The sequence below is a fragment of the uncultured Alsobacter sp. genome (assembly GCF_945952055.1).
Classification (GTDB): Bacteria; Pseudomonadota; Alphaproteobacteria; order Rhizobiales; family Beijerinckiaceae; genus Alsobacter.
Window position 1 is genome coordinate 1 of the sequence record NZ_CAMFHB010000011.1, and the last position, 56,068, is coordinate 56,068.

The following is a 56,068-nucleotide window of genomic DNA, read 5'->3' on the forward strand; positions in this document are numbered from 1 at the left end:
GCGCGCTCGATGGTGGCCATGCGGGAGAAGGTGCGCTTCTCGCCGTAGGGCACCTCCACGGGCGCGCCGTGCACCAGCACCTCGTCGCCGGGGTTGATGGTGACGCCGCCTTCGAGCTTCACGTGGGCGTGAAGGCTCTCGAACGTGTTCTCCACTTCGATGATGCAGGGAACCTGCTCGGTCTTGCGTGACAGGGGGTTGAGCCAGCTCATCGTCCCGCTCTCCTGGTGTCGAGCAACGCGGCGAAGGCCGCGGCATTGGTTGCACCAAATCCGTTGAGGTTGATCCGCTGTCCGGTCACGGTGTCCGACAGCGTGAGGGCCCCGTCCTCCCAGAGGATCAGGCGCCAAGGTTGATCGAGCCCGATGCCGCGCAGCTTGCGGTCGCGATCGATGCCGCGCAGCGAGCCGCGCAGGAATCCGCCCTCTTCCGGGGCGAGGATCTTGATGGCCTCGCCGGAGCGTGCGTCCACGATCGTGATCGTGTCGTCATCGGCGCGCAAGTAGCTGATGTCGCGGATTGACACCGGCGCGGTGGTCGGGTTGTGCAGCGTCCCGATGTCGGTCATGCGGCCGAAGGCGGCGGCGACGATGCTGAAGACGACCATCAGGCCCATGCCGATCAGCAGCGGCTTGGGGAAGGTCTTTCCCCGGCGCATGTCCGCCTTCGCGAAGGTGCCGTGAGCCATCGATCCCTCCTCAGCCCGCCGCGAGCGCGGGGCGCCCCAGGGGGGCCGCCGGAGCGGACGACGACACGGCACCGGCCTGCGGCCCCGTGAGCGACGCCGCCAGGGCCTCGCTCAGGAGCTGGGCCGTCGCGGCGGCGTTGGGCACCGCGCGCAGCATCGGTTCGGGACGCGAGAAGCGCCACGGCCTGGCGTGGGGCCAGAGCACGAAATAGGCGAGGCGCGTGCCATCGCGCAGCTGCAGCGGAATGTCGCCCGTGCCGTCCTCGTAGGGCCGCAGGGCGGCGCCGTCGATCTGCGTGTAGGGCAGGTTGAACGTGACGGGCAGGGCGATGCCGATGCGCATCACGACGCGCCGGTTCGTGATCGTGTAGACCGTGGTCCGCGCCACGCCCCAGGCGATCAGCGCCAGGAGCGACAGGGCGCCGGCGGCCAGCACCGCGAAGGTGGCGACGGCCGCGGCCGCGTCGGCCAGGGAGCCGCCGTCATAGAGGATGCCCATGACGCGCCAGACCGCCAGGACGCCGAAATAGATCGCGATGCCGCGCAGGTGGAAGGCGCGCAGCGCCACGCTGCGCGCATCCGGCGCGCCGCGCCACAGGACGTGCTCTCCCCGGGGCGGGAGAGCCGGCAGGCCGGCGACCGGCTCGACGTCGTATTCGCTGCTCACAGGATCGGCTCCGCGCGCTCACGGGTGGCGTACAGCATGCCGCCGCCGTAGTAGCCGGTGATCTTGTCCTCTTCCTGCAGGGTCACCTGCGCCGGGTTCTTCGTCTGCGGCACGCCGGCGAAGTGCGTCGACTTCAGGGCATGGACGTAGACGTGCCCGCGGTCGCCGTTGACCAGCGTGAAGGTGATGGGCAGCAGGACCTTCGGCCCGTTGGTCACCGACACCTCGAGGTAGCGGACCGTGTGCTCGGACGTGTCGACCCAGATGTCGGAGATCGTGCCGGCCGACTTGCGGTCGCAGCCCATCACCCGGTAGCCGCGCGGGTCGGGATCATGCGGATCGACCACCCAGCCCTCGAGCGAGCTGATGGGGACGATGCGCGGATTGCCGTGCAGGTTGAGGTCCGCCCGGTCGGCGCGCTCGGCCCACGAGGCCGGTCCGACGCCGTCGGCCAGCGGATTGCCCGTGGGCTCCAGCGGCGCGCCGGCGAAGGGAGCGATCTTCTTGGCCTTGATCGGCCGCGTGTCGCGCTTGTCGTTGGGCACGCTCACGCTGCCCTGGCCGTGGGCGAGCAGGAAGGTCTTCGCGTCGGGAATGAAGGGCCAGCCCCAGATGCCGACCTTGCCGGTCTTGTCGTTCTCGAGCGGGTAGCCCTCGCGGCGATCTTCCTGGCGAATGTAGAAGATCAGCCCCGCGAAGAAGACCCAGAAGGCGTACAGCACCACCTGGGCCACGTCGATGTTCTGGGTCAATGCGCCTCTCAGCATGGGGCTCTCCTGCGTTCAACCCGTGATCCCGGCGAGGCCGAGATTCGAAGACTTGTGATCGGCGGCATCGCGCCGCCTGCGTACGAGCGGTCCCAGCGCCACCAGGGCGACGAAGAGGACCAGGATTTCGATGTGGTAGACGACCGAGTAGGGCACCGACGGGTCGGCCATGACCTCGCCCAGCGCGCCGCTGGAGCCGCGTTCCGCGATCACGTCGCGCAGCACGCCGCCCGCCGCGATGGCGATGCCGGCGGCGGTGGCCTGCGCCGCGCCCCAGGCGCCCAGCGCCAGGCCGCTTTCGCCGCTGTCGCGCGCCGCCGCCATGGTGCCGGTCAGCGTGCCGTGGCCGAACAGGCCGGCACCGAAGCCGATCAGCGTCACGCCGGCGGCGAAGAGCGGACCGGAGGAGAGCGGCGCGGCGAAGATCACCGCCGAGAAGGCGGCGATGCCCGCCAGCACGCCGAGCGCCGCCACGCGGTGCGGATCGGCGCCGTTGTTGAGCCGGCGTGCCGCGAGCATCAGGCCGACGATGCCGCCCGCGGCGAGCGCCGCGGTGAGCGCGGTCGTCTGGCTGACCGAAAGCTTCAGGATCTGTCCGCCATAGGGCTCGAGCAGGATGTCCTGCATGCTGAAGGCGGCCGTGCCGATGCCCGTGGCCAGCAGGCGCCGGCGTGCATGGGGCCCGCGCATGAACGCGGCCCAGGCCTGCGAGAAGCGCGGCCGGGCGAGATCGGCGCGGGTGAGCGAGGGATTGCGCGGCTCCTGCTTCCAGAGCGCGAAGATGTTCACCAGCAGCGTCACGACGGCCGCGCCCTGGATCACCTGGATGAGGCGCAGCTGGCTGAAATGCGCCAGCAGGGCGCCGAAGACCACGGCGCTGCCCACCATGCCGACCAGCAGCATGACGCAGAGCAGGGCGACGACCTTGGGCCGGGCATGGGCGGGGGCGAGATCGGTGGCGAGCGTCAGGCCCACGGTCTGCACCGTGTGGAGGCCGGCGCCGACGAGGAGGAAGGCGAGCGCGGCCGCCGGCTGGCCGACCCAGGAGGGGCCGGTGGTGACGTCACCCGACAGGAGGATCAGGGCGAACGGCATGATCGCCAGGCCGCCGAACTGCAGCATGGTGCCGAACCAGATGAACGGCACACGTCGCCAGCCCAGCACCGAGCGATAAGTGTCGGAGCGATGGCCGATCATGGCCCGCAGCGGCGCGAAGAACAGCGGCAGCGACACCATCACCGCGACGATCCAGGCCGGGACGCCGAGCTCGACGATCATCACCCGGTTGAGCGTGCCGATGACCAGCACGGCGGCCATGCCCACCGTCACCTGGAACAGCGACAGCCGCAGCAGGCGCCCGAGCGGCAGCTCGGGCGTGGCGGCGTCGGCGAAGGGCAGGAACTGCGGCCCCAGCGAGATCCAGGTGTTGGTGAGCTTGCGGCCGGGGATTTTCATCGATGGACGAGCTCCATCGCCTGCGAGGTGTAGAAGCCGCTGGCCACGCGCAGCGTGCGCCCGCAGCCCCACGCGGCGAGGCCCGGATCGCGCGCGATGGCGCGGCGCAGGGCGTCCTCGGCGATCGGCTCGATGGCGGGAGACCGGTCGCTGCGCGGGAACGCCTTGCCGGCGAGCCAGAACAGCATCAGGGCCGGAGAGCGGGGCGCGAAGGTGAAGAGCATCGAGTGGCGGCTGCGCCTGGCGAAGCCGTCGAGCACCCGCACCACGTCGGTGGCCTTGTAGTGGATGAGCGAGTCCATCGCGACCACATGGTCGAACTCGCCGAGCGCCTGGTCGAACATGTCGCCGACGCGGAAGTCGATGGTGCGCGTGGCGGGGTCGTCCTGGGCGCGGTCGCGGGCCAGGCCCACGAGCGTCGGCGACAGGTCGATCGCCACCACGTGGGCGCCGCGCCGCGCAGCCTCCACGGCCAGCGCTCCGGTGCCGCAGCCCGCGTCGAGGATGCGCCTGCCGTGGAGATCGGCCGGCAGCCAGTCGAGCAAGGTGCCGCGCATGCGGTCGCGGCCGGCCCGCACCGTGGCACGGATGCGGCCCACCGGCGCGTCGGAGGTCAGGCGCTTCCAGGCATCCACGGCGGTGCGGTCGAAGTAGGTCTCGAGCTGACCGCGGCGACGGCTGTATGTGGCGGTGGGCATGCTGTCTCCCCCTCAGTCGAAGCCGAGGAATTCGAAGAGATCGCGGTCCTTCATGGGCGAGGCGTCGACTTCGTCGATGCCCTGCCAGAGCTTCTCGGCGAGCTGCATGTACTCGGCGAGGACCATCTGCAGCTCAGGGCTGTCGTCCATCTCGAACAGGGTCGACTTCTTGAGCCGGCTGCGGCGCACGACGTCGAGGTCCTGGAAGTGGGCCACGCGCTGCAGGCCGGTCGCCGCGTTGAAGCGGTCGATCTCGTCCGTCTTGGCGCTGCGGTTGGCGATGACCCCGCCGAGCCGCACATTGTAGTTCTTCGACTTCGACTTGATGGCCGCCACGATGCGGTTCATCGCGAAGATCGAGTCGAAGTCGTTCGCCGTCACGATCAGGGCCCGGTCGGCGTGCTGGAGCGGGGCCGCGAAGCCGCCGCACACCACGTCGCCCAGCACGTCGAAGATCACGACGTCGGTGTCCTCGAGGAGGTGGTGCTCCTTGAGCAGCTTCACCGTCTGGCCGACGACGTAGCCGCCGCAGCCCGTGCCGGCCGGCGGTCCGCCCGCCTCCACGCACATCACGCCGTTGTAGCCCTCGCAGACGAAGTCCTCGACGCGCAGCTCCTCGGAGTGGAAGCCGACGCCCTCGAGCGCGTCGATCACCGTCGGCACGAGGCGCTTGGTGAGGGTGAAGGTCGAGTCGTGCTTGGGATCGCAGCCGATCTGCAGCACGCGCTTGCCGAGCTTGGAAAAGGCGACCGAGAGGTTCGACGACGTCGTGCTCTTGCCGATGCCGCCCTTGCCGTAGACGGCGAAGACCTTGGCGTTGCCGATCTTCAGCGTCGGGTCCATGTGGACCTGCACGCTGCCGTCACCGTCCGGGACACGCTTGCGAATGGGAAGGGAGTGGGCGTTCACGGGGGCGAACTCCTATGCGGCCACGGCGACGGACGAGCCGACGCCTTCGAGGCGATCTTCGAGGTCTTCGCTGGCTTGCCGCAGCGCTTCGAGCGTGGCCTCGTCGGGCGTCCAGTAGTGACGCTCGTGGGCCTCGATCAGGCGGTTGGCGAGCCTTGCGGACGCGGTCGGGTTCAGCGCCGCCAGGCGCTCCCGCATCGCATCGTCCAGCACGAAGGTTTGGGTGAGCTGCTGGTAGACCCACGGCGCGACCTCGCCCGTGGTGGCCGACCAGCCCATGGTGTTGAGGACGTGTTCCTCGATCTGCCGCACGCCCTCGTAGCCGTGGCTGAGCATGCCCTCGTACCACTTGGGGTTCAGCATGCGGGTGCGGGTCTCCAGCGCCACCTGTTCGCCCAGCGAGCGGACCACGCCTTCGCCGCGCGTCTGGTCGCCGATGTAGACCGGCGCCGCCGTGCCGCCCCGGGCGCGACGCGCGGCGCGGCTGATGCCGCCCAGCGTGTCGAAGTAGTGGCTGATGGTGGTGACGCCGAGCTCGACGCTGTCCAGGTTCTGGTAGGCGAGGTCGACGCGCGCCAGCAGCGACTGCAGCAGCGCATGCTGCTGCACGGGCTTGCCGTCGCGGGCATAGGCGAAGTTCTTGCGGCGGGTGTAGACCTCGGCCAGCTCGTCCTCGTCGTCCCAGCGGCTGTTCTCGACGATGTGGTTGACGTTCGAGCCATAGGCGCCGTCGGCATTGCCGAAGACGCGCAGCGCCGCGGTGGCGAGGTCGCAGCCCTGCTCGGCCATCGTCGCCAGCGCATGCTTGCGGACGAAGTTCATCTCGACCGGCTCGTCGGCCGCGGCCGCCGCGTGGCAGGCTTCGGCGAGCAGCCGGACCTGCAGGGGCAGCAGGTCGCGGAAGATGCCCGACAGGGTGATCAGCACGTCGACGCGCGGCCGGCCGAGCTCCTCGAGCGGGATCAGCGTCGCCCCGGCGAGGCGGCCGTAGCTGTCGAAGCGCGGCTTCGCGCCGAGCAGCGCGAGGGCCTGGGCGATCGGTCCGCCCTCGTTCTTCAGGTTGTCGGTTCCCCACAGCACCAGGGCGACCGTCTCCGGCATCGCATGGCCGTCTGCGGCATGGCGCTCCAGCATCCGCTCGGCCTGGCGGGCGCCGTCGCGCATCGCGTAGGCGCTGGGGATCCGGAAGGGATCGAAGCCGTGCAGGTTGCGGCCGGTCGGCAGCACCTCGGGCGTGCGCAGCACGTCGCCGCCGGGCGCGGGGGCGATGAAGCGCGCATCGAGCGCCCGCATCAGCGCGGGCAGCTCGTGGTCCTTGGCCATCAGCCGGTCGGAGGAGGCGAGCCTGGCGAGCGCGTCGCGCTGCGCCGGATCGACCGGCAGTCCGGCCGCGGCCAGTGCGGCCTCGGGGCTGGCTCCGGCGACGATGGCGTCGTAGGCGGCGCGCGGCAGCGGGCTCGGCATCGTGGAGGTCGCCATCGCCTCCAGCATGTCGGCGCGCTGCGGTGCGGAGAGCGCCTCGCCGACCACGTGCAGGCCGTGCGGGATGAGGGTGTATTCCAGCTCCAGGACCGCGTGGCCGAGGGCGGCGATGTGGCCGGCGGCGTCCTCGCCCCAGGCCGGCTCGGCGGCGGCGAGATCGACGACGGCGGCCTGGGCCTGGATCAGCCCGGCGAGGTCGTGGCGCTCGCCGTCGGCCTGCGGGTCGAGGCCGCGCCAGCGTTCGATCGAGGCCTTGAGGTCGATCAGGCCGCGGTAGAGGCCCGCATGCGCGATCGGCGGCGTCAGGTAGCTGACGAGCGTCGCGGCGGCCCGGCGCTTGGCGATCGCGCCTTCCGAGGGGTTGTTGCCCGCGTAGAGGTAGATGTTCGGCAGGTCGCCGATCAGCCGGTCGGGCCAGTCGCGGCCCGAGAGGCCGGCCTGCTTGCCGGGCATGAACTCGAGCGCGCCGTGCGTGCCGAAATGCAGCACCGCGTGCGCGCCGAAGTCCTCGCGCATCCAGCGGTAGAACGCCGTGAAGGCATGGGTCGGCGCGAAGCTCTTCTCGAAGAGGAGCCTCATCGGGTCGCCCTCGTAGCCGAAGGCCGGCTGCACGCCGACGAAGACGTTCCCGAACTGGGCGCCGAGCACGAAGATCGACGAGCCGTCGCTCTGGTGCCGGCCGGGTGCGGGACCCCAGGCCGTCTCGATTTCCTTGAGCCAGGGCTCGCGGCGGACGTGGTCGTCGGCGGAGATGCGCGCGTGCACGTTGGCATGGGCGCCGTAGCGCTCGCGGTTGCCGTTGATGATGCGCTCGCGCAGCTCGTCGACGGACGCCGGCAGGTCGACCGTGTAGCCCTCCGCCTTCAGCGCGGTCAGCGTGCGCATCAGCGATTCGAAGACCGAGAGATAGGCGGCGGTGCCGGTGTTGCCGCCGTTGGGCGGGAAGTTGAACAGCACGACGCCGAGGCGCCGCTCGGCCTGGCGGGTCCGGCGCAGCGTGACGAGACGGTCGACGCGCGCGGCCAGCATCTCGGCGCGATCGGCGCAGGGCTGCATGTCGCGGTCGCCGATGCCGGCCTCGAAGACGCAGCCGCGGTGGCAGCCGGTGCAGGCCTGGCCCGCCTTGTCGGAGCGGCCGCCGAAGACCATCGGGCCGGTGGCGCCGTCGAGCTCGGGGATGGCCACCATGATGGTGGATTCGACGGGCAGGAGCCCACGGTCCGAGGCGCCCCACTGCTCGAGCGTCTGCAGCTCGGCGGGATGGGCCGCCACGTAGGGAACGTCGAGCGCGGCCAGCACGTCGGCGGCGGCGGCGGCGTCGTTGTAGGCCGGGCCGCCGACCAGCGAGAAGCCTGTGAGGGACACGAGCGCGTCCACCGTGGTGCGGCCGTCGCGGCGGAAGAACTGCTCGATGGCCGGGCGGCTGTCGAGGCCGCTCGAGAAGGCCGGGACGACGGTGAGGCCGCGCTTCTCGAGCGCCTCGATCACGCCGTCGTAGTGCGCCGCGTTGCCGGCCAGCATGTAGGACCGCAGGCCCAGCACGCCGACCGTCCCGCGCTTGCCGCCGGCCGGCAGAGCCGACGCCTTCTCGGCGATGCGGCCCTTCATGCGCGGGTGATAGACGCCGACGTCCGGATAGGAGACCGGCGCGGCGGCCTTGAGCGTGCCGCGCAGCGCGCGCCGCGGGCCGTCCGCGTAGCGGTCGACCAGCATGCGGATCATGTTGGCGATGTTCTCGTCGGATCCGGCGAGCCAGTACTGCAGGGCCAGGAAATACACCCGCACGTCCTGGGCCGTGCCGGGGATGAAGCGCAGGATCTGCGGCAGGCGCTTCAGCATCTTCATCTGCTTGGCGCCGGCGCTGGCGTTGCGGTCCTTGCCGTTGCCGCGCAGGCGCTTGAGGAAGGACAGGGCGCCGCCGCCGCTGCCGTCCATGGTGAAGCGGCCGGCGCGGGTGAGCTTCATCACCTCGCTGGCCGACAGCAGGCTCAGCATGGCGTCGCATCCGCCGCGACGCGCCGCCAGGTCCGGCAGCACGGCGTCGAAATGGTCCTCCATGAACAGCATCGCGTTGATCACGATGTCGGCCCGGGCGATGTCGTCGCGACAGCGCGACAGGCCCACCGGATCGGCGCTCCACTCCGAGGCGGCGTGCAGCGTCACCGTGAGCCCGGGGCACTCCTGGCGCAGCATGCGCGCCGCGCGCTCCGTCGCGCTCGCGAGATGGGTGTCCATCGTCACGATCACGACACGCACGGGGATCGCGTTACCGGCCGAAGTGGGCTTTGGCATCGTAGAGCGTCTCGACGGTGATCAGGGCGACGCCGCGCTCGCGCGCGAAGCGTTCCGTGTTGTTGCGAGCCTTGCCCCGCACGAAGAACGGGATCTTCTTCAGTTCCTTTTCGGCATCGGCGGCCCAGTTGACGATGATGGGCTGCCCGGGGGTGGGAGGCACGGCAGGAACGGGTGCTGCTGCGGCTGGTGCGGGATCGAGAAAGGCGGCGGGAGCCGGGGACAGGGGAGTTTGAGCTCCCGCCGCAAGGTCCGTGGTCGACGGCGCCTCGGAGGCACGCGCCGGCACGGCGTGTCCGAGGTGGGAAGGCGCGGCGTCGTCGTGGAATTCGCTGTCCTCGCGGAACATCGCGAGGAGGTGCTCTTCGAGGCCCATCATCAGCGGATGGACCCAGGTGTCGAAGATGACGTTGGCGCCCTCGAACCCCATCTGGGGCGAGGTGCGGGCCGGGAAGTCCTGCACGTGGACCGGCGCCGAGATGACCGCGCAGGGCACGCCGAGCCGCTTGGCGATGTGCCGCTCCATCTGCGTGCCGAGCACCAGCTCGGGCTGTAGCGCGGAGATGCGGGCCTCGACCTCCAGGTAGTCGTCCGTGATCAGCGGATCCAGGCCGAGGCCCGCAGCCGCCTCGCGAACCTCGCGGGCGAACTCGCGGCTGTAGGTGCCGAGCCCGACGACGTTGAAGCCGAGCTCCTGGGAGGCGATCCGGGCCGCCGCCAGGGCATGGGTGGCGTCGCCGAAGATGAAGACGCGCTTGCCCGTGAGGTAGGTCGAGTCGACCGAGCGCGAATACCAGGGCAGGCGCGACGTCGCGTCGGCCAGCACGGGGGCCGGGTCGACGCCGGCGATCTTCGCCACCTCCTCGATGAAGGCGCGGGTGGCGCCGACGCCGATCGGAACGGTGCGCACGGTGGGCTGCTTGAAGGTGCGCTCCAGCCAGGTCGCCGCAGTACCGGCGATCTCGGGATAGAGCACGACGTTGAAGTCGGCTTCGGGCAGGCGGGCGATGTCGGCGGGCGTGGCGCCCATCGGCGCCGTGACGGCGACGTCGATGCCGAGCCGGGCCAGCAGGCCGGTGATCTCGCGGATGTCGTCGCGGTGCCGGAAGCCGAGCGCCGTCGGGCCGAGCAGGTTGCAGCGCGGGCGGCGGCCCGGCTCGCGCGGCTCGTCCTGAGAGGGCGCGCGGGCGAGCGTGCGGACGATCCGGTAGAAGGTCTCGGCCGCGCCCCAGTTCTCCTTCTTCTGGTAGGAGGGGAGCTCGAGCGGGATCACCGGAATCGGCAGGTTGAGCGCCTGGGCGAGACCGCCGGGATCGTCCTGGATGAGCTCGGCGGTGCACGAGGCGCCGACGATCATCGCCTGCGGCTGGAAGCGCTCATAGGCTTCGCGGGCCGCGTTCTTGAAGAGCTCGGCGGTGTCGCCGCCGAGGTCGCGCGCCTGGAACGTGGTGTAGGTCACCGGCGGCCGCTTGGAGCGGCGCTCGATCATCGTGAACAGCAGGTCGGCGTAGGTGTCGCCCTGGGGCGCATGCAGCACGTAGTGCAGGCCCTGCATGGCGGTGGCGACACGCATGGCCCCCACATGGGGCGGTCCTTCGTAGGTCCAGACGGTGAGCTGCATGGTTCAGACCTCCAGCCTGGTCCGCCGCACCAGCGGCCGGGCGAACAGTTCGGCGAGGTCGCCGGCCTGGTCGTAGCCCTGGATGGGGGTGAACAGGAGCTCGATGGACCACTTCGTCGTGATGCCTTCCGCCTCCAGCGGATTGGCGAGGCCGAGCCCGCAGACCGCGATGTCGGGCTGGGCCTGGCGGCACCGGTCGAGCTGGTTGTCGACGTGCTGGCCCTCGCTCAGCATCGTGCCGGCCGGCAGCAGCGCCAGCTCCTGGGCGAGATGCTGGCGGTGCAGGTAGGGCGTGCCCACCTCGGCCAGCCTCATGCCGAGTTCGTTGGCGAGGAACCGGGCCAGCGGAATCTCGAGCTGCGAATCGGGGAAGAAGAAGACGCTGCGGCCCGACAGACGCTCGCGGTGGCGGGCGGTGGCGGTGCGGGCGCGCTCCTGGCCGGCGGCCGTGGCCTTGTCGAAGAGCTCCTGGTCGACGTCGAAGGCATCGGCCGCGGCCTGCAGCCACGCAGTCGTGCCCTCGGCGCCGAGCGGGAAGGGCGCGGCGATTCGCTTCGCGCCCCGTTCCTCGAGGCAGCGCGCGGTGTCGCCGAGGAAGGGCTGGGCGAGGAGATAGCGGGTGTTGGGCCCCACCGGCGGCAGAGCGTCGGCCCGGCGCATCGGCAGGAAGCGCACGTCGGCGATTCCCATGGCCGCGAAGAGCCGCGCGAACTGGTCCTCGACCACGTCGGCGAGAGCGCCGACGACGAGCAGGGAGGCGGGGGCTTGCGCGGAAGCGGCCGGCAGCGTCGGCACCAGCGAGGCGAGGCAGGCGTCCTCGCCCTGCGTGAAGGTGGTCTCGATGCCGCTGCCCGAGTAGCTCAGCACGCGCACGCGAGGATCGACGCGGCGCGAGAGGCGCTGCGCGGCCCGCGGCAGGTCGAGCTTGATGACCTCCGACGGGCAGGAGCCCACCAGGAAGAGCAGGCGGATGTCGGGGCGGCGCTCCAGGAGGCGGCCCACCACGCGGTCGAGTTCCTCGTCGATGTCGGCGAGGCCGGCGAGATCGCGCTCGTCGATGATGGCGGTGCCGAAGCGCGGCTCCGCGAAGATCATCACGCCGGCGGCGGACTGGATGAGATGCGCGCAGGTGCGCGAGCCCACCACCAGGAAGAAGGCGTCCTGGATCTTGCGGTGCAACCAGACGATTCCCGTCAGGCCGCAGAACACCTCGCGCTGGCCGCGCTCGACGAGCACGGGCGCGTTCGTGCAGCCTTGGCTCTGGGGGACGTTCGGAACGGGGGCGTTCATCGGGCCGGCTCCATGTCCGACAGGGGAACAGGAGCGCTGAGGCGGGCGGCCCGCAGTTTCAGCACGAATTGCGTGGCGTTGATCACGTAGGTGGCATAGGCGGCGAGCGCGAGGAGCATCTGGCCGCGGGCGTCGAGCCAGCCAAAGGCGACGGCACCGAGATAGGCGGTGTGCAGCGCCAGCACGAGCATGCTGAACACGTCTTCCCAGAAGAACGGGCGCGCGAACAACCAGATCCCGAAGACCTCCTTCTCCCAGATCGAGCCGGTGATCATGATCGCGTAGAGCGTCACGGTCTTGACGATGACGGAGGTGGTGGCGAGCCAGAGGCCCTCGCCGGTCATCAGCCAGCGCAGCACGAGCGCCAGGCTCGCGAGGAACACGAGGAACTGGATGGGCGCCAGGATCCCCTGGACGAGAGTCCAGGGCGACTGGTCGCGCCGCCGCCGTTCATCCGGCGTGTAGAGCGGCATGCCTTGAGCATGCGTAGAACCGGCCATTTTCCCCCGCCTCCCGGCGCGGCGCAGGCAGTGGCCCGCCTGTCGCCAACGTCCATGAGACTAGTGCCCGGCGGACCAAAGTGTCAATCAAACTTGACGTCATTTCGTATTTACACTCGGCCGGAATTGCGGTTTGATGTTGCCAAGCTTCCCCTATCAATGGGGGTGCGCATGGCCTATGCTCGTGTCCTGGATCCTCGTCGCAGGGCCGTCTTTTCGCGCAAGCCGAAGAAGGCACCCAGGACCCTGTGGGAAGGAGGGGCCCATGGAGAATTTCCGAGATGGAGGTTCCGGCGCTTGCTGGCCCTCCGTCGATTCAAGTTCTCCACAGTCCGGACTGAGCCATGGCTTTGGTCCGGGCGGTTCGGAGCCCGCGGATCTCGTGCGTGAGCGGCTCGGAGCCGTGATCGAGGCCGAGATCATTCCGCGCCTCATGCTCGCCCACTGTGTCGAGCCCGTTGGAAGGCCGGGAGCCGTGCCGGCGCCCGCGCCGGAGGTCGACGCCTTCGCCGCCATGACCATGAGTTCGGATGCGGGGCTTGCATGGGACAGCGTGCAGCGGCTGCGCGCGGCCGGCTGGTCGGCCGAGCAGCTCTACATGAACCTCCTCGCCCCGGCGGCGCGGCACCTGGGCGACCTCTGGTCCGCCGACAAGGCCGATTTCGTGGACGTGACGGTGGGCCTCTCTCGCCTGCAGCAGATCCTGCACGACATGGCGAGCGGCACCATTCCCGATCGTGCGCCCACGCAGGACGACCGCTGGATCGTGCTCGCCCCGGCGCCCGGCGAGAAGCACACCTTCGGTCTCTCGATGGTGGGCTCGTACTTCCGCAAGGCGGGATGGGCCGTGCATCACGCGCCCGGCATCGCGCAGGACGTGATGCGAATCGTCCGGCGCCAGTCGGTTGCGGTCGTCGGCTTCTCGGTCAGCTGCGAAACCCGCGTCGATGCCCTGTCGGCAGCCATTCGCCGTGTCCGGCGCGTGTCACGCAACCCGGCAGTCGGCATTCTCGTTGGTGGTCAGATCTTCGTTGAGAAGCCCGAATTGGCCGTCCTGATCGGAGCAGACGCGTCGGCTCCCGACGGGCCGACCGGAGTTCTCATGGCACAAAGCCTGCTTGATTTGCGGGCGAGAGCCTGCTGAAAGAACGCAGCGCAACTGGAAGCTCGCATTCGATGGAGATTCTGGCCCCCAACGTCGCGGCGAAAGCCTTCACCGCGCCGGAAGAGTCCTTGGGCGATCTTGGAGTGGGAACGGCAGCTGCGCTGATTGCGGCCGCGGCCGACATCTCTCTCGTGATCGACAAGGAAGGGGTCGTGCGCGACGTCGCCTTCGGCATTCCGGAGCTCGCCCGCGAGGGGTTCGACGCCTGGGTCGGACGTCCCTGGCTGGACACGGTCACGGTCGAGAGCCGCCCCAAGATCGAGGACATGCTGCGCGAGGCCGCCGCCGGGAAGGCGCATCGTCCCCGCCAGGTCAACCACGCGGTCGAGGCCGGTCCCGACATTCCGATCCGCTACACCGTGATGCCGCTGGGCAGCACGGGTCGCGTCGTGGCGGTGGGCCGTGACCTGCGCGCGATGGCCGCGCTCCAGCAGCGCCTGGCCGACGCTCAGCAGTCGATGGAGCGCGAATACGCACGCATCCGCGGCGCCGAGACCCGCTACCGCCTCCTGTTCCAGCTGGCATCCGAAGCGATCGTGATCCTCGATGCCACCACCCAGCGCATCGTCGACGCCAACCCGGCCGCGACGCGGCTGCTGTCGCGCGCCATGAAGCGGGTGATCGGCCAGTCGCTGGTGGAAGCCTTCGCCCCCGAGGGCCGCGAGGGCATCCAGAGCCTGCTGGCGGCCGTGCGCATCAACGGTCGCGCCGACGACGTGCATTCGCGCCTGGGCGGCAGCGAGGACGAGGTCAACGTCTCGGCATCGCTCTTCCGCCAGGAAAGCACGTCTCATTTCCTGGTCCGCGTGACGCCGCTGGCTGTGGGCGACGACGTCGCGGTTCCGCGCGGCCGTGGCCACATCCTGCGCATCATCGAGGGGCTGCCGGAAGGATTCGTCGTCACGGATCCCGAGCGGCGCGTGCTCACGGCCAATGCCGCTTTTCTCGACATGGCCCAGCTCGCCACCGAGGAGCAGGTGCGGGGCGAGCCGCTCGAGAACTGGCTCGGACGCCCGGGCGTGGATCTCGACGTGCTGTATTCCAGCCTGCGCGAGCACGGCTCGGTGCGTCAGTTCTCGACGATCCTGCGCGGCGAGTTCGGCTCGCAGGAAGACGTGGAGATCGCCGCCGTCTCCGTGCTGTCGGGCGACCAGCCCTGCATGGGCTTCACCGTGCGCAACGTCGGCTGGCGCTCGGGCATGGGCGCCCTGTCCGGCCGCGAGCTGCCCCGCTCGGTGGAGCAGTTCACCGACCTCGTCGGCCGTGTCTCGCTCAAGAACCTCGTGCGCGAGACGACCGACATGATCGAGCGCCTGTGCATCGAGGCGGCCCTCGAACTCACCCGCGACAACCGCGCCTCCGCGGCCGAAATGCTCGGCCTCAGCCGCCAGAGCCTCTACTCCAAGCTGCGCCGCTACGGCCTCGGCGACCTCGAGCCGGAAGAGAACGCCTGAGCGCGGTCTCTGCGCGTTCTTTCGCCACATCGCCCCCATCTCCCTCGTCGTGAGCCGGCCGCAAGCGGCCGTGTCGAAGAACGCACGGGCGCGCTCTGGAGCCTGAATCCTCAATGTCCTCATCCTGAGCAGCCCGCGGAGCGGGCGTGTCGAAGAGCGCACAATGGTCCGTCGAGGCTCTGAACCTCCACGACCATTCAGCGGCCTTCGACACGCCGCCTTCGGCGGCTGCTCTGGATGAGGAGGTTGGGGGACGGGCCATATCGTGGCTCGTGCAAAGGGCGCAGCGTGGCTCCGCGCGGAATTGCGAAGGGACTTGTCGCTCGCAAGTGTCAAGATTGATTGACAGTCGGTTTCCTCCGGCCTTAGCGTGGCCTGGGACGAGCGATCGGCCCTGGCGAAGCGCGCGGCGGAGGCGACACCATGACCCAGGCTCTCGGATGGTTCGGGATCGTGCGGCTAGGCCTCGTCCAGACCGCACTGGGCGCCATCGTCGTGCTCATGACCTCGGCGATCAACCGCGTCATGGTGGTTGAACTCGCGCTGCCGGCTGTCGTGCCCGGCGCGCTCGTCGCATTGCATTATGGGGTGCAGGTGCTGCGCCCGCGCTGGGGCTACGGCTCGGACGTCGGCGGGCGGCGGACGCCCTGGATCGTCGGCGGCATGGCCGCGCTCGCGATCGGCGGCGTCGGTGCGGCCTTCGCCACGGCGCTGGCCGCCAACAATCCGATGCTCGGCGTCGCGGTGGCGGTGGTGGCGTTCACGCTGGTCGGACTGGGCGTGGGGGCGGCCGGGACATCGCTTCTCGTGCTGCTGGCGACCAAGGTCGATCCCAAGCGCCGGGCCGCGGCCGCCACGGTCGTCTGGGTCATGATGATCGCCGGCTTCGCGGTCACGGCACCCACGGCCGGCCACTTCCTGGATCCCTTCACGCCCATGCGCCTCGTCGAGGTCACCGGCGTCGTCGCAGCCATCGCCTTCGTCGTGGCGTGCCTCGCCGTCGCCGGAATCGAAGGGCCCGCCGTGGCGCCGACCGCGTCCGCCGCGGCGGCCGCACCCAAGCCGCCCTTCCTCGTGGCGCTGAAGCAGGTCTGGGCCGAGCCGCAGGCGCGCCGCTTCACGATCTTCGTCTTCGTGTCCATGCTGGCCTACAGCGCCCAGGAACTGATCCTCGAGCCTTATGCCGGCATCGTCTTCGGCATGTCGGTGGGCACGACCACCAAGCTCGCCGGCGTCCAGCATGGCGGCGTGCTCGCCGGCATGATCCTCGTCGGCGTCGCCGGGTCGGGAATCGGCGGCCGCTGGCTCGGATCGCTGCGCTTCTGGACCGTGGGCGGCTGCCTCGCCTCCGCCGTGGCGCTCGCCGCCATCGCCGGCGGGGCCTGGGTCGGCCCCGACTTCCCGCTGCGCCCGGCCGTCTTCGCGCTCGGCGTCGCCAACGGCGCCTTCGCGGTCGCCGCGATCGGCTCGATGATGGGCCTGGCGGGATCCGGATCCGGTTCGCGCGAAGGCACGCGGATGGGCCTGTGGGGCGCGGCGCAGGCGCTGGCCTTCGGGCTCGGGGGCTTCTCCGGCACCGTCGCCGTCGACGTCGCGCGCCGCATCGCCGACACGCCGGCGGACGCCTACGCCCTCGTGTTCCTGGCCGAGGCCGCCTTGTTCGCCGCCAGCGCCTGGATGGCCATGCGCATCGGAACGACCACCCGGGATGGCGCGCCTGCCAGGGCCGTCGCCTCCCGTTCGCCTCTAGGACGCCCTGTCGCGGAGGCCAGCCATGGCTGACACCACTGTTTACGACGTCGTGGTGGTGGGCGGAGGGCCTTCCGGGGCCACCGCCGCCAACGATCTGGCCCTGGCGGGCCGATCCGTCGCGCTGCTCGACCGCGCCGGGCGCATCAAGCCCTGCGGCGGCGCCATCCCGCCCCGCGCCATCCGCGACTTCCGGATCCCCGATTCGCTGCTGGTGGCCAAGATCGCCGCCGCGCGCATGATCTCGCCCAAGGGCAACCGGGTGGACATGCCGATCGACAACGGCTTCGTCGGGATGGTCGATCGCGAGCACTTCGACGAGTGGCTGCGCGAGCGGGCCGCGGTGAGCGGGGCGCAGCGCGTCACCGGCACCTACGAGCACATCACGCGCGAGCAGGGCGTCGTGCTGGTGCACTATCGGCCGAAGGGCGCGGCATCCGATGCGCCGATGGCGGTGCTGAGGGCCCGCCTCGTCATCGGGGCGGACGGAGCCCGGTCCCAGGTGGCGGCGCAGGAGGTTCCCGGCGGCGAGAACGTCAAGTGCGTGTTCGCCTACCACGAGATCGTGCGCACCCCCGAGCGCGGGCAGGGCGACGTGGCCGCCGACCGGTGCGACGTCTACTACCAGGGCTGGCTCTCGCCCGATTTCTACGCCTGGATCTTCCCCCATGGCGGCACGCTCAGCATCGGCACGGGCAGCGCCCACAAGGGCTTCTCCCTACGCACGGCGGTACGCGACCTGCGCGCCGCCACCGGGCTCGACCGCAGCGTGACCGTGCGGCGCGAGGGCGCCCCGATCCCGATGAAGCCGCTGAAGAAGTGGGACAACGGCAAGGACGTGCTGCTCGCCGGCGATGCCGCGGGCGTGGTCGCTCCCGCCTCCGGCGAAGGCATCTACTACGCCATGCTGGGTGGGCGCCTCGCGGCCGATGCCGGGGAAACCTTCCTGGCGACGCGCGACGGGCTGGCCCTCGCGCAGGCGCGCCGCCGCTTCATGAAGGCCCACGGCCGCGTGTTCTGGATCTTGGGGATCATGCAGTACTTCTGGTACGGCAGCGATCGGCGTCGCGAGAAATTCGTGAGCATCTGCAAGGACAAGGACGTGCAGCGCCTGACCTGGGAGAGCTACATGAACAAGGAGCTCGTCCGCAAGGATCCGGTGGCCCACGTCCGGATCTTCTTCAAGGACCTCGCGCACCTGTTCGGCTTCGCCTCGACGTGACCGTCGCCGGCTTCTTCGAAAGCGGCGCCGCCGTCGATCTCGTCCTGGCGATGGTGATCGCCGAAGGTCTCCTGCTCGCCGTCGCGGGACGGGCCGGAGGCAGGCTCGCCGCATTTCGCGGCCTCGGCTGGTCGCTGGTGTCGGCGGGATGTCTGGTCCTGGCGCTGCGCGCCTGCATCGCAGGCGGGCCGTGGACCTGGATGGCCGCCGGGCTCTCCGGCTCCTTCGCCGCGCATCTCATGGATCTTCGACAGCGCTGGCTCGCGTCCCGGGCCTGAAGGCGCGGCCTTCCACAGGCCGACGTTGACATTCACGCCCAAACTCCGCCCGATGGCGTCTCGAGCCGCCCCCGGGGAACCAAGCGCGCATGAATCCTCCCGCCACGAGCAGCGACAAGGACAGGCCGGCCGCCGGCCTCCCGGCCCTGCGGCTGGACGACTACCTGCCGTACCGGCTCAACGTCCTGGCGCAGCGCGTCGCGGAAGGACTGTCGCACGAATATTCCGAGACGGTGGGCATCACGATCCCCGAGTGGCGCGTAATGGCGATGCTCGGCGAGATCCCGGAGATGACCGCCAAGGACATCGGCCTGCACAGCCGCATGCACAAGGCCAAGGTCTCCCGCACGGTGGTGTCGCTGGAGGAGCACGGCCTCCTGGTCCGCAGGGCCAACGAAACGGACCGGCGCGAAGCCTTCCTGTCGCTCACCCCGCGCGGCCGCGCCATCTACCAGACGATCGTGCCGATGGCGCTGGCCTACGAGCGCAAGATCGTCGACGGCATCGACCCGCGCGACCTCGCCGCCCTCGACCGCGTGATCCGCCATCTCATGGCGCGGCTCGGGCCCCGTGGCGAGCCACAGGACACGGGCGGCTAGGACGGCGGCGGCGCGCCGCTCGCGGCCGGTCGCCGCATCGCAGGCCATTGCCTCGGCGGGCCGGCGCGGCCAGAGTGCGCGCGCGAAGACCAAGCCCGGAGCCGACCCTTGCCCACGCCCGCCGAAGCCGCCGACGTCCTGCTCACCGTGCGCGATTGCCTGCGCTATGCCGTCAGCCGGTTCAATGCCGCGGGCCTCGTCTACGGGCACGGCACGACCAACGCGTTCGACGAGGCGGCCTTCGTGGTGCTGGAAGGGCTGAACCTGCCCGTGGACCAGCTGGAACCCTATCTCGACGCCCGCCTCCTGCCGGCCGAGCGCCTTCGCCTGGCCGAGCTCGTGGAGGCTCGCGTCACCACGCGCAAGCCCGCCGCCTACCTGCTCGGCCGCACCTACATCCAGGGCATCCCCTTCCGGGTCGACGAGCGCGTCATCGTCCCCCGGTCGTTCCTGGGCGAGCTGCTGCTCTCCGACGCCTTCCGCCACGGCGACGACACCTTCGTGCCCGATCCTGCCGCCATCGGCTCGGTGCTCGAGCTGTGCACGGGATCGGGATGCCTGGCCATCATCGCGGCCATGATCTTCGGCCAGGCCGAGGTGGACGCCGTGGACCTCTCGCCTGATGCCCTCGCCGTCGCGGGGCTCAACGTCGAGGAGAGCGGTCACGCGGACCGGATCCGGCTGCACCAGGGCGACCTCTACGCGCCCGTGGCCGGCCGCCTGTACGATCTCATCATCACCAACCCGCCCTACGTGGATGCCGAGGTGATGGGCATGCTGCCGCCCGAATTCCGGCACGAGCCCGCCATGGCGCTGGACGGCGGCGAGGACGGGCTCGACCTGGTCCGCCGCATCGTCGATGGCGCCGCCGCCCACCTGATGCCCGGCGGCGGCCTGCTGTGCGAGATCGGCACCGGGCGCGAGCGCCTGGAAGAGGCTTATCCGGACCTGCCCTTCCTGTGGCTGGACACGGCCGACAGCGAGGCCGAGGTGTTCTGGATCACGGCGCGGGATCTGGGCGGCGCCTGATCAGCCTTTGAACGCCCCGTCCTCGGCCATCCACGCCACTTCCTCCGGCGTCGAGGGGCGGCCCAGGATGGCGTTGCGGTGCGGGAAGCGTCCAAACCGGACCACGATGTCGCGGTGATGCCGCGCCCACTTGACGCCGTCGGGATCGCCTGCCGCCTCGGCCAGCGCCAGTGAGCGGTCCTGCGCGGCGAGGTCCTCGCCATGCATGAACGGCAGGTGGAAGAACCGCTTGAGCTGCTGCGGGACGCGTGCGTCGAATCCGCGCGCGATGGCCCGCTCGGCGACGCCCCTGGCGGCAGCATCCGTCGCGTAGGTCTCGGGCGTGCCGCGGAACATGTTGCGGGGCATCTGGTCGAGCAGGAGAACGAGGGCGAGCGCGCCCTCCGGGGTCTCCTCCCACGTGGAGAGACGGCCCGCCCGCGCATCCTCCCACACGTGCCGCCACGCGCGCCGGCAGCTCTCGTCGAAGGCAGGGTCGGCGCGGAACCAGCGGTCCTCGCCCGCATCGCTCCAGAAACGGATGACGTCGGCCGGTGTTGTCATGCGCAGGCTCCGGTTGGCGAGGTCCTTGCATGGTCCCTCGCGGCATCACGAATGAGTGACGCCTGATGTCTTCGAACGTTCGTACCCCATACTCATGGAGACGGAGACTAATCCACACACACAAACGTTAAATTGTGAATTGGGTAGGGCATGGTCGCCGACCGCCGAATGCATGCGCATGCGGAAGTCGTCGGACCCTCGTTTACGTTAGCAGCGCTTCCGCTGTGCTGCCAACGAGTGGGTACTAAGCCGTAATCACAGCGTTACGACTTGACGCAACCCTTTACCGGCCTGACGGTTGTCCCTGGGCTGGGCGAGATTCGGAAGGAACGAGATGTTTCCCGAGACCGACCTCTTTGCGAGCTTCGCAAAGACCTACGAGGCCCGCCGCGAGATCGAGATGTCCCTGGCGGACTATCTCGCGGGGTGCCGCGACGACCCCATGATGTTTGCCAGCGCGCCCGAGCGCATCCTGGCCGCCATCGGCGAGCCGCAGCTCGTCGACACCTCGCGCGATCCGCGGCTCGGCCGCATCTTCATGAACCGGACGATCCGGACCTACCCCGCCTTCTCCGAGTTCTTTGGGATGGAGGAGACGATCGAGCGGATCGTCGCCTATTTCCGCCATGCCGCGCAGGGGCTCGAGGAGCGCAAGCAGATCCTCTACCTGCTGGGACCGGTGGGCGGCGGCAAGTCGTCGCTGGCCGAGCGGCTGAAGGCCCTCATGGAGGTCCACCCCATCTACGCCCTGAAGGCCGGCGACGAGGTCAGCCCGATCTTCGAGAGCCCGCTGGGCCTGTTCGATCCGGAGACGATGGGCGCCAAGCTCGAGGAACGCTACGGCATCCCGCGCCGCCGCCTCACCGGCCTGATGAGCCCCTGGTGCGTGAAGCGCCTCGACCAGTTCGACGGCGACATCACCCGCTTCAAGGTCGTCAAGCTGCGTCCCTCGCGCCTGCGGCAGATCGCCATCTCCAAGACGGAGCCCGGCGACGAGAACAACCAGGACATCTCGTCGCTGGTCGGCAAGGTCGACATCCGCAAGCTCGAGCTGCTCTCGCAGAACGATCCAGATGCCTACAGCTACTCCGGCGGCCTGAACCGGGCCAACCAGGGCATCCTCGAGTTCGTCGAGATGTTCAAGGCCCCGATCAAGATGCTGCATCCCCTGCTCACCGCGACGCAGGAGGGCAACTACGTCGGCACCGAGAACATCGGCGCCATCCCCTACCAGGGCATCGTCATGGCCCACTCCAACGAGGCGGAGTGGCAGAGCTTCAAGACCAACAAGAACAACGAGGCCTTCATCGACCGCATCTACGTCATCAAGGTGCCGTACTGCCTGCGCGCGACCGAGGAACAGAAGATCTACGAGAAGCTGATCCGCGGCTCCGAACTCGCACCGGCCCCCTGTGCGCCGGCGACGCTCGAGATGCTGGCCCGCTTCGCCGTGCTGTCACGCCTGCGCGAGCATCCGAACTCGAACGTCTTCTCCAAGATGCGCGTCTACGACGGCGAAAGCCTGCGCGAGGTCGATCCGCGTGCCCGCTCCCTCCAGGAATACAAGGACTCCGCCGGGGTCGACGAGGGCATGGACGGCATCTCGACCCGCTTCGCCTTCAAGGTGCTGGCCGCGACGTTCAACCACGACACCACCGAGATCGCCGCCGACCCGGTGCATCTCATGTACGTGCTCGAGCAGACGGTCCGGCGCGAGCAGCTGCCGGAGGCGATCGAGAAGCGCTACATGGAGTTCGTGAAGGGCGAGCTGGCGCCGCGCTACGCGGAGTTCATCGGCCACGAGATTCAGAAGGCCTATCTCGAGAGCTACCACGACTACGGCCAGAACCTGTTCGACCGCTACGTCGACTACGCCGACGCCTGGATCGAGGACGTCGACTTCAAGGATCCCGACACCGGCCAGCTCATGAACCGCGAGCTCCTCAACCAGGAACTCACCAAGATCGAGAAGCCGGCCGGCATCGCCAATCCGAAGGACTTCCGCAACGAGGTGGTGAAGTTCGCGCTGCGCTCCCGCGCCAGCCACGGCGGTCGCAACCCGTCCTGGACGAGCTACGAGAAGCTGCGAGAGGTGATCGAGAAGCGCATGTTCAGCCAGGTGGAGGAACTGCTGCCGGTCATCAGCTTCGGCTCCAAGAAGGACAGCGACAGCGAGAAGAAGCACGGTGAGTTCGTGCGGCGGATGATGGATCGTGGCTACACCGAGCGGCAGGTCCGCCGCCTGGTGGAGTGGTACATGCGGGTGAAGCAGGCCGGCTGATCCGGCCTGCAGCGAGCGTCCATGCACATCGTCGACCGACGTCTGAATCCCGGGGGCAAGAGCCTGGAGAACCGCCAGCGGTTCCTCCGGCGAGCCCAGGCCCTGGTGCGCCGCGCCGTGCGCGAGCAAACGCGCGATCGCGGCATCAGGGACATGGAGAAGGGAGGGGATGTCTCGATCCCCTCCGACGGTGTCCGTGAGCCCACGCTGCGCCGCTCCTCACAGGGCGGCAAGCGCGACATGGTGCTCCCAGGCAACCGCGACTTCGTGGAAGGCGACACGATCGCCCGCCCCGGTGGCGGAGGTGGCCGTGGCGGGGCCGAGGGCGCACCGGACGGGGGTGGCGAGGACGATTTCCGCTTCGCCCTGTCGCAGGACGAGTTCCTGGACCTCTTCCTGGACGATCTCGAGTTGCCCGACCTCGCCAAGCGCAAGGTCGAGGGCATCGAGAACGTGGAGTGGCGCCGCGCCGGCTATTCGGTGTCGGGCTCGCCGGCGAACCTCGCCTTGCTGCGCACGATGCGCAACAGCCTGTCACGCCGCATCGCGCTGAAGCGTCCGAAGGGCGAGGAGCTCCTGGAGCTCGAGCGCGAGGCCGAGGCGCTGGAGGCCAGCGCGGCCGACCCGGTGCGGCTCGCCTTCGTGCGCGAGCGGATCGCGGTGCTCGACCAGCGGCGCCGCCGGATCCCGTGGATCGATCCCATCGACCTGCGCTACCGGCAGTTCTCGCCCTATCCGCGGCCCGTGGCGCAGGCGGTGATGTTCTGCCTCATGGACGTGTCGGGCTCGATGACCGAGCCCATGAAGGACCTCGCCAAGCGCTTCTACGCGCTGCTCTACATCTTCCTGAAGCGGCGCTACAAGCACGTGGAGATCGTCTTCATCCGCCACACCCACGTGGCGGCCGAAGTGGACGAGGACACCTTCTTCCACTCCACCGAGACGGGTGGAACGGTCGTGTCCACCGCGCTCGAGGAGATGCGCCGCATCGTCGCCGAACGCTTCCGGCCGAACGACTGGAACATCTACGCCGCCCAGGCGTCGGACGGCGACAACGCGCCCAACGACAAGGAGCGCACTGGCGACCTGCTGCAGAACGCGATCCTGCCGGTGTGCCAGTACTTCGCCTATCTCGAGGTCGGCACGGAGGACGAGCCGTCCTCGCTGGGCCTGGGAAGCCGCCCGAGCGACCTGTGGCGCACCTACGACGCCCTGCGCCAGGAGGGCGCGCCGTTCGGCATGCGCAAGGTCCGCCATCGCCGCGACATCTTCCCCGTGTTCCGTGAGCTCTTCCAGAAGCGATCCGAAGCGAGGTCCGCTCCGTGAACCCGAGGCCCGATCCAGCCGGCACCTTGCTCTTCCGCGGAGCGGACTGGGACTTCGAGACGCTGCGGCGGATCAACGAGGCCTGCGAGGACATCGCGACCAAGGAGCTCGGGCTCGACACCTATCCGACCCAGATCGAGGTGATCACCGCCGAGCAGATGCTCGACGCCTACGCGTCGTCGGGCATGCCGCTGTTCTACAAGCACTGGTCCTTCGGCAAGCACTTCGCCCAGCACGAGACGATCTACCGCCAGGGCCTGGGCGACCTCGCCTACGAGATCGTCATCAACTCCAATCCGTGCATCTGCTACATCATGGAGGAGAACACGGCGACGATGCAGGCGCTGGTGATCGCCCACGCCGCCTTCGGCCACAACCACTTCTTCAAGAACAACTACCTGTTCAAGCAGTGGACGGATGCCGACGGCATCCTCGACTATCTCGACTTCGCCAAGGGCTACATCGCCGACTGCGAGGAGCGCTACGGCCACCGCGAGGTGGAACGCGTGCTCGATGCCGCCCACGCCCTCATGAGCCATGCGGTGCACCGCTATCCGCGCCGCTCGAAGCCCGACCTGCGCAGCGAGGAGAAGCGCGAGCGCGAGCGCCGGGCCCACGAGGAGCAGATGTTCAACGACCTGTGGCGCACCGTGCCGGCGCAACGGGGCGAGGCGGGGGCGCCGACCACCGAGGACATGCGCCGGGCCCTGCTCCAGCTGCCGCAGGAGAACCTGCTCTACTTCCTGGAGAAGAGCGCGCCGCGCCTGCCGCCGTGGCAGCGCGAGATCCTGCGCATCGTCCGGCTCATCGCCCAGTACTTCTATCCCCAGCGCCAGACCAAGCTCATGAACGAAGGCTGCGCCACCTGGGTGCACTACCGCATCATGAACCGGCTGCACGAGCGCGGGCAGATCGGCGACGGGGACTATCTCCAGTTCGTCCACTCGCACACCAACGTCACGTTCCAGCCGCAGTACAACGACCGGCGCTGGAACGGCATCAACCCCTACGCGCTCGGTTTCGCGATGATGAGCGACATCGAGCGAATCTGCCGTGAACCGACGGCCGAGGATCGGCATTGGTTTCCCGACTTTGCCGGGAACGGCGAGCCGGAGGCCGTGTTGAGGGACGTGTGGGCGAACTACCGGGACGAGAGCTTCGTCCTGCAGTTCCTCTCGCCCGCCCTGATCCGGAAATGGCGGATGTTCCACATCCTGGACGACAGCAACGAGTCCGAACTGCGGGTGGAGGCCATCCACGACGAGCGCGGCTATCGCCGCATCCGCTCCGCGCTGGCGCGCCAGTACGACGTCGCCTGGCTCGATGCGGACATCCAGATCGTCGACGTCGACCTCGCGGGCGACCGTCGGCTCGTTCTTCACCACAACGTCGTCAACCGGATCCTGCTGGAATCGGAGGACACGGGCCGGGTCCTGCAGCACCTGGCGGACCTGTGGAGCTACGACGTGCTGCTGAAGGAAATCGATACTGCGAGCGGGGTCGTGCTCAAGGAGCACAGGGCCGCGCCGCAGAGGTCCGCGCAGTAGGGCACAGCCTCTCGCGGACCGGCCGGCAGGCGCGCCGCACGGGCGCGCCATCCCGGGGCGACCGCCGCTTCCGTCTCCCGGAGGCGCCGCCCCTCATTCACCGGCGATGCAATCGGCGATCGAACGATCGGCGATGGGGAAGGGGGCACTGTCCGAGGCGCGGCGACGGATCCGGGAGACCGGAGGCCGGAGTCGTCCCTGAACCCGGGAGAACGATCCATGGAATACAAGAGCGTGGAACAACTCCGCGACCTTGCGGACGTGCGCGTATCCGAAAAGCAGCCGATGACGCGGCGCCAGCGGCTGGAGCGCTGGGCCGAACTGCTCGAGCAGGATCCCGAACGGCGACTGCGGTCGCTGGGCGAGATCGAGCTCAAGGCGCCTTCCGAGCGTCCGCTGATGCGGGCGCCCGACAGTCCGATCGCCGTCGCCTTCGCGGATCCCATGCTCCGCGCCGAAGGACTGGCCGGCGATCGCCTCGGCGATGCGATGACGTTCTTCGAGATCAGCGAGGACGACGCGCACCGGCTGATGTGCTCCTGCATGAACGGCTGGAGCATGGCGTCGGGGAAGGTCGGCAAGTCGGTGCGCCGCATCGCCAATCCGATGATGCGCTACGACACGGCCCTGATGCTGGCGGTGGGGACCATCGTGGCGGCCCCGGCGCTCGCCTTCGTGTTCGGCTGAGACTCGTGGCGCCGGCCACGCGCCGGCGCCACGCCAGCCGCTCTTTGCCGCGTGGCGCTGGCGGGTTAAACCGGTCGGGACCGTGAGAGGATCCGACCGATGACCGTGCTCCTGCCGCCCCGCGATCGACTGACGATCGGGTTCGCCCATGTCGCCTACCGCATGGCGGATGCCTTCGCGGCGCGCGGCACCGGCATCGACCACTTCCAGGTCGGCACGGCCGCGGAGCTCGAGGCCCGGCTGGCGGACGTGGACGTGCTTGTCTGTTCGTTCCTGTGGAAGAACGACTACCTGGCACGATCCCCGCGCCTGCGCTTCCTGCAGTCGATCAGCGCGGGCACGGACCAGTACGACAAGCCGGCCTTCGCCGCGCGGGGCCTGCGCCTCGCGAGCGGGCAGGGCAGCAACGAGAAGGCCGTGGCCCAGCACGCCATGGCGCTGCTGCTTGCCCTGACGCGGCACCTGCATCTCGGCCGGGACCGTCAGGCCCAGGCGCAATGGCGTCCGATGATCGGCGACCGGACCCGGCGCGAGGACGAGCTCGGCGGCAAGACCATGGCGATCGTCGGCTTCGGGCGGATCGGCCAGCGCCTGGCGGCCCACGCCAAGGCCTTCGAGATGCGCGTCGTGGGCGTGCGCCGGGATGCCACGCCGATGCTGGGCGTCGCAGACGCGGTGCTTCCGACGGCGCGGCTCGCCGAGGCGCTGGGGCAGGCCGACGTGGTCGTGCTCACCTGCCCGCTGACGCCGGAGACGACGAACCTGATGGACGCGGCCGCCTTCGCCGCGCTCAAGCCAGGCGCCATCCTGATCAACGTCGCCCGTGGCAAGGTGGTCGACGAGGGCGCGCTGCTGGCGGCGCTCGCATCCGGCACGGTGTCGAGCGCGGGGCTCGACTGCTTCCACGACGAGCCGCTGCCCGCCACGTCTCCGATCTGGGCCCTGCCCAACGTCCTCGTCACGCCGCATTCCGCCGGCGAGACCCGCCGCTACGAGGACAACGTCGTGGATCTCCTGCTCGAGAACCTGGATCGGCTGTGGGCCGGGCGGACCGACCTGGTGAACGGCATCGTGTGAGCGGTGCCGTCGCGGGGGTGCACGCGGTCGATGGCCGTCCCGGGTCCGCTCAGACCACCACGGTGACCCGCTCGGCCGCGCGGGTCAGGCCCGTGTAGAGCCAGCGCGCGCGGTGCTCGCGGAAGGCCCAGCTCTCGTCGAACAGCACCACGTCGTCCCACTGCGAGCCCTGGGCCTTGTGGACGGTCAGCGCGTAGCCGTAGGTGAACTCGTCGGACTCGCGGCGCACCAGCCACGGGATCTCCTCGTCGCCCCCCTCGAAGAACTCCCGCAGGATCTTCACCTTCACGCCCTTGCGGGCGCCGTCCTCGTCCGGCACCACGGTCATGCGCACCATGCCCTTGAGGGGCTCGCGCAACTGCTTGACCACCCAGAGCCCGCCGTTCAGCAGGCCCTTCTTCTTGTCGTTGCGCAGGCAGACCAGCTTCTCGCCCGCCGCCGGCATGGGATCGCGGAAGCCCATCAGCTCGCGGATGCGCTTGTTGTAGAGCCGGCGCGTCTTGTTGGTGCCCACCAGAACCTGGTCGGTCTGCAGCACCGCGGACGCGTCGATGTCACGACGCCGGATCACGCGGCTCTCGCCGTGATCGCCGAAGTCCAGGCTCTCTCCCGCGCGCACCGCCATGCTCATGCGGATGATGGGATTGTCGCGCGCCTGCCGGTGGACCTCGGTGAGCATCACGTCGGGCTCGTGGTCGGTGAAGAAGCCTCCGCCCTTCACCGGCGGAAGCTGCGCCGGGTCGCCCAGGACGAGGACCGGCGTGCCGAAGGACAGGAGATCCCGACCCAGGTCCTCGTCCACCATCGAGCACTCGTCGATGATGATGAGGTCGGCCTTGGCGGCCGTGCTGTCGCGGTTGATGACGAAGGAAGGCTCCTCGCTCTCCACCGCGGCGGGCCGGTAGATGATGCTGTGGATGGTGGAGGCGCCCTCGCAGCCCTTGCTGCGCAGCACGTGGGCCGCCTTGCCGGTAAAGGCGCCGAAGGCCACCTCGCCGTCGATCCCCTCGGCGAAGTGCCGGGCGAGCGTCGTCTTGCCCGTGCCGGCGAAGCCGAACAGGCGAAACACCTGGGGCGTTCCGCGCTTGAGCCATGCGGCCACGGCCGTCAGTGCGTCTTGCTGTTGCGGTGACCAGTCCATTGCGCGTCCGGGGGGCCGATTCGGGGGCGAGCGAGCCGTGCCGTCAGTTCTGGACCGGGCCGCCCCGCCCCGTCGAGGCGCTTCTCGCCCCCGCGATGGCGGTGAGGATCACGCCGGACAGGATCAGGCCGCCGCCGGCCAGCGTCGTCACGGCAGGGGTCTCGCCAAGAAACAGGTAGCCCCACAGCGGCGCCAGCACCGTTTCGGTCTGGGCGAGCACGACGAGCCCCACGGCCGGCACGCGGGGGGCGGCGAGATTGAACAGGGGGATGCCGAGGCCGATGAACACGGCCCCGTGCAGCAGCGCCATCGCCATGTCCTGCGGCGGCGTGACCAGCGGCCGGCCCGCCGACAGCGTGACGGCCGCGCAGACGACGATCTGGATGACGGCGCAGGCCGGGATCGCGGCGGTGAAATCGCGCTTCGGATCGAGCCGCACGCAGATCGAGTAGACCGCGAAGGCCACCGAGGAGCCGAGCGCGCCCAGGTCCCCCAGGAGGCTTCCGTGGCCGAAGTCGCCCCCCACCATGACGACGAGGCCCGCGATGCCCAGCCCGATGGCGGCCACCGACACCAGGCTCAGCTTTTCGCCCAGGATGGGAAGCGCCAGCATCATGCTGATCAGCGGCGTGATCGAGGCGAGGAAGTTCGCGTTGGCGATGCTCGTGGCCTTGAGGGCGAAGACGAAGGTGATCGCCGCCATCGCCAGGGCGGTCGCGGCCACCAGGTCGATCCACGAGCCGCGCAGGAAGCGGGCCAGCAGCAGGCCCTGGCCCCGCATGAGGCTCCAGGCCTCCGTGGCCACGAGGAGGCCGATGGCGCGCCACACCAGGTACTGCCAGCTGTCGGACGAGGGCGCGAGCCGCACCGTGATGCCGCCGAAGCTCCACATGGTGCCTGCCGCCAGCGCGAAAGCCGCGCCAGCGAGATAGCCCCGGCCATCCCTGTCGGAACCCGACACCACGATCTCCTCCCTGCCAATCAGCCGTCTACCGCGATTCGAGCCGCGGCGGACCTGCTGCCGCCGCATGCCCGACTTTCGGAGGTCCGTAGTGTACCCGAGGAGCCTCTCGTCCTTTCGTCGAACCCGCCGCCAAAAGACCTGCGGAGTCCGCTGCTTGCCGGCGGCCTGAATCACGGATTTCCCACGTTAAATCGCTTGAAACCGCCCATATCTGCAGCCCTCCGGGTTGGGAGTTGATCCTCGTCAACGCCGGGATCCCCAACCGTGCGCCAAGTGATCATCCGCAATCACACGACTTACCGCCCCCAGCGGGCCGCGTAGGTTGCCGGTGGAATTTGCGGAGAGCCGGGCGGACCGGGTGCCGGTTCGAAGGGGCAAGTCGAAGGGGACAGTCATGGCGCAACCAGCGGCCATTCGGAAGACGATGACGATCGGGGAGGGCGGGAGTGTCATCGCCTTCGCCGCCCTCGCCGTCCTCACGATCATCATTGCGGCGAAGGCCTATACGCCGGCCTACGCCTTTCATGCCTACCTGTTCGCGGCGGGTAGCGTCGCGGCGGTGTTCGCGATTTTCAACACCTACTTCGCGCGGTCTGCCGAGCCGGTGCCGCAGGAGATCAACGGGCGCCCGAACTACAACTACGGGCCGATCAAGTTCGCCACCGTGGCGGCTGTGATCTGGGGCATCGCGGGCTTCACGGTCGGCCTGATCGCCGCCCTGCAGCTCGCCTATCCCGTGCTGAACTTCGACTTCGCCTACTCGAACTTCGGCCGCCTGCGGCCGCTGCACACGTCGGCGGTGATCTTCGCCTTCGGCGGCAACGTGCTGTTGGCGACGTCCTTCTACGTCGTGCAGCGCACCTGCCACGCGCGCCTCGCCGGCACGATCGCGCCCTGGTTCGTGATCCTGGGCTACAACTTCTTCATCGTCATCGCCGGCACGGGCTACCTGCTCGGCATCACCCAGGGCAAGGAATACGCCGAGCCCGAGTGGTACGCCGACCTGTGGCTGACGGTGGTGTGGGTCGTCTACCTGCTCGTCTTCCTGGCCACGATCTGGAAGCGCAAGGAACCCCACATCTACGTGGCGAACTGGTTCTACCTGGCCTTCATCGTGACCATCGCGATGCTGCACCTGGGTAACAACGCCACGGTTCCGGTGTCGCTCTTCTCGCCGAAGTCCTACATCGTCTGGTCGGGCGTCCAGGACGCCATGGTCCAGTGGTGGTACGGCCACAACGCGGTGGGCTTCTTCCTGACCGCTGGCTTCCTGGCCATCATGTACTACTTCGTGCCGAAGCAGGCCAACCGCCCCGTCTACTCGTACCGGCTGTCGATCGTGCACTTCTGGGCGCTGATCTTCATCTACATCTGGGCCGGCCCGCACCACCTGCACTACACGGCGCTGCCCGACTGGGCGCAGACGCTCGGCATGGTGTTCTCGGTCGTGCTGTGGATGCCCTCCTGGGGCGGCATGATCAACGGCCTCATGACGCTGCAGGGCGCCTGGGACAAGCTGCGGACCGACCCCGTGCTGCGCATGATGGTCGTCTCGCTCGCCTTCTACGGCATGTCGACCTTCGAAGGTCCGCTGATGTCGATCAAGGCGGTGAACTCGCTGAGCCACTACACCGACTGGACCATCGGCCACGTGCACTCGGGTGCGCTCGGCTGGGTCGGCTACATCTCCTTCGGCGCCATCTACTGCCTGGTGCCGTGGCTGTGGAACCGCTCGCGGCTCTACTCCCTGAAGCTGGTCAACTGGCACTTCTGGGTCTCGACGCTGGGCATCGTGCTCTACGTCTCGGCCATGTGGGTCAGCGGCATCCTGCAGGGACTGATGTGGCGCTCCTACACGGGTCGCGGCTTCCTCGAGTACTCGTTCATCGAGACCACCGAGGCGATGCATCCCTTCTACGTCATTCGCGCCCTCGGCGGCGGACTCTTCGTCCTCGGCGCGCTCATCATGGCCTACAACATCTGGAAGACGATCACGGCGACCGACCTCGCGGTCGAGCCGGAGGCACGTCCCCAGCTGGTCGCGGCCGAGTAAGGGGGCAAGCACATGTCCGTTTGGGCCAAGCACCAGGTCTTCGAGAAGAACTCGATCATCCTGATCATCGGCATCCTCCTCGTGGTCGCCATCGGCGGCCTCGTCGAGATCGCCCCGCTCTACTACCTGAAGAGCACCATCGAAACGGTGCAGGGCGTTCGTCCCTACACCCCGCTCGAGCTCGCCGGCCGCAACATCTACGTGCGGGAGGGGTGCTACAACTGCCACTCGCAGATGATCCGTCCGCTGCGTGACGAGGTCGAGCGCTACGGCCACTACTCGCTGGCGGCCGAGAGCATGTACGACCATCCCTTCCAGTGGGGATCGAAGCGCACGGGTCCGGACCTAGCCCGCGTCGGCGGCAAGTACTCCGACGAGTGGCAGCGCGCGCACCTCGTGAACCCGCGTTCGGTCGTCCCGACCTCGATCATGCCGGGCTATCCCTTCCTGGCGCAGACCAAGCTCGACGCCGACCACATCGCCGAGGACATGCGGACCCAGAAGCTGCTGGGCGTGCCCTACAGCGACGACATGATCGCCAAGGCCGGAACGGACATCGTCGCGCAGGCGACGCTGGACGACCCGGGCGCGGCCGATCTCGCCAAGCGCTATCCCAAGGCGCTGGCCCGCGACTTCGACGGCAATCCGGGCGCCATCACCGAGATGGATGCGCTGATCGCCTACCTGCAGATGCTGGGCACGTTGGTCGACTTCAAGACCTACGACCGCAAAGCCAACGTCCGCTGAGGAGCTCCCCCATGACCTATGAATCCGCAGCAGGTTTCGCACAGACCTGGGGGACGGTCGGCTTCGTGGCCCTGTTCGTCATGGTCCTGATCTACGCGCTCAATCCCAGGAAGAAGGACGAGTTCGACACGGCCGCTCATCTTCCGCTCGAGAAGGACTGATCCGATGGCTGCCGAGCAGAACAAGGTGGACTCCCTGACCGGCGTCAGCACGACCGGTCACGACTGGGACGGCATCCACGAACTGAACACGCCGCTGCCGCGCTGGTGGCTGTGGCTGTTCTACGCGACGATCGTCTGGGCCATCGGCTACGTCATCGCCTATCCGGCGCTGCCGCTCGTCTCCGGCTTCACCAAGGGCGTGCTGGGCTACGCGAGCCGCGACCAGATCGAATCCGACATGGCCGCCCTCAACCAGCTGCGCGGCGAGAAGGTCGCCGCGCTGGCCAAGACCTCTCCCGCCGACATCGAGAAGTCGGCGGAGCTGCAGGAAATCGCCCGCGCGGTCGGCAAGGCCGCGTTCGGCAACAACTGCGCGCCGTGCCACGGGCAGGGCGGGGCGGGCAGCAAGGGCTTCCCGAACCTCGTCGACGACCAGTGGCTGTGGGGCGGCACGCTGGAGAACATCCAGCAGACCATCACCTACGGCATCCGCAACGAGAACGCCGAGTCCCGGCAGGGCAACATGCCGGCCTTCGGCAAGGACGGCCTGCTGAAGAAGGACGAGATCCCCGTGGTCGCCGCCTATGTCGTGTCGCTGTCCGGCCGCAAGCCGGAGGGTGCCGCCGACCTGGCCAAGGGCGCGAAGATCTTCGCCGAGAACTGCGCCGCCTGTCACGGCGAGCAGGGCAAGGGGAACCCCGAGGTCGGGGCGCCGAACCTGACGAGCAACATCTGGCTCTACGGCGGCGACCAGAAGACCATCGAGGAGACCGTCACCAACGGCCGCGGCGGCGTGATGCCGGCGTGGAACGGCCGCCTCGACGAGGCGACCATCAAGGCCCTGACCGTCTACGTGCACACGCTCAGCGGCGGCAAGTAGGCCACGAGCATCATCCCGCCAGGTGGATACCGGCTGGCGGACAAGATGATGCGGAAGACCAAGCATCATCCCGCCAGGTGGATACCGGCTGGCGGACCAAGATGATGCGGAAGACCGAGCATCATCCCGCCAGGTGGATACCGGCTGGCGGACAAGATGATGCGGAAGACCAAGCATCATCCCGCCAGGTGGATACCGGCTGGCGGACCAAGATGATGCGCAACGACAGGAGTTCCGGCGTCGGAGAGCGCCGGAACTCCCGCTTCCCCCCGATCTCTCCGAAGGTTCGATCATGTCCAGCGTCGAGGGGCCAGCTCCGGCCGGCCAGTCCGAGGTCGACGACGTCCCGCTTTATGCCGCGCGCAAGGAGATCTATCCGGCCGCGGTGAAGGGGACGTTTCGCACCATCAAGTGGATCATCCTGGTCGTCACCCTGGGCATCTACTACTTCCTGCCGTTCCTGCGCTGGGACCGAGGCCCCAACGCGCCCGACCAGGCGATCCTGCTCGACCTCGGCAACCGGCGCTTCTACTTCTTCTTCGTCGAGATCTGGCCGCAGGAGCTCTACTACGTCACGGGCCTCCTGGTGCTGGCGGCCCTCATGCTGTTCCTCATGAACGCGGTGGCCGGCCGCATGTGGTGCGGCTACCTGTGCCCGCAGACGGTCTGGACCGATCTCTTCTACGCCGTCGAGCGCCTGATCGAGGGCGACCGCCGCACGCAGATCCGCAAGGCGGAAAGCGGCCGCTGGGATCTCGAGCGCATCTCCGAGAAGGTCCTCAAGCACACCCTGTGGCTGATGATCGCCTGGTGGACCGGCGGCGCCTGGGTGCTCTACTTCGCCGACGCGCCCACGCTGGTGCGCGAACTCGCGACCTTCCAGGCGCCCATGGTGGCCTATGTCTGGATCGCGATCCTCACCTTCACCACCTACGCGCTGGCCGGCTGGATGCGCGAGCAGGTCTGCCTCTACATGTGCCCCTGGCCGCGCATCCAGGCGGCGCTGACGGACGAGCACGCGCTCAACGTCACCTACCGCTACGACCGCGGGGAGCCGCGCCTGTCGGTGAAGAAGGCCGAGGCCGCCCGCGCGCGCGGCGAGACGGTGGGCGACTGCGTCGACTGCAACCAGTGCGTCAATGTCTGCCCGACGGGCGTCGACATCCGTGACGGCATGCAGATGGGCTGCATCCAGTGCGGCCTGTGCATCGACGCCTGCGACAACGTAATGGCCAAGATCGGCCGTCCCACGGGGCTCATCGCCTACGACACGGACGTCAACGTCCAGCGCCGCATCGACCGCCAGGAACCGGTCATCAAGATCGTCCGGCCGCGCACCATCCTCTACGTGGTGCTGATCGCCCTCGTCGGCGGCTTCATGGGCTGGCAGATGCTCACCCGCACGACGCTCGACGTCAGCGCCCTGCACGACCGCAATCCGTTGTTCGTGCGGCTGGCCGACGGCTCGATCCGCAATGCCTTCACGGTCCGGCTCAGCAACAAGACGCTGGAGACCCGTCCCTTCCGCCTGGAACTGATCGGCCTCGCCGACGCGACCATGGAGGTGGCGGGCCTGCCGCACATGGCCGAGCGCTCCGCCCTTCTCGAGGTCGGGCCCGACCAGACCCGCGAGCTGCGCGTCCTCGTCACCGTGCCCAGGAGCGCGGGCGACGTCGACCGCTCCATCCGCTTCCGCCTCACCGACGTGGTGAGCGGCGCCACGGCTTCGGCCAACGACTTCTTCCACGGATCCGGGAGTGCCCCATGACCCAGCGCCTGTCCCTTGCCGGTGCCCGTCTGCGCGAGCCTGAAACGCCGGCCGGCCGCAACGGCTTCCGGCTCACCGGCAAGCACGTCATCGTCATGTTCGCGCTGTTCTTCGCCGTGGTGCTGGCGGTCAACGTGGTCATGATGCGCATCGCCATCACGACCTTCAGCGGCGTGGAGAGCGAGACGCCCTACAAGAACGGCCTCGCCTACAACACCCGCCTCGATGCGGCCAGGCAGCAGGCGGCGCTGGGCTGGAGCGTCGACGCGCGCGTGCAGCGCACCGATGACGGACACGTGTCCGTCTCGGTGGAGGCCAGGGACAAGGCGGGCCGGGCCATCACCGACCTGACCGGCGTCGTCCGCTTCGAGCGCCCGACCGACAAGCGGCTGGACCGCGAGACGGCGATCGCCCCGGGCGGGGCCGGCCGCTACACGGCGGAGCTCGACGGGATCGGCGTGGGCGTGTGGGAGGTGGTCGTCCTCTTCGGCGAGGGCGGCCCGACCGAGTTCGAGTCCCGCAACCGCATCGAGTTGCACTGACGGGGGAAGGCTGTCCCGGGAGGGGATCATGGCCGGCATCGACTACTCCGCGCTCGTCGAGCGCAAGCCGGATGGAACCAGCCACCTCGATCTCGCGATCGAGGGCATCACCTGCGCCGCCTGCATCGGCGACATCGAGCACGGCCTGGCCGGCATTCCCGGGCTCGGCCGTGCACGCCTCAACTACACCAACCGCCGCCTGGCGGTGGACTGGACCGCGGACGCGCTGGAGCCGGCCGCCGTCGTCGCGCGCCTCGAGGAGCTCGGCTACAAGGCCCATCCGTTCGAGCCGTCGCGCGAGGAGCAGGTCGAGGCGGAGGAAATGCGCTTCCTCATCCGCTGCCTCGCCGTCGCCGGCTTCGCCGCGATGAACATCATGCTGTTGTCGGTCTCGGTGTGGTCCGGCAACGTCACGGACATCTCGGACGAGACCCGCGACCTGTTCCACTGGGTCTCGGCCCTGATCGCCCTGCCGGCCGCCGCCTTTGCCGGCCAGCCGTTCTTCCGGAACGCCTCGCGGGCCATCCGCAACCGCTCGATGACGATGGACGTGCCCATCACGCTGGGCGTGTCGCTGGCGCTGGGCATGTCGGTCTACGAGACGGCCCATCACGCCCACCACGCCTATTTCGACAGCGCCGTGATGCTGCTGTTCTTCCTCCTGCTCGGGCGGGTGCTCGACCAGGTGATGCGCCGCAAGACGCGTGCGGTGGCCGGCAACCTGCTGGCCCTGCGCGCCGACACAGCCGCCGTGCTCGATGCCGACGGCGGCGTTCGCGAACTGCCGGTCAAGGCGGTGAAGCCGGGCGACCTCGTCCTGGTCCGCCCCGGCGACCGGCTCGCGGTGGACGGCGAAGTCGTCGCCGGCGTGTCGGAGGTCGACGCGAGCCTCGTGACCGGCGAAACGATGCGCGAGACGGCGGACGTCGGATCGCTCGTCTATGCCGGCACGGTGAACGTCACCGGCGCCCTCACCGTGCGCGTCACCGCGGCGGCGGAAGGCACCCTGCTGCAGGAGATCAACCGGCTCGTCGAAACGGCGTCCTCGGCCCGCTCGCGCTATCTCCGCCTCGCGGACAGGGCGGCCCGCATCTATTCGCCGATCGTCCACCTCACGGCCCTGCTCACGGCCATCGGCTGGGCCATGGCCGGCGCCGGCCTGCACGACGCGCTGATCACCGCCATCGCGGTCCTCATCATCACCTGCCCCTGCGCCCTCGCGCTCGCCGTTCCGGCGACCCAGGTCGTGGCGTCCGGCCACCTCTTCAAGGCGGGGGTGCTGCTGCAGGCCGGCGACGCCATCGAGCGCATGGCGGAGTGCGACACGATCGTCTTCGACAAGACGGGCACGCTCACGACGCCGGAGCCGCGCATCGCCAATGCCGCCGCGATCCCGGCCGACCTCCTGGCGCTCGCCGGCAGGCTCGCTGTGTCGAGCCGCCATCCGCTTGCCTCCACCATCCGCGGCGAGGCGCGCGGCCGTCGCCCCCTCGACGCCGTTGTCGAGGAAGCCGGCCATGGCGTTCGCGCCCTGGTCGACGGCACGGAGGCAAGGCTCGGCAGCGCCGCGTTCTGCGGCGCGGAGGCCGAGGCGGAGGCCGCTCTGCGCGAGCATCCCGACGCGACCGTCATGGCCTGCGCCTGGGGCGGACGGAAGGCCGTGATCCTGCTCCATCAGGTGCTCCGGCCGGATGCGCTCGAGGTCGTTCGCGGCCTCGCCGCGCGGGGCTATCGCCTGGCGATCCTGTCGGGCGACAGGGAACGGCCCGTCGCCGCCGCCGCGGCCGCGCTCGGCATCGACGCCTGGCGCGCCGGCCTGAAGCCGGCCGACAAGATTGCGGCGCTGGAGGCCATGGCGGCCGAGGGTCGCCGCGTGCTGATGGTCGGCGACGGCCTCAACGATGCGCCCGCGCTGGCCGCGGCGCACGCGTCGCTCTCCCCGGTCACCGCGGCCCACCTGGCGCAGGCCTCGGCCGACGGCCTCTTCCTGGGAGACCGCCTGGCGCCGGTGGCCGGTGCCGTGTCGATCGCGCGGCGCGCCGTCGCGATCATGCGGCAGAACCTCTGGTTCGCCGTGCTCTACAATCTCGTGGCGGTTCCGCTGGCGATCGCCGGCTTCGTCACGCCGCTGATCGCCGCCGCGGCCATGTCCGGTTCGTCGATCATCGTCACGATCAACGCGCTTCGCGCCCGGCCCGGCCGGACGGCGGGCGCGCCGTCTGCGGCTCCGGGCTTGATCCCGGCGCGCCGCGGGGCGACGGTGGCGGCATGAACGTCATCGTCTACCTCCTCCCGATCGCCCTCGCCCTGGGCCTGACCGCCCTGGGAGCGTTCCTCTGGTCGCTGAAGAGCGGCCAGTACGACGATCTGGACGGGGCCGGGGCGCGCATCCTGGACGACGACGACATCCGCAAGGACTGAGCGGACCAACCGTCGGATTCGCGTTCCCCCTTTTCCGCGCGACACCCTAAGAATAGGCGCCAGGGAGTCGGGCCGCATCCGGCTGCCGCGAGAGGGCTCGTTGTGGAGGAGCGCGGATGGGACGCCTGAACGGAAAAGTCGCGATCGTGACGGGGGCTGGACAGGGTTTCGGGCAGGGTATCGCCGAGACCTTCGCCCGGGAGGGCGCGATCGTCGCGGTCGTCGACATCGACATCGAGAAGGCGCGCGCCGTGGCCAGGGGCATGGGTGACGCGCTGGCGCTGCAGTGCGACGTCTCCAAGGCCTCCGATGTCGAGGCCTGCGTCGCGACGACGCTCAACAGCCACGGCCGCGTCGACATCGTCGTCAACAATGCCGGGATCTCCCACCGCAACCAGCCGATGCTCGACGTGGGCGAGGAGGAGTTCGACCGCGTGTTCGCGGTGAACGTGAAGTCGATCTACCTGTTCGCCAGGGCCGCGGTGCCGGTCATGCGGCGGCAGGGCGGCGGCGTGATCCTCAACATCGGCTCGACCGCGGGGATCAGGCCGCGGCCCGGGCTCACCTGGTACAACGCCTCCAAGGGCGCCGTGAACCTGATGTCGAAGTCGATGGCCGTGGAACTGGCGCCGGACCGGATCCGCGTCAACGCCATCGCGCCCGTCGCGGGCGAGACGCCGCTGCTGGCGACCTTCATGGGCGAGGACACGCCGGAAAAGCGGGCGGCCTTCCGCGCCTCGATCCCGTGGGGACGCCTGTCCACCCCCGACGACATCGCCAAGGCCGCCGTCTACCTGTGCTCGGACGATGCCGAGATGGTGACGGGCGAAGTCCTGCAGGTCGACGGCGGGCGCTGCATCTGAGGCCAGCTCCGGAAGGGGGCAATTGCGCTCCCGGCCCGTGCCGGGGAAGGAGTCCGCGTTTCTGCCTCCGGGACAAAAAGAAAGCCCCGCGGACGGGTCGGGTCCGGCGGGGCGAAGGGGGTCAGGGGTCGTCAGGTCTGGCGAAGGGCTGGCCCCTCGTCATGTGAAAGACACTAGGCCGCCGCTCGCCGACGCGATGTGCGATTTCGCACATCGCGGCCGCGGGACATGATTTCGGCGCATCCGGGCTCCACCTTGATCAAGTGGCGAGATGCAGCATGTCACTACCCACAGGTTGTGCGGTAGGTCTCTGATTTCATTCGCACTTCGGCACCGATTGGCTGTGGACCGGCGCCTGCGGCAGCGCTCGCCGCCTTCCGGGGGCCACCGTTTGCGTTTACATTTCGTTCACCATGTCAATGGCCCCACGCGGCGCGCCCGAGGATCCCATGAAGGACGACCCCATCCGTCCGTTTCCCGCCTCCGGAGGCCAGGCCCAGGCGGCCGCCTCGCCGGCGGGCGGCGGCCTCGACCTGCGGGCGGCCGTCCGCAAGGCCAGGATCGAGGAAGCCGAGCGCTCGGGCGTGGCCGCCGAACTCCGCGGGGCCGAGATCGCCCGCCTGGAAATGCTCCAGGAGACGCTGCAGCCGGTGTTCGCCGACCTGCCGCGCGACGCCGAGCTCTTCGACGTCGGCCTCATCCCCGGGGAGAAGCCGAGGCTCTTCGTCGACATGGTCGCCTTCGTCGAGATGGCGAGGGACCGACGCACCTACAGGTTCATTCAGGAGACACGGTCCGGTCGGCTGCTGATCGCCGAGGGCGACAAGGCCGACGCGCTCGCCGAGGCCGTGACGGCCTATCTCGGCCGGCGTCTGGTGGAACGCGAGCGGGCCCTGGCCCAGGGCGAGGCCGCCGCCCCGGCGCCCGTGGCGCTCCCGGCCGAGCCCATCCCCGCTGCGCAGGCCGTCGAGGAGCCGCTCGTCGACCGTCGGCGCCGCTACTCGGGCTCCGACATGCTTTTCTCGGCGATCGTGGGCATGATGGCCGGCGCGGCCCTGATGCTGCTCGCGATGCTGTGGAAGGCCCGCGGGCTCGAGTTGCTGTCCGGCCTCAAGCTGCTGCCCTGACCGGCGGGGCGGCGCCCTCAGATGGGCAGGGCGCCGAGATCGCCGATGCTGCCGTCCGGCAGGAGCCCGCGGGTCCAGCCGGCGATGGTGGGCCCGTTCTCCGTCAGGTCGATGTCGAACACGTGGTAGCCGGCCCGGTGCGTGAGCGTGCCGCGGATCGCCGAGCAGGATGGCACGCCGACCACCGGGATCATCCCCTTGGGCCCGACGATGCGGTTGATCGATGTCACGTGGTTGTGCCCATGCAGGATCAACTCGGCGCCCGCGTGGCCGACGAGTTCCTCGAAGGCCGCGGAATCCGTCAGGCCGCGCCCGGCCTTGCTGCCGGACCGGTGCGGCGGATGATGGATGAGGATCACGCGCGCCAGCGGCTGCTGGGCCAGGAAGGTGAGGACCTGCAGCATCTTGCCGCGCTGCTCGCGCCCCAGCGTGCCCGAGGCCACGAAGGGGGCGGTCGGAACCGCCGACGACAGGCCCACCAGCGCGATCGGCCCGACGAGGCGCACATAGGGGAACCCCTCGTACCGGCCGCTGTCGGACGTCATCCATGGCGACAGATAGCGCTCCACGTCCTTCATCGACGTGCGCACATAGGCGTCATGGTTGCCCGGCACGAAGCTCACCTTGCCGGTGGGGCCCAGGCCCTCGAGAAAGCGACGCGCGCCCTCGAACTCTCCGTGCAGCCCGATATTGATGAGATCGCCGGTGCAGGCGATGTGGTCGGGCTTCTGCGCGTGCATGTCGGCGATCAGCCGGTCCATGAGCGACATGTCGTGGATGCGATCGCGACCGCGGCGCCAGTTCATGTAGCCCGTGAGCCGCTTGCCGGCGAGATCGCGGAGCTTCGGCTGGGGCAGGGGGCCGAGATGAGGATCGGAGATGTGGGCGAGACGAAACATTACGCCACCTCTCAACCGCTTGGCGCGCCTCGTCAAGCGCCACCGCATGCTATCAGGATCATGTGAAAGGCCGGACGGACCCCCGCGATGCAGGACAGCCCCAGACCCACCGCCCCGTCGCCGCTCATGCGGGCGCTTCATGTGTACTGGCGTTTCGCCCGCCCGATGACGCTCGGCGTGCGTGCCGCACTGCTCCACCCCGAGCGGGGCGTCTTCCTCGTCCGCCACACCTATGTCGGGGGCTGGCACATGCCGGGCGGCGGCGTGGAACCGGGGGAGAGCGTCCTGGCGTCGCTGCGCCGCGAGGTCGAGGAGGAGGGCAACATCGTCATCGAGGACGTCCCGTCCCTGCACGGCCTCTTCTTCAATGCCCGGGTGTCGCGCCGGGACCACGTGGCGGTCTATGTCAGCCGGCAGTTCACCCAGACCGCGCCGCGCATCCCCGACCGGGAAATCGCCGAATCGGGGTTCTTCCCGGTCGAGGACCTGCCGCCGGAGACCACGCCCGCCACACGCCGGCGCCTGGCGGAGATCGTCGCGGGCGCACCGCCCGCCGAGCACTGGTAGGCTAGCGGTCGGCAGACCGGTATGGACCCGGCCGGCGACCCATGATAGCGATCGCCTGCAATCGGCTGGAGAGAGCCATGATCACGCGCGTGGAGCGACGACGAGCCCGGTAACTGCGGTGTTCCGCAGGCTGCCCGCCGTCGCTCGGCTGTCGGGACGTCCCGTCCTGCGGCCTTCCACGCAACGCCGCTGCATGATCGCGCGGCGCGACCGATCCAGAGCCATGACCGATCTCTCCATCTCCCTCATCCACGAGACTGCCGCCGACGGCCCGGCCATCGACAAGCTGCACGAGCGCGCTTTCGGCCCCGGGCGCTTCGCCAGGACGGCCTACCGCCTGCGCGAGGGGATCCCCGCGGAGCCGTCGCTGTCCTTCACGGCGATGGTGGGCACCCTGCTCGTCGGGTCGATCCGCCTGACGCTGATCCGGATCGGCCCGGTCGACGGCCTGCTGCTCGGCCCCGTGACCGTGGAGCCCGCGTTCATGAACCGGGGCATCGGCATGGCGCTGATCCGCAAGTCGCTGGATGCCGCGCGGGCCGAAGGCCACAAGCTCGTGCTGCTGGTGGGCGACGAGCCCTATTACCGGCGCACCGGCTTCAAGCGCGTGCCCAACGGCCGGCTCGAGATGCCCGGCCCCGTGGATCCGGCCCGCCTGCTCGTGCTCGAACTGGTGGACGGAGCCTTCGAGGGGATCTCGGGACCCGTGCTGCCGAGGCTGGCCCGCTCAGCCGCGTGACGGCCGGCCGAGCCGCGCCTCGCCGAGCCACGAGACCAGCAGGCTCGCCGCCAGCAGGGCGAGACCGACGAACCCGAAGAAGATCGGGATCACGCCCACGCCGCGCACGACCGAGGAGTCGGTCGCGCGGACGGCGATGAACTCGGACCCCGAGAACCGCGATCCGCCCGAAAGCGCGATGATGCTCGGCACCTTCGGGGTCTCGTCGGGACGCTCCGCCACGCGGCGCACCGAGCCGCCGGTGGCCTCCGCCAGTGGCGTGAGGGCGGCCGTGGTCGACAGAACCTCCTGGTACTCGCGGGGATTGGGCGGGCCGACGCTGACGAAGGCCGTGAGCTTGCCGTCGGTGAGGCGGTAGAGGCCGGCCTCCTTCACCTCCACGGTCGTGCGCCACAGGCCCGGCGAGGCCGCCGTCAGGGTGGCCTGGAGGCTGGCGCCGCTCGGGCCCACGATCGCGACGGGAGCGGCCTCGTCCGCCAGGGTCTGGCGCTCGATGGTCACCACGTTTCCGCGGGAAGTCGCGCGCAGGGCTTCCTCCTCGAGATCGGGCTCCTTCATCAGCCAATGGCCGAGCCGGCGCAGCAGGTCCAGGTGCGGACCGCCGTTGCGGAAGTTGCGCGCCCACAGCCAGGCCTGGTCGGTCAGCATCAGCGCCACGCGGCCCTTGCCCTCGCGCGACAGGATCAGGAGGGGCTTGTCGTCGGGCCCCGACATGACCGAGGCGCCGGTCCGCACGTCGGCCGAGATCTGGCGCAGCCACTCGCCCCATTGCGGGCGCTCGCCCTCCGAGCCCGGCAGGGCGCGGGTGACGGGGTGCTTCTGCCCGGTCGGCGTGATCTGGGCCAGGAAGGCCCGCTCGATGATCTTGCCGTCCGGCTGGGCCGGCATCACGGCGCCCAGCGGCGTGCCGGCAAGGCCGGTGCGGCCGGCGAACTCGGGACCGGCGGCCACGAGCACCGCTCCGCCCTCGCGCACGTACCGCACGATGTTGGAGAAATAGACGGAGGGCAGGATCGACTGGTTCGAATACCGGTCGAAGATGATCAGGTCGAACTCCGCGATCTTGGTCTCGAACAGCTCGCGCGTCGGGAAGGCGATCAGCGACAGCTCGTTGATCGGCGTGCCGTCCTGCTTCTCCGGCGGGCGCAGGATGGTAAAGTGGACGAGATCGACGTTGGCGTCCGACTTCAGGATGTTGCGCCAGGTCCGTTCGCCGGCGTGCGGCTGGCCGGACACCAGAAGGACGCGCAGCTTCTCGCGGATGCCCTCGATCGGCACCACGGCCTTGTTGTTGTAGGCGGTGAGTTCGCCGGCCGCCTCGTCCGCCTCGATCTCGATGACGTTCGTGCCGCCGTGGTCGATGCGCACCGGCAGGCGCATGACCTCGCCTGGAACGGCGCGCCGCTCCAGGAGGACCTGGCCGTCGCGGCGCAGCACGACGCGGACGGGCTCGGTGCGACCTGGGTCGTCGACGCGCACGCGGATCTGCGTCTCCTTGCCCACGATGCCGAAGCGCGGCGTGTCGAGAAGCGCGATGCGGCGATCCCGTTCGGCCGTGTGGCCGGTGACGAGCGCGTGCACCGGTGCCTTGAAGCCCAGCGAACCGGCCGCCTCGGGAATGTCGTGGACCACGCCGTCGGTGATCATGATCGCGCCGGCCACGCGGTCCGGCGGAACGTCGGAGAGGCCCGACTGCAGCGCCGAGAACAACCGCGTCCCGTCCGCGCCGCCGCCCGCCTCCGAAACCTCCAGCACACGGGTTTCGACGTCGGGCAGCGCTGCCAGGCGCTTGCCCACGGCCTCGGCCACCGCCGTCGTCTGGGCCGCGCGCTTGTCGAGAGCCTGCGAGGCCGAGCGGTCGACGACCACGGCCACGATGTCCTTCAGCTTCTCGCGCTCCTCGCGCACCACGGACGGATTGAACAGGGCCGCGATGAACAGCGCGATGGCGATGGCGCGCAGGACCGACCCGTTCTGTCGAACGAGGATGCCCAGAGCCGCAACCACGACCGCCGCGAGCGACAGCGCGATCAGCAACGGCAGCGGCAGAAGGGGCGACCAGTCGATCGAGGTCATGTCATGGTCCTGCGATTCACTGGCCCAGGCGCTCGAGCAGGGCAGGGACGTGCACCTGGTCGGCCTTGTAGTTCCCGGTCAGGGCGTACATCACGATGTTCACGCCGGCCCTGAACGACATTTCCCGTTGCCGCGGCGAGCCTGGATTGAGCGGGTAGAGCGGCTCGCCACGCCGGCCCGTGGCCCAGGCCGTGGCGAGGTCGTTGGACGTGATGATGATCGGCGACACACCGTCGCCGGCCCGTGCCGGCCGATCCGCATCGTCGCCGCCGCGCGGGATGGCCTCGATCCAGGTCTGCCCGTCGGCGTAGCGGCCGGGGAAGTTGTCGATGAGGTAGAAGGCCTTGGTGATCACATGGTCGCGCGGCACGGGCTCCAGCTCGGGCACGGCGATCCCGGCCAGGATCTGCCGCAGCAGCCGTGTCTCCGGAGTGGGCGGCCCACCCGGCCGGGCGTTGATGGCGTCGCGCGTGTCGAACACGACCGTGCCGCCGTTCTTCATGAAGTCGTCGAGCTTGCGGATCGCCGCTTCGCCCGGCACGGGCCGGCCCGACACGATGGGCCAGTAGATGAGCGGGTAGACCGACAACTCGTCACGGGCCGGGTCGACGCCGGCCGGCTCGCCGGGATCGAGCGCGGTGCGCGCGGCGAGGTAGGAGCCCAGTCCGGCGAGGCCCGCCCTGCTGATCTCGTCGACGGCGGCATCGCCCGACAGCACGTAGGCGAAGCGGGTGGTGAGCGCCGCCTCGGTCTGCTTCGGGCTGACCGGTGTCGCGGGCGGCGGGGCCTTCGGTGGCTGGGCCGCCTGTTGCGCGGCGGCCGGGGCCGGCTGCAGGGCGAGCGCGGCGACGAGCCCGCCGACCGCGAGCAGCACCGCAGCGGCGGCCGCGCGGCGCCGGACGAAGCTCAGCCGGCCCGACAGCCAGAGCACCGCCAGGGCATCGAGCGTGAAGCCGAACAACGCCAGGGCGATCAGCCACGGCCGCACGTCGAAGGTGGCCTCGCGCTTGATCCCGTCGATCCGGGCGCCGAGCGGCGCGAAGTCCACGGGCACGAGCGTCGCCGTCGCGCCCAGCACGTTCACGGCGAGCGGCGCATCGTTCTGGCCGTAGAAGCCCGGCGGATGATCGGCGCTCCCCACGAGGTCCCCGCCGACGGCGATCGGGCGGGCGGTGGCCGGCGGCGGCACGAAGGCGCCAAAACCGTCCAGCACCCGCAGCGGAGCGGCGAAGACCGGCGCGCCGCCGGCCGTTCCCGCCTTCGCCTGCGCCTCGCCCGTGCCCGCCAGGGCCACGATGCGCCGGAGCATGTCGACGAAGAGGCCCGACAGGGGCAGGTTCGACCAGGTGGTGTCGGCGGTGACGTGCACGAGGATGACGAGGCCCTGGCCCCGGCGCTCGGCGGTGATGATGGGCGTGCCGTCGGCCAGCGCGGCCCAGGTCTTGCGGCCGAGCTCGGCATCGGGCTCCGCCAGAAGCTGGCGGGAGATTCCAACGTCCTTGGGAAGGCCCAGGCCGTAGAAGGGACTGGCGCGGTCGAACGGCGCCAGCGTTCGCGGGTTTTCCCACGACAACGCGCCACCCAGCGCGCGCCCGCCGCGCCGCAGCTTCACCGGTACCAGCTCGTCGTTGGCGGCGGCCGCGAGGCGCGAGCCCGCGAAGCGCAGGAGGACGCCGCCATTGTCGACGAACTGCGCCAGCCTGGTCTTCAGGTCCGGCTGCAGCGCGCCGATGTCGGCGAGCACCATCATCGGCACCTTCTCGTCCAGCAAGGTGCGGATGGCCTCGGCCGGCCCGACGCGCGGCTCCCGCACGTCCGCGAAGGGCGTCAGGGCCTTGGCCACGTAGTAAGTCGGCGACAGGAGCGGTTGCGCGGTGTCGGCCGTCGCGCCGGAGACGAGCCCGACGCGGCGGCGGCGGCTCGATTCGTCGATGAGCGCGACCCCGCCCGCCGTGCGCTCGTCGGCGACGTCGAGGCGGGCGATCTCGTTGCGCAGGTCGACGGGGAGTTTCACCACGGCTGTCGTCTCGTTGGCGTCGGCCGCGAAGCTGTAGGGCGCCTCCACCAGGGGCAGTCCCCGCCTGTCCGAGGCACGGACGATGCCCGTGTCGCGGCCGTTGGGGCCGGCTCGGAGCACCCGCACCGAAAGCCCCGCCGCCGTGTTGTCCACGCCGGCCAGGCCGACCGGGCGACGGATGGAATCGGCCAGCACCGTCACGCGGTGGTCGCCCAGGGCCTGCTTGAGGGCGGGCACGAAGCCCGAGGTGGCATCCACCGCGACCCCGTCGCTGATCCAGACCAGCTCGGCGCCCTTCTCACGGTCGAGGAAACGCTGCAGCGGCAGCAGCAGCGCCATGCGGTCGGGCGTGTGCGAAGCCGGGCGCAGGGCGCGCAGCTTCTCCAGGGCAGCGCCGGCATCGGCCATGGCCACGTCCACGACGGCGCTGCCGGTCGGCACCACCGCGACGGGCCTCCCGGCCCGGGCGGCGCCGCGCACGAGATCCTCGGCGGCGGCCATGCGGTCGGCCCAGTCGGGCGCGGCGGCCCAGCCGTTGTCGACGAGGAGAACGATCGGTCCCGAACTCGCCGAGGCGTCGCGGGCGGGGTTCCAGACCGGGCCGGCCATCGCCAGGATCACCAGGCCCGCCACGAGCAGTCGCAGGAGCAGCAGCCACCACGGGGTGCGCTGCGGCGTTTCCTGCTTCGGCATCAGGTCGAGGATGAGCTGCAGGGGCGGGAAGTCGATCCGCCGCGGCTGCGGCGGCGTCACCCTGAGCAGCAGCCAGAGCGCCGGCAGCGTGACCAGGGCGAGCAGGACGGCCGGCGTCGTGAAGGCCAGGGGAAGTGTCTCGAACACTTGCTCTATCCTCCTGCCACGCGCGACAGACCGTTGCCCGCGCCCTGGCCGGCGATTCGGTTGGCCAGCGACAGCAACGCCTCGGACGCGGGACGATCGGTCCGGTGAATCGCGAAGCTCCAGCCGCGGCGCATGCAGGCGTCCCGGACGGCGGCCCGGTGGCTGGCGATGCGCTCCAGATACTGCGACCGGAAGGATGCCGCATCGCCGACGCGCAGGGTCGAGGGCCCTTCCAGATCCGCGAGGACCGCCTGGCCCTCGAACGGGAAGGTTTCCTCGACCGGATCGGCGATCATCAGCACGTGCCCCCGCGCCCCGCGTCCCGAGATGCGCTCGATCGTCTCCCGGATGCGGGGAGCCGGCGTCAGGAAGTCGCCGATCAGCACGGCCTCGGTCAGGGGAGCCAGGGGCAGGGCCGGTGGCAGGTCGGCGGCGGTCTTGTCCGCCGCGAGTGCCTCGGCCAGCCGGTCGACGATGCCGCGCGAGGCCACCGGATTTGTCAGCCCGAGATGCCCGACCCGTTCGCCGCCGCGCACGAGCACGTCGGCCAGCGCCAGGCCCAGCACCACGGCGCGCTCGACCTTCGGTGCCTGCGCGAGCGACGACGCATAGGCCATCGAGGCGGAGCGGTCCGTCCAGAGCCACACCGTGTGGGCGGCCTCCCACTCCTTCTCGCGCACGTAGTAGTGGTCGTCGCGCGCCGAGCGCCGCCAGTCCACGCGGTTCGCGGGTTCGCCCGAGGTGAAGTGGCGGAACTGCCAGAAGGCCTCGCCGGTCCCGGCCTGGCGACGGCCATGGATGCCGTGCGCGGCCGTGGCGGCGATGCGCCGCGCCTCGATGACGATGCGTGGAAGGCGCCGGGCGAGATCGAGCGCGTCGGTCGCCTGGCGGGGCCCTGCCGTCCGCTGCGTCTCGTCGAGGACCCGCACCTTGAGCATCGAGCGGGTCCTCAGCCGATCTTCGAGACGAGGCGCCGGATGATGGCGGAGACGGTCTCGCCCTCGGCCCGGGCCGCGAAGGTCAGCGCGATGCGGTGCTTGAGCACGGGCTCCGCGAGGGCGGCGACGTCGTCCAGCGAGGGCGCCAGGCGGCCCTGGATCAGGGCCCGGGCCCGCACGGCGAGCATCAGGGACTGACCGGCTCGCGGCCCCGGTCCCCACGCCAGCAGGTCGGCGATGGACGGGTCGCCGTCGCCCGGCCGCGCCGAGCGCACGAGATTGAGGATGGCGTCGACGACGCTCTCGCCGACCGGCAGCCGGCGCATCAGGCGCTGCGCCGCCATCAGCTCGTCCGAGGTCATGGCCGCCTTGGCGGTCGCGGTGGTCTCGGACGTCGTCTCCAGGAGGATCCGCCGCTCGGTCGCCGCATCGGGGTAGCCGACGTCGATCTGCATGACGAAGCGGTCGAGCTGGGCTTCGGGGAGCGGATAGGTCCCTTCCTGCTCGATCGGGTTCTGCGTGGCGAGCACGTGGAACGGCCGGGGCAGGTCGTGCCGCTCGCCGGCGACGGTGACGTGGTACTCCTGCATCGCCTGCAGCAGGGCGGACTGGGTGCGGGGGCTGGCGCGGTTGATTTCGTCGGCCATCAGAAGCTGGGCGAAGATCGGGCCCTTGATGAACCGGAAGGACCGGCGGCCGCCGGCCGCCTCCTCGAGCACCTCGGATCCGAGGATGTCGGACGGCATCAGGTCCGGCGTGAACTGGATGCGCCGCGTCTCGAGGCCGAGCACCGTCCCCATGGTGTCGACGAGCTTCGTCTTGGCGAGGCCGGGGACGCCGACCACCAGGCCATGGCCGCCGGCCAGGATGGTGATGAGGGCGTTCTCGACGACCTGCGACTGGCCGAAGACCACCGTCGCGATGGCTTCCCGCGCGCGGCCGATCTGTTCGACCGCCGCTTCGGCCGATCGCACGATCATGGCGTCGAGGCTGGCTGCAGTGGCGGTCTCGCTCATCGAACCCTCGTTTTCTGTGCGCCGCCTCGCCATCGCCGCGGCGGCCGCCTCGTCACATCGCCGTGGTTCCGCGCCTGGAACCCCCGCGGGAAACACGACCCGCGGTCTTCGAGTGTCGCCCGCCCCGGGTGACCCCGGCAAGGGGCGCTTCCGCGCAGCCCATACCCCTGCGCACACGATTTCGTGGGGCCTTCGCCCCGATCACGGCAAACCGGTCCCAGCCGTCGCGGACCCGTCATGATTGTCGGGTGGCATGCCTCACTCGGCAAGGTCTCGTCGCGATGGGGCGAAACAGTGGCGGTCAATCGGCGCTCGGAAGTCGGCGGATCGTGAACTCGATCCGGCCGTCGTCGAGCTCACGCCACCATTCGATCTCGGTCATGTAGGCGGCCTTCGGAAACCGCGAGAATGCTTCTCGCGCCTTCTCCCGTGCCTGCTCCCGCGGCAGCGTGAAGGTCTCGCGCTCCCAAGCTCCGCCTTCGCCGCGGCGGCCCTCGGCGCGGCGTTCGCCGCTCCGGCGGGCGAGCCGGCGTGCCACATCCGCGGGACGAGGGGGCTCTCGGGTCATCTCACGCATCTCTCGCCGCCTGCACGCCCGGCGGCCCGGCAGCCCGGCAGCGTCGCACTTCGTCACGGGCGAGTCGAGGGCGGCTCCTCCCCGGCCCGGCGTTCCAGGATGTCGTCGAGAATCTCGTTCTGCCGGACCGCGTCATCGGGAAAGCCCTCGTCCCGCCATGCCGCCTCCGCCGCAGCAAGAATCGCGCCCATCCCGGGGCCCGGCGGGACGCCGCGTGCGATCAGGTGCGCGCCCGACCACGGGCTTCTGGGGCGCGGGGCATCCAGCCCGGGCGCCACGGCCGCGAGGCTCTGCGCCACGTCGAGCCCATCGGCGACCATCGCGACGCAGAGCGCGTTCCGCGCCTCGGCGCTCCCCAACTCGTGAACGAGCCGGCGGGCGCCCGGCACGTCCAGTGCCGCGGCCCGCCCGTGCAGCCGGTCGATGAGAAGCCCGGCCTGCTCCAGGGCCTGGGCTTCGGCGCCCGAGAGGCGGAGCCGGTCGCGCAGCCGCTGCACGTCGTGCGACCCGTGCAGGGCGAGCGCCGCGAGCCGCGCGATCGGCGTGGCGGCGGGACAGCCCGCGAGCAGCCGCGCGAAGGGAGCGAGCCGCGCGACCCCGCCAAGCACCTGCTGGGCAAAGCCCGCTTCCGCCACCGCCGGCACCACCTCGGCGGCGCGCCGGGCGGCCAGCAGCTTCAGCCACTCCGCCCGGATACGCTCCGCGGACAGGCGCTCGAGTCCGCCCCGCAGGGCCACGGCCGCATCGCGCGCCTGCGGATCGAGCGGGCCTTCTCCGTACTCGGCGTGGAAGCGGAACAGGCGGAGGATGCGCAGATAGTCCTCCCGGATCCGGGTGCGCGCATCGCCGATGAACCGAACCCTGCGGGCATGCAGGTCCGGCAGCCCGCCCACGGGGTCGAGCACGGCGCCGTCGGCACGGGCGTAGAGCGCGTTCATCGTGAAGTCGCGGCGCTGGGCGTCCTCGCCGATGTCCCGGCTGAAGCTCACCGTGGCGCGGCGGCCGTAGGTCTCGACGTCCCGGCGCAGGGTCGTCACCTCGAACGGACGGTGGTCGATCAGCACCGTCACTGTGCCATGCTCGATGCCGGTCGGGATCGAGCGCAGGCCGGCCGCCTGCGCCTTCGCGACGACGATGGGAGGCTCCGCGGTGGTCGCGATGTCGATGTCGCCCGGCTGGAGCCCGAGGAGCGCGTTGCGCACCGCCCCACCCACGACATAGGCGGCATCCCCTTCCGACGACAGCAGGTCGAGGATGCGCGCCACTGCGGGATCGTCGGCGAACGAGCCCGGCGGCAGGTGGGCGGCGACGGCGTTCATTCGAGGCGGCCTGGAACGAAGGTCCCGTTTTCCATGTGCGCCGGAACGTAGGCTCCCTTGCCTCGCGGCGCGGTGAAGCCCGTCCAGGCCAGCCAGCCGATGGCGAGCGCCAGGCCGCCGATCACGAGCCACGGCACCTGGCCGTCCCAGTGGGCGCGCCGCAGCGGCGAGCGACGCATGACCGTCAGCCAGAGCGCGAAGAGCGCGAAAGGCAGCAGGAAGAGGAGAAGCTCCTCGAGAAAAGCGCGGTTCATGCCGCGTATAGCCTTTGGTACATGGCCCGCACGATACCCGCGGTGACACCCCAGATATAGTGATCGCCATAAGGCATCGTATAGAAGCGTCGCTCCATGCCCTTCCATTCGCGCGAGCCCATCACGTGGTTGGCGGGCGTCATCAGGAAGGCCAGCGGCACCTCGAAGGCGAGTTCGACCTCGTCCCGGTTGATCGTCAGGTCGAAGCCGGGCTCGACGATCGAGAGCACCGGCAGGATGTCGAACCCGGTCGTGGTGAGATACGGGTCGAGATAGCCGAGCGGACGGACGAAACGCCTGTCCAGGCCGATTTCCTCCTCCGCCTCGCGCAACGCCGCCGCCATGGGGCTTGAGTCCTCCGCGTCGACCTTTCCGCCGGGAAAGGCGACCTGCCCGGAGTGCTGCCGCAGGTGCGAGGCGCGCCGCGTCAGGAGCACCGTGGCCTCCTCCGGGCGCGCCACCACCGGCACCAGCACGGCGGCCAGCCGGCGGCCCGGGATCATCTCGGGCTGGATGTCCGGATTGAGGTGGTGATCCCCATGCAGTTGCTTGCCGGGAGCCAGGTCGGGAACGGCCAGCGACAGGCGGTCCAGGGCGCGTGCCGCCAGCGCTTCCGGCGAAAACGAATAATCGACGACGCCGCTCACGCCAGCCCCTCGATCTCGGCCGCATCCGCCATCGGGAAGAAGGTGCCGCCCGAGGCGATGCCGAACCGGCGGCCCTCCGGCGTGTCCTGCTCCTCGCCGAGCTCCACGAGGTCGTAGAAGACGGCCCGGTTCACCCGCGCCCAGAGGTCCCCGCGCACCAGGACATAGGGGCGGAGGCCCTCTGTCGGCTCGCGCTCGAAACGCAGAGGATGCTTTTCGTTGACGACGGTCCAGTCGTCCACGTTGGTCCGGAAGCGGATCACGCGCGAGGCGCCCTCGCCCTCGATCGCCATCTCGACCGCGACGAAGGGCACGTCCTCGACGACGATGCCGACGCGCTCAACCGGCGTCACCAGCACGTAGCGCTCGGGGTCCTTGCGCAGGATGGTCGAGAACAGCCGCACGAGGGCCGGGCGGCCGATCGGCGTGCCGTTGTAGAACCAGGTCCCGTCCGCCGCGATCCGCATGTCGATCTCGCCGCAATAGGCGGGATTCCAGAGATGGACAGGAGGCAGCCCCTTCCCGCCGGCACCGCGGGCCGCAGTGGTCAGGGCATCGAGCGAAGGCGAGGCGGGAGTCTTTCCGGCGGACATGCGAGGGAAGATAGGTGCTCTTGGTCGGGTTGGCGAGGAACGCCACGCGCAGGACGGCGCGCCGCTCGACAAGGCAGCTTTCACGCCTGAATCTTGACGTCCGTCTTGTCGAAGTCGGCGCCCTTGAAGAGCAAGGGTTCATCGAAGTCTATTGCCAGGGCGTAAGCGAAGCAGTCGCCGTAATTGAGCCCGGCGGGATGCCCGCTGCCTTTGCCAAAGTCGCGATAGGCGGATCTCGCGATCCTCGCTTGAGCAGCGGTCATGGGCTCGATGACGATGCCGGCCGCCCTGATCAGCTCATCCATGCGACGGCTGATGATGGGCTGCTTCGTGCCGTCGACGACGATCCCGAGTTCGACGTAACTTGCGGCCGACAGTCTCTTGGGCAGACCCGGCCGAGCGAGCGCCGCGGCAAAGCGATGCGCGTCCTCCTCCCCACGCAGGATCGCGACCAGCGCGGACGTGTCGAGGATCATTTCGGACGTCCGAGTTCGTCGTAAAGCAGATCCCCGTGCTCGATGTGGAGCTGGTCTTTCGGCCACCGCGCCGCTGCATCCCTGCCGATGGCCAGCAACTCCTCCGCGGTGGGCCGTCTCAGGCGCTCCAGTTTTTCCCTGAGCGACGACGCGATGGCACCCGTCAAGCTTTCGCCTGTCAGAGCGGCGACTTCGTGCGCCAGCCGCTCCGTCTCTGCGTTCTTGATGTTCAGTGCCATGGATTACACCTCCAACGTCTACCATTCTACCATAATGGCTTGCGTGTGCGAAGTAGGCCGGCGGGCGACCCTACGGCCAGCGCACCCGAGGCGGCATGGACGACAGGATGCTCTCGACGTTGCCGCCGGTCTTCAGCCCGAAGATCGTGCCGCGATCGAACAGCAGGTTGAACTCGACGTAGCGACCGCGACGCACGAGCTGTTCCTCGCGGTCCGCGGCGCTCCAGGCCGTTCCGACATTGCGCCGCACGATCTCCGGATAGGCACGGTCGAAGGCGAGGCCCACGTCCCTGGTGAAGGCGAGGTCGGCCGCCCAGTCGCCGCTGTCGTGGTAGTCGTAGAAGATGCCGCCGATGCCGCGCGGCTCGTTCCGGTGCTTGAGATGGAAGTACTCGTCGCACCAGGCCTTGTAGCGGGGGTAGGGCGCGATCGCCGCATGGGCGTCGCAGGCACCCTGCAGGGCGGCGTGGAACAGGAGCGTGTCCGGGTGATCCTGGACCCGGCGCCGGTCGAGCACGGGCGTCAGGTCCGCGCCGCCGCCGAACCAGGCCTTCGTCGTGACCACGAAGCGCGTGTTCATGTGCACCGTGGGCACGAAGGGGTTCCAGGGGTGGGCGATGAGCGAGATGCCCGACGCCCAGAACCGCGGATCCTCGGCCGACCCGGGGATCTGGCCGCGGAACTCGGGCGAGAACTCGCCATAGACGGTGGAGATGTGCACGCCCACCTTCTCGAAGACGCGGCCGTGCATGATCGACATCTCGCCGCCGCCGCCCGGCTGGCCCGAATGGTCGGTGCGCGTCCACGGCTTGCGCACGAAGCGGCCGGCCCGGCCCGAGTCGGCCTCGGCATCGAAGGGCCCCTGGGCCTCGTCCTCGATGGCCTCGAGGCTGGCGCAGATGCGGTCGCGCAGGCTGCGGAACCACGCCGTCGCCTCCGCCTTGCGGTCGTCGAGCACGCCCGGCGCGGGAAGAGGGGAGGGCGTGGTGAACGGCGAGTAAGGATGGGCGGTCATGGTCTTTGCTCCTGTTCCGCCAGCTTCTGCAATGCGCCCGTCTGGCGCAAGGCCTCCCCGAGCAGCATGGCGGCGGCCACCGCGACGTTGAGGGATCGCAGGCCCCGGCGCATCGGCACGAAGACCCGCGCATCGGCCGCCTGGTGGACGTCCTCGGGCACGCCGGCCGATTCGCGTCCGAGAAGAAGCACGTCGTGCTCCTGGAAGGCGAACGCAGTGTGGGCGACGGCGCCGCGCGTCGTGGCCAGGACGAGCCGGCGCCCCTCCAGCGCCTCGCCCGGCTGGAATGCGGCACGAAAGCGCATCCAGGAGATGTGGCGCACGATGTCCACCTGGTCGAGATAGTCCATGCCGGCCCGCCGGAAGGCGCGGTCCGACACCGGAAACCCGGCAGGCTCGATGATGTCCGCGGCGACGCCGAGGCAGGCGCAGAGCCTCAGCATGGTGCCCGTGTTTTGCGGAATGTCGGGCTGGTAGAGGGCGAGGCGCACCGTTTCCGGCTCCCGGGCGGCGGGATTGGGGGGAATTCACTGGTCAGAAGCCTCTGATCAGCGTTGAGAACTATAGACAAGGCGTACCGCGCATGCGAAACACCGCGCCGCGCGGCGACGCCCGGTCGCATTGCGGACGCATGCCTTTGCGGCGCAGAAGCATGCAGCCATCAAGACCGGGATGCCGACCGATCGGATCGAGCGTCAGACACCGCAGGGCGGGTCTGGGGCGTAGTTGCGAGGATGACGACCGTGGCGACGACAGTGGCCGAACCGACCCGCAGGGACTTTCTCTTCATTGCGACGGGTGCCGTGGGCGCCGTGGGTGTCGCGTCCGCGATCTGGCCGTTCATCAGCCAGATGGCCCCCGACGCCGCGACCGTCGCGGCCGGCGCGCCGGTCGATTTCGACCTCGGCCCGATCGCCGAGGGGCAGATCGTGAAGCTGTTCTGGCGTGGCAAGCTGATCTTCGTCCGTCACCGCACGGCCGAAGAGATCAAGACCGCCGAGAACACGCCCCTGAGCGACCTGAAGGACCCCGAGGCCGACTCGGCGCGCGTCCAGAAGGGCCATGCCCAGTGGCTCGTCGTGTACGGCAACTGCACGCACCTCGGTTGCGTGCCGCTCGGCAACGAGGGCCCCTATCACGGCTGGGCTTGCCCCTGCCACGGCTCGATCTTCGACACGTCCGGACGCATCCGTCAGGGGCCGGCGCCGACGAACCTGCCGATCCCGCCTTACGCCTTCCTTTCCGACACCAAGATCCAGATCGGTTGAGCCGCAGTCGCCTCACGCTGGGGCCAGCAGGATAAAGCCATGAGCGGACATTCCACCTACGTGCCGAAGAGCGCCATCGGGAAGTGGTTCGAGAGCCGTCTTCCCATCGTCGGCCTCATCCACTCCTCCTTCGTCGTGTTCCCGAACCCGCGGAACCTGAACTACTGGTGGACCTTCGGCGGCATCCTCGCCTTCATGCTGGTGGCGCAGATCGTCACCGGCGTCGTCCTGGCGATGCACTACACGCCCAACGCCGACCTCGCCTTCCTCTCCGTCGAGCACATCATGCGCGACGTGAACTACGGCTGGCTGATCCGCTACCTGCATGCCAACGGCGCGTCGATGTTCTTCATCGCCGTGTACGTCCACATGTTCCGCGGCTTCTACTACGGCTCCTACAAGGCCCCGCGCGAGATCCTCTGGATCCTCGGCGTCATCATCTTCCTGCTGATGATGGCCACCGCCTTCATGGGCTACGTGCTGCCGTGGGGCCAGATGAGCTTCTGGGGCGCCACCGTCATCACCAACCTCTTCTCGGCCTTCCCGGTCGTGGGTGAGACGATCGTGTCGTTCCTGTGGGGCGGCTACGCCGTCG

The 56,068-nt window shown here is 69.7% G+C and carries 53 protein-coding genes and 1 pseudogene (1 of these 54 cut by a window edge); 26 read left to right on the plus strand and 28 right to left on the minus strand.

From position 1 onward, the window contains the following. The 11 genes and pseudogenes from Q0Q47_RS10490 to bchF form a co-directional block, all read right to left on the minus strand. A pseudogene (locus tag Q0Q47_RS10490) lies at positions 1–212 on the minus strand (hypothetical protein); the annotation flags it as partial. Further along, on the minus strand, positions 209–688 hold the full coding sequence (gene puhC / locus Q0Q47_RS10495; protein WP_293858553.1) for a photosynthetic complex assembly protein PuhC: 480 nt from the start codon (positions 686–688) through the stop codon (positions 209–211). The pseudogene Q0Q47_RS10490 and the gene puhC, both read right to left, overlap by 4 nt. A 10-nt stretch (positions 689–698) precedes the next feature. Next, entirely contained in the window at positions 699–1,355 is a 657-nt protein-coding gene (gene puhB, locus Q0Q47_RS10500) for a photosynthetic complex putative assembly protein PuhB (protein WP_293858556.1), read from the minus strand. Then, the gene (gene puhA / locus Q0Q47_RS10505; RefSeq protein ID WP_293858559.1) at positions 1,352–2,122 is read right to left on the minus strand and encodes a photosynthetic reaction center subunit H; all 771 of its coding nucleotides are present in this window, start codon (positions 2,120–2,122) and stop codon (positions 1,352–1,354) included. The genes puhB and puhA overlap by 4 nt, the downstream gene beginning before the upstream one ends. A 15-nt stretch (positions 2,123–2,137) precedes the next feature. Further along, positions 2,138–3,577 (minus strand): BCD family MFS transporter, encoded by a 1,440-nt coding sequence (locus Q0Q47_RS10510; protein WP_293858562.1) that lies wholly within the window; start codon positions 3,575–3,577, stop codon positions 2,138–2,140. After that, on the minus strand, positions 3,574–4,275 hold the full coding sequence (bchM, locus tag Q0Q47_RS10515) for a magnesium protoporphyrin IX methyltransferase (protein ID WP_293858565.1): 702 nt from the start codon (positions 4,273–4,275) through the stop codon (positions 3,574–3,576). Before bchM ends, Q0Q47_RS10510 begins: the two co-directional genes overlap by 4 nt. A gap of 12 nt (positions 4,276–4,287) precedes the next feature. Continuing rightward, entirely contained in the window at positions 4,288–5,118 is an 831-nt protein-coding gene (gene bchL, locus Q0Q47_RS10520) for a ferredoxin:protochlorophyllide reductase (ATP-dependent) iron-sulfur ATP-binding protein (RefSeq protein WP_293858955.1), read from the minus strand. Positions 5,119–5,196: 78 nt separating this feature from the next. Then, the gene (locus tag Q0Q47_RS10525; RefSeq protein WP_293858568.1) at positions 5,197–8,958 is read right to left on the minus strand and encodes a magnesium chelatase subunit H; all 3,762 of its coding nucleotides are present in this window, start codon (positions 8,956–8,958) and stop codon (positions 5,197–5,199) included. Further along, positions 8,933–10,579 (minus strand): ferredoxin:protochlorophyllide reductase (ATP-dependent) subunit B, encoded by a 1,647-nt coding sequence (gene bchB / locus Q0Q47_RS10530; RefSeq protein ID WP_293858571.1) that lies wholly within the window; start codon positions 10,577–10,579, stop codon positions 8,933–8,935. Before bchB ends, Q0Q47_RS10525 begins: the two co-directional genes overlap by 26 nt. A gap of 3 nt (positions 10,580–10,582) precedes the next feature. Then, positions 10,583–11,869 (minus strand): ferredoxin:protochlorophyllide reductase (ATP-dependent) subunit N, encoded by a 1,287-nt coding sequence (locus tag Q0Q47_RS10535; protein WP_293858574.1) that lies wholly within the window; start codon positions 11,867–11,869, stop codon positions 10,583–10,585. Next, positions 11,866–12,369 carry a 2-vinyl bacteriochlorophyllide hydratase gene (gene bchF / locus Q0Q47_RS10540; RefSeq protein ID WP_293858577.1) on the minus strand — a complete coding sequence of 168 codons (504 nt, stop codon included), beginning with the start codon at positions 12,367–12,369 and terminating at the stop codon, positions 11,866–11,868. Before bchF ends, Q0Q47_RS10535 begins: the two co-directional genes overlap by 4 nt. 382 nt (positions 12,370–12,751) lie before the next feature. Between bchF and Q0Q47_RS10545 the strand changes: the two genes are divergently transcribed. The 7 genes from Q0Q47_RS10545 to prmB all read left to right on the plus strand — a co-directional run bounded on the left by Q0Q47_RS10545 (position 12,752) and on the right by prmB (position 19,865). Then, complete coding sequence (locus Q0Q47_RS10545; RefSeq protein ID WP_293858580.1) at positions 12,752–13,513, plus strand: B12-binding domain-containing protein; 762 nt, start codon at positions 12,752–12,754, stop codon at positions 13,511–13,513. Positions 13,514–13,545: 32 nt separating this feature from the next. Then, entirely contained in the window at positions 13,546–14,988 is a 1,443-nt protein-coding gene (gene ppsR, locus Q0Q47_RS10550) for a transcriptional regulator PpsR (RefSeq protein ID WP_293858583.1), read from the plus strand. A gap of 423 nt (positions 14,989–15,411) precedes the next feature. Next, positions 15,412–16,770: a BCD family MFS transporter gene (locus tag Q0Q47_RS10555; protein ID WP_293858586.1), complete on the plus strand. Its 1,359-nt coding sequence runs from the start codon at positions 15,412–15,414 to the stop codon at positions 16,768–16,770. Continuing rightward, a complete protein-coding gene (locus Q0Q47_RS10560) occupies positions 16,763–17,959 on the plus strand; it encodes a geranylgeranyl diphosphate reductase (RefSeq protein ID WP_293858589.1) in 1,197 nt (398 codons plus the stop codon). The genes Q0Q47_RS10555 and Q0Q47_RS10560 overlap by 8 nt, the downstream gene beginning before the upstream one ends. Further along, complete coding sequence (locus tag Q0Q47_RS10565; protein WP_293858592.1) at positions 17,956–18,237, plus strand: hypothetical protein; 282 nt, start codon at positions 17,956–17,958, stop codon at positions 18,235–18,237. The genes Q0Q47_RS10560 and Q0Q47_RS10565 overlap by 4 nt, the downstream gene beginning before the upstream one ends. Before the next feature lie 89 nt (positions 18,238–18,326). Next, positions 18,327–18,836: a MarR family winged helix-turn-helix transcriptional regulator gene (locus tag Q0Q47_RS10570; protein ID WP_293858595.1), complete on the plus strand. Its 510-nt coding sequence runs from the start codon at positions 18,327–18,329 to the stop codon at positions 18,834–18,836. Positions 18,837–18,944: 108 nt separating this feature from the next. Next, positions 18,945–19,865, plus strand: a complete 921-nt coding sequence (gene prmB / locus Q0Q47_RS10575) for a 50S ribosomal protein L3 N(5)-glutamine methyltransferase (protein WP_293858598.1) — start codon at positions 18,945–18,947, stop codon at positions 19,863–19,865. On the opposite strand, the gene Q0Q47_RS10580 is transcribed toward prmB, so the two are convergent. Then, positions 19,866–20,408, minus strand: a complete 543-nt coding sequence (locus Q0Q47_RS10580; protein ID WP_293858601.1) for a DUF924 family protein — start codon at positions 20,406–20,408, stop codon at positions 19,866–19,868. Between the two features lie 334 nt (positions 20,409–20,742). On the opposite strand from Q0Q47_RS10580, the gene Q0Q47_RS10585 reads away from it, so the two are divergent. The 5 genes from Q0Q47_RS10585 to Q0Q47_RS10605 all read left to right on the plus strand — a co-directional run bounded on the left by Q0Q47_RS10585 (position 20,743) and on the right by Q0Q47_RS10605 (position 27,326). Further along, complete coding sequence (locus Q0Q47_RS10585; protein WP_293858604.1) at positions 20,743–22,689, plus strand: PrkA family serine protein kinase; 1,947 nt, start codon at positions 20,743–20,745, stop codon at positions 22,687–22,689. A gap of 21 nt (positions 22,690–22,710) precedes the next feature. Next, positions 22,711–24,015, plus strand: coding sequence for a YeaH/YhbH family protein (locus Q0Q47_RS10590; protein WP_293858607.1), 1,305 nt, complete (start codon positions 22,711–22,713; stop codon positions 24,013–24,015). Continuing rightward, positions 24,012–25,562: a SpoVR family protein gene (locus tag Q0Q47_RS10595; RefSeq protein ID WP_293858610.1), complete on the plus strand. Its 1,551-nt coding sequence runs from the start codon at positions 24,012–24,014 to the stop codon at positions 25,560–25,562. The genes Q0Q47_RS10590 and Q0Q47_RS10595 overlap by 4 nt, the downstream gene beginning before the upstream one ends. Positions 25,563–25,781: 219 nt before the next feature. Then, positions 25,782–26,249, plus strand: a complete 468-nt coding sequence (locus Q0Q47_RS10600) for a hypothetical protein (protein WP_293858613.1) — start codon at positions 25,782–25,784, stop codon at positions 26,247–26,249. Positions 26,250–26,348: 99 nt separating this feature from the next. After that, complete coding sequence (locus tag Q0Q47_RS10605; protein WP_293858616.1) at positions 26,349–27,326, plus strand: D-2-hydroxyacid dehydrogenase; 978 nt, start codon at positions 26,349–26,351, stop codon at positions 27,324–27,326. 49 nt (positions 27,327–27,375) lie between these two features. Here the strand turns inward: Q0Q47_RS10605 and Q0Q47_RS10610 are convergent, their stop codons facing one another. Beyond that, positions 27,376–28,467, minus strand: coding sequence for an ATP-dependent RecD-like DNA helicase (locus Q0Q47_RS10610; protein ID WP_293858619.1), 1,092 nt, complete (start codon positions 28,465–28,467; stop codon positions 27,376–27,378). Between the two features lie 43 nt (positions 28,468–28,510). Continuing rightward, positions 28,511–29,428, minus strand: coding sequence for a DMT family transporter (locus Q0Q47_RS10615; RefSeq protein WP_293858622.1), 918 nt, complete (start codon positions 29,426–29,428; stop codon positions 28,511–28,513). 397 nt (positions 29,429–29,825) lie between these two features. On the opposite strand from Q0Q47_RS10615, the gene ccoN reads away from it, so the two are divergent. The 10 genes from ccoN (at position 29,826) to Q0Q47_RS10665 (ending at position 39,993) form a co-directional block, all read left to right on the plus strand. Continuing rightward, complete coding sequence (ccoN, locus tag Q0Q47_RS10620; protein ID WP_293858625.1) at positions 29,826–31,484, plus strand: cytochrome-c oxidase, cbb3-type subunit I; 1,659 nt, start codon at positions 29,826–29,828, stop codon at positions 31,482–31,484. A gap of 12 nt (positions 31,485–31,496) precedes the next feature. Continuing rightward, positions 31,497–32,231, plus strand: coding sequence for a cytochrome-c oxidase, cbb3-type subunit II (gene ccoO, locus Q0Q47_RS10625; protein ID WP_293858629.1), 735 nt, complete (start codon positions 31,497–31,499; stop codon positions 32,229–32,231). Between the two features lie 11 nt (positions 32,232–32,242). Further along, positions 32,243–32,392: a cbb3-type cytochrome c oxidase subunit 3 gene (locus Q0Q47_RS10630; RefSeq protein ID WP_293858632.1), complete on the plus strand. Its 150-nt coding sequence runs from the start codon at positions 32,243–32,245 to the stop codon at positions 32,390–32,392. A 4-nt stretch (positions 32,393–32,396) separates the two neighbouring features. Continuing rightward, positions 32,397–33,272: a cytochrome-c oxidase, cbb3-type subunit III gene (ccoP, locus tag Q0Q47_RS10635; protein WP_293858635.1), complete on the plus strand. Its 876-nt coding sequence runs from the start codon at positions 32,397–32,399 to the stop codon at positions 33,270–33,272. Between the two features lie 292 nt (positions 33,273–33,564). Beyond that, the gene (gene ccoG, locus Q0Q47_RS10640; protein ID WP_293858638.1) at positions 33,565–35,040 is read left to right on the plus strand and encodes a cytochrome c oxidase accessory protein CcoG; all 1,476 of its coding nucleotides are present in this window, start codon (positions 33,565–33,567) and stop codon (positions 35,038–35,040) included. Next, entirely contained in the window at positions 35,037–35,582 is a 546-nt protein-coding gene (locus Q0Q47_RS10645) for a FixH family protein (RefSeq protein ID WP_293858641.1), read from the plus strand. Before ccoG ends, Q0Q47_RS10645 begins: the two co-directional genes overlap by 4 nt. A 28-nt stretch (positions 35,583–35,610) precedes the next feature. Next, complete coding sequence (locus Q0Q47_RS10650; RefSeq protein ID WP_293858644.1) at positions 35,611–37,854, plus strand: heavy metal translocating P-type ATPase; 2,244 nt, start codon at positions 35,611–35,613, stop codon at positions 37,852–37,854. Continuing rightward, positions 37,851–38,003: a cbb3-type cytochrome oxidase assembly protein CcoS gene (ccoS, locus tag Q0Q47_RS10655; RefSeq protein WP_293858647.1), complete on the plus strand. Its 153-nt coding sequence runs from the start codon at positions 37,851–37,853 to the stop codon at positions 38,001–38,003. The genes Q0Q47_RS10650 and ccoS overlap by 4 nt, the downstream gene beginning before the upstream one ends. A 116-nt stretch (positions 38,004–38,119) precedes the next feature. Beyond that, complete coding sequence (locus Q0Q47_RS10660; protein ID WP_293858650.1) at positions 38,120–38,866, plus strand: glucose 1-dehydrogenase; 747 nt, start codon at positions 38,120–38,122, stop codon at positions 38,864–38,866. A gap of 449 nt (positions 38,867–39,315) precedes the next feature. Continuing rightward, the gene (locus tag Q0Q47_RS10665) at positions 39,316–39,993 is read left to right on the plus strand and encodes a hypothetical protein (RefSeq protein WP_293858653.1); all 678 of its coding nucleotides are present in this window, start codon (positions 39,316–39,318) and stop codon (positions 39,991–39,993) included. Between the two features lie 17 nt (positions 39,994–40,010). Here Q0Q47_RS10665 and Q0Q47_RS10670 read toward each other — a convergent pair whose 3' ends face one another. Then, on the minus strand, positions 40,011–40,892 hold the full coding sequence (locus Q0Q47_RS10670; RefSeq protein ID WP_293858656.1) for a metallophosphoesterase: 882 nt from the start codon (positions 40,890–40,892) through the stop codon (positions 40,011–40,013). Between the two features lie 87 nt (positions 40,893–40,979). On the opposite strand from Q0Q47_RS10670, the gene Q0Q47_RS10675 reads away from it, so the two are divergent. Together Q0Q47_RS10675 and Q0Q47_RS10680 are read left to right on the plus strand one after the other, a co-directional pair. Then, on the plus strand, positions 40,980–41,459 hold the full coding sequence (locus Q0Q47_RS10675) for an NUDIX domain-containing protein (RefSeq protein WP_293858659.1): 480 nt from the start codon (positions 40,980–40,982) through the stop codon (positions 41,457–41,459). A 223-nt stretch (positions 41,460–41,682) separates the two neighbouring features. Beyond that, positions 41,683–42,198, plus strand: a complete 516-nt coding sequence (locus Q0Q47_RS10680; protein WP_293858662.1) for a GNAT family N-acetyltransferase — start codon at positions 41,683–41,685, stop codon at positions 42,196–42,198. Here the strand turns inward: Q0Q47_RS10680 and Q0Q47_RS10685 are convergent. The 13 genes from Q0Q47_RS10685 to Q0Q47_RS10745 all read right to left on the minus strand — a co-directional run bounded on the left by Q0Q47_RS10685 (position 42,187) and on the right by Q0Q47_RS10745 (position 54,696). Further along, positions 42,187–44,274 (minus strand): hypothetical protein, encoded by a 2,088-nt coding sequence (locus tag Q0Q47_RS10685; protein ID WP_293858665.1) that lies wholly within the window; start codon positions 44,272–44,274, stop codon positions 42,187–42,189. The genes Q0Q47_RS10680 and Q0Q47_RS10685 overlap by 12 nt on opposite strands. Before the next feature lie 16 nt (positions 44,275–44,290). Further along, on the minus strand, positions 44,291–47,131 hold the full coding sequence (locus Q0Q47_RS10690) for a DUF4159 domain-containing protein (protein ID WP_293858668.1): 2,841 nt from the start codon (positions 47,129–47,131) through the stop codon (positions 44,291–44,293). A 5-nt stretch (positions 47,132–47,136) separates the two neighbouring features. Beyond that, on the minus strand, positions 47,137–48,069 hold the full coding sequence (locus tag Q0Q47_RS10695; RefSeq protein WP_293858671.1) for a DUF58 domain-containing protein: 933 nt from the start codon (positions 48,067–48,069) through the stop codon (positions 47,137–47,139). 11 nt (positions 48,070–48,080) lie between these two features. Next, positions 48,081–49,085, minus strand: coding sequence for a MoxR family ATPase (locus Q0Q47_RS10700; RefSeq protein WP_293858674.1), 1,005 nt, complete (start codon positions 49,083–49,085; stop codon positions 48,081–48,083). Between the two features lie 301 nt (positions 49,086–49,386). Beyond that, a complete protein-coding gene (locus tag Q0Q47_RS10705; RefSeq protein WP_293858677.1) occupies positions 49,387–49,653 on the minus strand; it encodes a hypothetical protein in 267 nt (88 codons plus the stop codon). A 62-nt stretch (positions 49,654–49,715) separates the two neighbouring features. Beyond that, positions 49,716–50,981, minus strand: a complete 1,266-nt coding sequence (locus tag Q0Q47_RS10710) for a CCA tRNA nucleotidyltransferase (RefSeq protein ID WP_293858680.1) — start codon at positions 50,979–50,981, stop codon at positions 49,716–49,718. Further along, complete coding sequence (locus Q0Q47_RS10715; RefSeq protein WP_293858683.1) at positions 50,978–51,235, minus strand: DUF6111 family protein; 258 nt, start codon at positions 51,233–51,235, stop codon at positions 50,978–50,980. Before Q0Q47_RS10715 ends, Q0Q47_RS10710 begins: the two co-directional genes overlap by 4 nt. Continuing rightward, on the minus strand, positions 51,232–51,882 hold the full coding sequence (locus Q0Q47_RS10720) for a CoA pyrophosphatase (protein WP_293858686.1): 651 nt from the start codon (positions 51,880–51,882) through the stop codon (positions 51,232–51,234). Before Q0Q47_RS10720 ends, Q0Q47_RS10715 begins: the two co-directional genes overlap by 4 nt. Further along, positions 51,879–52,475, minus strand: coding sequence for a DUF1285 domain-containing protein (locus tag Q0Q47_RS10725; protein WP_293858689.1), 597 nt, complete (start codon positions 52,473–52,475; stop codon positions 51,879–51,881). The genes Q0Q47_RS10720 and Q0Q47_RS10725 overlap by 4 nt, the downstream gene beginning before the upstream one ends. Before the next feature lie 80 nt (positions 52,476–52,555). Further along, complete coding sequence (locus Q0Q47_RS10730; protein WP_293858692.1) at positions 52,556–52,951, minus strand: type II toxin-antitoxin system VapC family toxin; 396 nt, start codon at positions 52,949–52,951, stop codon at positions 52,556–52,558. Then, positions 52,948–53,190 (minus strand): type II toxin-antitoxin system VapB family antitoxin, encoded by a 243-nt coding sequence (locus Q0Q47_RS10735; RefSeq protein ID WP_293858695.1) that lies wholly within the window; start codon positions 53,188–53,190, stop codon positions 52,948–52,950. The genes Q0Q47_RS10730 and Q0Q47_RS10735 overlap by 4 nt, the downstream gene beginning before the upstream one ends. Before the next feature lie 70 nt (positions 53,191–53,260). Continuing rightward, positions 53,261–54,205 (minus strand): oxygen-dependent coproporphyrinogen oxidase, encoded by a 945-nt coding sequence (hemF, locus tag Q0Q47_RS10740; RefSeq protein ID WP_293858698.1) that lies wholly within the window; start codon positions 54,203–54,205, stop codon positions 53,261–53,263. After that, entirely contained in the window at positions 54,202–54,696 is a 495-nt protein-coding gene (locus Q0Q47_RS10745) for a tRNA (cytidine(34)-2'-O)-methyltransferase (protein WP_293858701.1), read from the minus strand. Before Q0Q47_RS10745 ends, hemF begins: the two co-directional genes overlap by 4 nt. 243 nt (positions 54,697–54,939) lie before the next feature. Here Q0Q47_RS10745 and petA point away from each other — a divergent pair, with 243 nt between their 5' ends. Together petA and Q0Q47_RS10755 are read left to right on the plus strand one after the other, a co-directional pair. Then, positions 54,940–55,473, plus strand: coding sequence for a ubiquinol-cytochrome c reductase iron-sulfur subunit (gene petA / locus Q0Q47_RS10750; protein WP_293858704.1), 534 nt, complete (start codon positions 54,940–54,942; stop codon positions 55,471–55,473). Positions 55,474–55,512: 39 nt separating this feature from the next. Beyond that, positions 55,513–56,068: the 5' end (the start) of a cytochrome b/b6 gene (locus Q0Q47_RS10755; protein WP_293858707.1), read on the plus strand. The gene runs 722 nt beyond the window's last position; 556 of the gene's 1,278 nt are visible here — the first part of the coding sequence; its start codon is at positions 55,513–55,515; its stop codon lies off the right edge, out of view.

Coding starts and splice junctions, on each gene's coding strand:
- puhC (WP_293858553.1), bottom strand. CDS start 688: ATGGCTCACGGCACCTTCGCGAAGGCGGACATGCGCCGGGGAAAGACC.
- puhA (WP_293858559.1), bottom strand. CDS start 2,122: ATGCTGAGAGGCGCATTGACCCAGAACATCGACGTGGCCCAGGTGGTG.
- Q0Q47_RS10510 (WP_293858562.1), bottom strand. CDS start 3,577: ATGAAAATCCCCGGCCGCAAGCTCACCAACACCTGGATCTCGCTGGGG.
- bchM (WP_293858565.1), bottom strand. CDS start 4,275: ATGCCCACCGCCACATACAGCCGTCGCCGCGGTCAGCTCGAGACCTAC.
- bchL (WP_293858955.1), bottom strand. CDS start 5,118: ATGGACCCGACGCTGAAGATCGGCAACGCCAAGGTCTTCGCCGTCTAC.
- Q0Q47_RS10525 (WP_293858568.1), bottom strand. CDS start 8,958: ATGCCAAAGCCCACTTCGGCCGGTAACGCGATCCCCGTGCGTGTCGTG.
- bchB (WP_293858571.1), bottom strand. CDS start 10,579: ATGCAGCTCACCGTCTGGACCTACGAAGGACCGCCCCATGTGGGGGCC.
- Q0Q47_RS10535 (WP_293858574.1), bottom strand. CDS start 11,869: ATGAACGCCCCCGTTCCGAACGTCCCCCAGAGCCAAGGCTGCACGAAC.
- bchF (WP_293858577.1), bottom strand. CDS start 12,369: ATGGCCGGTTCTACGCATGCTCAAGGCATGCCGCTCTACACGCCGGAT.
- ppsR (WP_293858583.1), top strand. CDS start 13,546: ATGGAGATTCTGGCCCCCAACGTCGCGGCGAAAGCCTTCACCGCGCCG.
- Q0Q47_RS10555 (WP_293858586.1), top strand. CDS start 15,412: ATGACCCAGGCTCTCGGATGGTTCGGGATCGTGCGGCTAGGCCTCGTC.
- Q0Q47_RS10560 (WP_293858589.1), top strand. CDS start 16,763: ATGGCTGACACCACTGTTTACGACGTCGTGGTGGTGGGCGGAGGGCCT.
- Q0Q47_RS10570 (WP_293858595.1), top strand. CDS start 18,327: ATGAATCCTCCCGCCACGAGCAGCGACAAGGACAGGCCGGCCGCCGGC.
- Q0Q47_RS10580 (WP_293858601.1), bottom strand. CDS start 20,408: ATGACAACACCGGCCGACGTCATCCGTTTCTGGAGCGATGCGGGCGAG.
- Q0Q47_RS10585 (WP_293858604.1), top strand. CDS start 20,743: ATGTTTCCCGAGACCGACCTCTTTGCGAGCTTCGCAAAGACCTACGAG.
- Q0Q47_RS10590 (WP_293858607.1), top strand. CDS start 22,711: ATGCACATCGTCGACCGACGTCTGAATCCCGGGGGCAAGAGCCTGGAG.
- Q0Q47_RS10600 (WP_293858613.1), top strand. CDS start 25,782: ATGGAATACAAGAGCGTGGAACAACTCCGCGACCTTGCGGACGTGCGC.
- Q0Q47_RS10605 (WP_293858616.1), top strand. CDS start 26,349: ATGACCGTGCTCCTGCCGCCCCGCGATCGACTGACGATCGGGTTCGCC.
- Q0Q47_RS10610 (WP_293858619.1), bottom strand. CDS start 28,467: ATGGACTGGTCACCGCAACAGCAAGACGCACTGACGGCCGTGGCCGCA.
- ccoN (WP_293858625.1), top strand. CDS start 29,826: ATGGCGCAACCAGCGGCCATTCGGAAGACGATGACGATCGGGGAGGGC.
- ccoO (WP_293858629.1), top strand. CDS start 31,497: ATGTCCGTTTGGGCCAAGCACCAGGTCTTCGAGAAGAACTCGATCATC.
- Q0Q47_RS10630 (WP_293858632.1), top strand. CDS start 32,243: ATGACCTATGAATCCGCAGCAGGTTTCGCACAGACCTGGGGGACGGTC.
- ccoP (WP_293858635.1), top strand. CDS start 32,397: ATGGCTGCCGAGCAGAACAAGGTGGACTCCCTGACCGGCGTCAGCACG.
- ccoG (WP_293858638.1), top strand. CDS start 33,565: ATGTCCAGCGTCGAGGGGCCAGCTCCGGCCGGCCAGTCCGAGGTCGAC.
- Q0Q47_RS10645 (WP_293858641.1), top strand. CDS start 35,037: ATGACCCAGCGCCTGTCCCTTGCCGGTGCCCGTCTGCGCGAGCCTGAA.
- Q0Q47_RS10650 (WP_293858644.1), top strand. CDS start 35,611: ATGGCCGGCATCGACTACTCCGCGCTCGTCGAGCGCAAGCCGGATGGA.
- ccoS (WP_293858647.1), top strand. CDS start 37,851: ATGAACGTCATCGTCTACCTCCTCCCGATCGCCCTCGCCCTGGGCCTG.
- Q0Q47_RS10660 (WP_293858650.1), top strand. CDS start 38,120: ATGGGACGCCTGAACGGAAAAGTCGCGATCGTGACGGGGGCTGGACAG.
- Q0Q47_RS10665 (WP_293858653.1), top strand. CDS start 39,316: ATGAAGGACGACCCCATCCGTCCGTTTCCCGCCTCCGGAGGCCAGGCC.
- Q0Q47_RS10670 (WP_293858656.1), bottom strand. CDS start 40,892: ATGTTTCGTCTCGCCCACATCTCCGATCCTCATCTCGGCCCCCTGCCC.
- Q0Q47_RS10675 (WP_293858659.1), top strand. CDS start 40,980: ATGCAGGACAGCCCCAGACCCACCGCCCCGTCGCCGCTCATGCGGGCG.
- Q0Q47_RS10680 (WP_293858662.1), top strand. CDS start 41,683: ATGACCGATCTCTCCATCTCCCTCATCCACGAGACTGCCGCCGACGGC.
- Q0Q47_RS10685 (WP_293858665.1), bottom strand. CDS start 44,274: ATGACCTCGATCGACTGGTCGCCCCTTCTGCCGCTGCCGTTGCTGATC.
- Q0Q47_RS10695 (WP_293858671.1), bottom strand. CDS start 48,069: ATGCTCAAGGTGCGGGTCCTCGACGAGACGCAGCGGACGGCAGGGCCC.
- Q0Q47_RS10700 (WP_293858674.1), bottom strand. CDS start 49,085: ATGAGCGAGACCGCCACTGCAGCCAGCCTCGACGCCATGATCGTGCGA.
- Q0Q47_RS10705 (WP_293858677.1), bottom strand. CDS start 49,653: ATGACCCGAGAGCCCCCTCGTCCCGCGGATGTGGCACGCCGGCTCGCC.
- Q0Q47_RS10710 (WP_293858680.1), bottom strand. CDS start 50,981: ATGAACGCCGTCGCCGCCCACCTGCCGCCGGGCTCGTTCGCCGACGAT.
- Q0Q47_RS10715 (WP_293858683.1), bottom strand. CDS start 51,235: ATGAACCGCGCTTTTCTCGAGGAGCTTCTCCTCTTCCTGCTGCCTTTC.
- Q0Q47_RS10725 (WP_293858689.1), bottom strand. CDS start 52,475: ATGTCCGCCGGAAAGACTCCCGCCTCGCCTTCGCTCGATGCCCTGACC.
- Q0Q47_RS10730 (WP_293858692.1), bottom strand. CDS start 52,951: ATGATCCTCGACACGTCCGCGCTGGTCGCGATCCTGCGTGGGGAGGAG.
- Q0Q47_RS10735 (WP_293858695.1), bottom strand. CDS start 53,190: ATGGCACTGAACATCAAGAACGCAGAGACGGAGCGGCTGGCGCACGAA.
- hemF (WP_293858698.1), bottom strand. CDS start 54,205: ATGACCGCCCATCCTTACTCGCCGTTCACCACGCCCTCCCCTCTTCCC.
- petA (WP_293858704.1), top strand. CDS start 54,940: ATGACGACCGTGGCGACGACAGTGGCCGAACCGACCCGCAGGGACTTT.